General features: G+C 68.6%; 59 protein-coding genes (1 of these 59 only partly in view). 35 read left to right on the forward strand and 24 right to left on the reverse strand.

Annotation, left to right across the window (positions count from 1 at the left end):
• Positions 1-489, forward strand: partial view of an NAD-glutamate dehydrogenase gene (locus OU996_RS08785; protein ID WP_267585656.1) — the final stretch only. 4,368 nt of this gene lie to the left of the window's left edge; the window shows 489 of its 4,857 coding nt (coding positions 4,369-4,857); its start codon lies beyond the left edge, outside the window; it ends in the stop codon at positions 487-489.
• Positions 490-521: 32 nt separating this feature from the next.
• Here the strand turns inward: OU996_RS08785 and OU996_RS08790 are convergent, their stop codons facing one another.
• From OU996_RS08790 to tsaD, 7 genes are all read right to left on the reverse strand, one after another.
• The gene (locus OU996_RS08790) at positions 522-1,211 is read right to left on the reverse strand and encodes an EAL domain-containing protein (protein WP_267585657.1); all 690 of its coding nucleotides are present in this window, start codon (positions 1,209-1,211) and stop codon (positions 522-524) included.
• 233 nt (positions 1,212-1,444) lie between these two features.
• Entirely contained in the window at positions 1,445-2,305 is an 861-nt protein-coding gene (locus OU996_RS08795; protein WP_267585217.1) for a toll/interleukin-1 receptor domain-containing protein, read from the reverse strand.
• A 65-nt stretch (positions 2,306-2,370) separates the two neighbouring features.
• Positions 2,371-4,329 (reverse strand): acetate--CoA ligase, encoded by a 1,959-nt coding sequence (gene acs / locus OU996_RS08800; RefSeq protein ID WP_267585218.1) that lies wholly within the window; start codon positions 4,327-4,329, stop codon positions 2,371-2,373.
• A 152-nt stretch (positions 4,330-4,481) separates the two neighbouring features.
• Entirely contained in the window at positions 4,482-5,189 is a 708-nt protein-coding gene (locus OU996_RS08805; RefSeq protein WP_420712725.1) for a class I SAM-dependent methyltransferase, read from the reverse strand.
• Complete coding sequence (locus tag OU996_RS08810; RefSeq protein WP_267585220.1) at positions 5,150-5,569, reverse strand: EVE domain-containing protein; 420 nt, start codon at positions 5,567-5,569, stop codon at positions 5,150-5,152. Before OU996_RS08810 ends, OU996_RS08805 begins: the two co-directional genes overlap by 40 nt.
• A 12-nt stretch (positions 5,570-5,581) precedes the next feature.
• Positions 5,582-6,571: an NAD(P)H-dependent glycerol-3-phosphate dehydrogenase gene (locus tag OU996_RS08815; protein ID WP_267585221.1), complete on the reverse strand. Its 990-nt coding sequence runs from the start codon at positions 6,569-6,571 to the stop codon at positions 5,582-5,584.
• A complete protein-coding gene (tsaD, locus tag OU996_RS08820) occupies positions 6,571-7,632 on the reverse strand; it encodes a tRNA (adenosine(37)-N6)-threonylcarbamoyltransferase complex transferase subunit TsaD (protein ID WP_267585222.1) in 1,062 nt (353 codons plus the stop codon). Before tsaD ends, OU996_RS08815 begins: the two co-directional genes overlap by 1 nt.
• A 63-nt stretch (positions 7,633-7,695) precedes the next feature.
• On the opposite strand from tsaD, the gene hemC reads away from it, so the two are divergent.
• The 4 genes from hemC to OU996_RS08840 all read left to right on the forward strand — a co-directional run bounded on the left by hemC (position 7,696) and on the right by OU996_RS08840 (position 12,637).
• Complete coding sequence (hemC, locus tag OU996_RS08825; protein ID WP_267585223.1) at positions 7,696-8,634, forward strand: hydroxymethylbilane synthase; 939 nt, start codon at positions 7,696-7,698, stop codon at positions 8,632-8,634.
• A 10-nt stretch (positions 8,635-8,644) separates the two neighbouring features.
• The gene (locus OU996_RS08830; protein WP_267585224.1) at positions 8,645-9,385 is read left to right on the forward strand and encodes a uroporphyrinogen-III synthase; all 741 of its coding nucleotides are present in this window, start codon (positions 8,645-8,647) and stop codon (positions 9,383-9,385) included.
• Between the two features lie 97 nt (positions 9,386-9,482).
• Complete coding sequence (locus OU996_RS08835; RefSeq protein WP_267585225.1) at positions 9,483-10,949, forward strand: COG4223 family protein; 1,467 nt, start codon at positions 9,483-9,485, stop codon at positions 10,947-10,949.
• Positions 10,946-12,637: a heme biosynthesis protein HemY gene (locus tag OU996_RS08840; RefSeq protein WP_267585226.1), complete on the forward strand. Its 1,692-nt coding sequence runs from the start codon at positions 10,946-10,948 to the stop codon at positions 12,635-12,637. Before OU996_RS08835 ends, OU996_RS08840 begins: the two co-directional genes overlap by 4 nt.
• Positions 12,638-13,539: 902 nt before the next feature.
• Here the strand turns inward: OU996_RS08840 and cobT are convergent.
• The 3 genes from cobT to OU996_RS08855 all read right to left on the reverse strand — a co-directional run bounded on the left by cobT (position 13,540) and on the right by OU996_RS08855 (position 17,505).
• Positions 13,540-15,603 (reverse strand): cobaltochelatase subunit CobT, encoded by a 2,064-nt coding sequence (gene cobT, locus OU996_RS08845; RefSeq protein ID WP_267585227.1) that lies wholly within the window; start codon positions 15,601-15,603, stop codon positions 13,540-13,542.
• A 242-nt stretch (positions 15,604-15,845) separates the two neighbouring features.
• Positions 15,846-16,832 (reverse strand): cobaltochelatase subunit CobS, encoded by a 987-nt coding sequence (gene cobS, locus OU996_RS08850; protein WP_267585228.1) that lies wholly within the window; start codon positions 16,830-16,832, stop codon positions 15,846-15,848.
• Positions 16,833-16,887: 55 nt separating this feature from the next.
• The gene (locus OU996_RS08855; RefSeq protein WP_267585229.1) at positions 16,888-17,505 is read right to left on the reverse strand and encodes a J domain-containing protein; all 618 of its coding nucleotides are present in this window, start codon (positions 17,503-17,505) and stop codon (positions 16,888-16,890) included.
• A gap of 110 nt (positions 17,506-17,615) precedes the next feature.
• Between OU996_RS08855 and OU996_RS08860 the strand changes: the two genes are divergently transcribed.
• The gene (locus OU996_RS08860; protein WP_267585230.1) at positions 17,616-17,924 is read left to right on the forward strand and encodes a BolA family protein; all 309 of its coding nucleotides are present in this window, start codon (positions 17,616-17,618) and stop codon (positions 17,922-17,924) included.
• Positions 17,925-18,005: 81 nt separating this feature from the next.
• Here the strand turns inward: OU996_RS08860 and OU996_RS08865 are convergent, their stop codons facing one another.
• Genes OU996_RS08865 through OU996_RS08875 form a run of 3 tightly spaced genes read right to left on the reverse strand, consistent with a single transcriptional unit; the run spans position 18,006 to position 21,013 of the window.
• A complete protein-coding gene (locus tag OU996_RS08865; protein ID WP_267585231.1) occupies positions 18,006-19,280 on the reverse strand; it encodes an HlyC/CorC family transporter in 1,275 nt (424 codons plus the stop codon).
• A 9-nt stretch (positions 19,281-19,289) separates the two neighbouring features.
• Entirely contained in the window at positions 19,290-20,426 is a 1,137-nt protein-coding gene (gene aroB / locus OU996_RS08870; RefSeq protein ID WP_267585232.1) for a 3-dehydroquinate synthase, read from the reverse strand.
• On the reverse strand, positions 20,423-21,013 hold the full coding sequence (locus OU996_RS08875; protein WP_267585233.1) for a shikimate kinase: 591 nt from the start codon (positions 21,011-21,013) through the stop codon (positions 20,423-20,425). Before OU996_RS08875 ends, aroB begins: the two co-directional genes overlap by 4 nt.
• Positions 21,014-21,200: 187 nt before the next feature.
• Between OU996_RS08875 and OU996_RS08880 the strand changes: the two genes are divergently transcribed.
• On the forward strand, positions 21,201-21,344 hold the full coding sequence (locus tag OU996_RS08880) for a hypothetical protein (protein WP_267585234.1): 144 nt from the start codon (positions 21,201-21,203) through the stop codon (positions 21,342-21,344).
• Entirely contained in the window at positions 21,341-22,324 is a 984-nt protein-coding gene (locus tag OU996_RS08885; RefSeq protein WP_267585235.1) for a site-specific tyrosine recombinase XerD, read from the forward strand. Before OU996_RS08880 ends, OU996_RS08885 begins: the two co-directional genes overlap by 4 nt.
• 27 nt (positions 22,325-22,351) lie before the next feature.
• Here OU996_RS08885 and OU996_RS08890 read toward each other — a convergent pair whose 3' ends face one another.
• Positions 22,352-23,158, reverse strand: a complete 807-nt coding sequence (locus OU996_RS08890) for a hypothetical protein (RefSeq protein ID WP_267585236.1) — start codon at positions 23,156-23,158, stop codon at positions 22,352-22,354.
• Positions 23,159-23,577: 419 nt separating this feature from the next.
• Here OU996_RS08890 and OU996_RS08895 point away from each other — a divergent pair, with 419 nt between their 5' ends.
• Both OU996_RS08895 and OU996_RS08900 read left to right on the forward strand, forming a co-directional pair.
• Positions 23,578-24,531, forward strand: coding sequence for an acetyl-CoA carboxylase carboxyltransferase subunit alpha (locus OU996_RS08895; RefSeq protein WP_267585237.1), 954 nt, complete (start codon positions 23,578-23,580; stop codon positions 24,529-24,531).
• A 171-nt stretch (positions 24,532-24,702) separates the two neighbouring features.
• Complete coding sequence (locus tag OU996_RS08900) at positions 24,703-26,472, forward strand: L,D-transpeptidase family protein (protein ID WP_267585238.1); 1,770 nt, start codon at positions 24,703-24,705, stop codon at positions 26,470-26,472.
• A 269-nt stretch (positions 26,473-26,741) separates the two neighbouring features.
• Here OU996_RS08900 and OU996_RS08905 read toward each other — a convergent pair whose 3' ends face one another.
• Together OU996_RS08905 and secA are read right to left on the reverse strand one after the other, a co-directional pair.
• The gene (locus tag OU996_RS08905) at positions 26,742-27,140 is read right to left on the reverse strand and encodes a nuclear transport factor 2 family protein (protein ID WP_267585239.1); all 399 of its coding nucleotides are present in this window, start codon (positions 27,138-27,140) and stop codon (positions 26,742-26,744) included.
• Positions 27,140-29,935 carry a preprotein translocase subunit SecA gene (gene secA, locus OU996_RS08910; RefSeq protein WP_267585240.1) on the reverse strand — a complete coding sequence of 932 codons (2,796 nt, stop codon included), beginning with the start codon at positions 29,933-29,935 and terminating at the stop codon, positions 27,140-27,142. Before secA ends, OU996_RS08905 begins: the two co-directional genes overlap by 1 nt.
• A gap of 438 nt (positions 29,936-30,373) precedes the next feature.
• Between secA and OU996_RS08915 the strand changes: the two genes are divergently transcribed.
• From OU996_RS08915 to OU996_RS08935, 5 genes are all read left to right on the forward strand, one after another.
• Positions 30,374-31,387 carry a peptidylprolyl isomerase gene (locus OU996_RS08915; RefSeq protein WP_267585241.1) on the forward strand — a complete coding sequence of 338 codons (1,014 nt, stop codon included), beginning with the start codon at positions 30,374-30,376 and terminating at the stop codon, positions 31,385-31,387.
• A gap of 161 nt (positions 31,388-31,548) precedes the next feature.
• On the forward strand, positions 31,549-32,796 hold the full coding sequence (gene argJ / locus OU996_RS08920; RefSeq protein WP_267585242.1) for a bifunctional glutamate N-acetyltransferase/amino-acid acetyltransferase ArgJ: 1,248 nt from the start codon (positions 31,549-31,551) through the stop codon (positions 32,794-32,796).
• Between the two features lie 18 nt (positions 32,797-32,814).
• A complete protein-coding gene (gene mutT / locus OU996_RS08925) occupies positions 32,815-33,225 on the forward strand; it encodes an 8-oxo-dGTP diphosphatase MutT (protein WP_267585243.1) in 411 nt (136 codons plus the stop codon).
• 136 nt (positions 33,226-33,361) lie between these two features.
• The gene (locus OU996_RS08930; RefSeq protein WP_267585244.1) at positions 33,362-33,949 is read left to right on the forward strand and encodes a sugar O-acetyltransferase; all 588 of its coding nucleotides are present in this window, start codon (positions 33,362-33,364) and stop codon (positions 33,947-33,949) included.
• 73 nt (positions 33,950-34,022) lie between these two features.
• On the forward strand, positions 34,023-34,262 hold the full coding sequence (locus OU996_RS08935) for a hypothetical protein (RefSeq protein WP_267585245.1): 240 nt from the start codon (positions 34,023-34,025) through the stop codon (positions 34,260-34,262).
• 11 nt (positions 34,263-34,273) lie between these two features.
• Here OU996_RS08935 and OU996_RS08940 read toward each other — a convergent pair whose 3' ends face one another.
• Positions 34,274-35,155 carry a methyltransferase domain-containing protein gene (locus OU996_RS08940; RefSeq protein ID WP_267585246.1) on the reverse strand — a complete coding sequence of 294 codons (882 nt, stop codon included), beginning with the start codon at positions 35,153-35,155 and terminating at the stop codon, positions 34,274-34,276.
• Between the two features lie 115 nt (positions 35,156-35,270).
• Between OU996_RS08940 and OU996_RS08945 the strand changes: the two genes are divergently transcribed.
• Genes OU996_RS08945 through OU996_RS08960 form a run of 4 tightly spaced genes read left to right on the forward strand, consistent with a single transcriptional unit; the run spans position 35,271 to position 37,870 of the window.
• Positions 35,271-36,116, forward strand: a complete 846-nt coding sequence (locus tag OU996_RS08945; RefSeq protein ID WP_267585247.1) for a ComF family protein — start codon at positions 35,271-35,273, stop codon at positions 36,114-36,116.
• Positions 36,117-36,155: 39 nt separating this feature from the next.
• Entirely contained in the window at positions 36,156-36,416 is a 261-nt protein-coding gene (gene grxC / locus OU996_RS08950; RefSeq protein ID WP_267585248.1) for a glutaredoxin 3, read from the forward strand.
• A 21-nt stretch (positions 36,417-36,437) separates the two neighbouring features.
• A complete protein-coding gene (locus tag OU996_RS08955; RefSeq protein ID WP_267585249.1) occupies positions 36,438-37,379 on the forward strand; it encodes a carbon-nitrogen hydrolase family protein in 942 nt (313 codons plus the stop codon).
• Positions 37,376-37,870 carry a DUF1178 family protein gene (locus OU996_RS08960; RefSeq protein ID WP_267585250.1) on the forward strand — a complete coding sequence of 165 codons (495 nt, stop codon included), beginning with the start codon at positions 37,376-37,378 and terminating at the stop codon, positions 37,868-37,870. Before OU996_RS08955 ends, OU996_RS08960 begins: the two co-directional genes overlap by 4 nt.
• A gap of 131 nt (positions 37,871-38,001) precedes the next feature.
• Here OU996_RS08960 and OU996_RS08965 read toward each other — a convergent pair whose 3' ends face one another.
• The 3 genes from OU996_RS08965 to OU996_RS08975 are packed head-to-tail and all read right to left on the reverse strand — an operon-like array spanning position 38,002 to position 39,500.
• Entirely contained in the window at positions 38,002-38,592 is a 591-nt protein-coding gene (locus tag OU996_RS08965) for a DsbE family thiol:disulfide interchange protein (RefSeq protein ID WP_267585251.1), read from the reverse strand.
• Positions 38,589-38,756 (reverse strand): heme exporter protein CcmD, encoded by a 168-nt coding sequence (gene ccmD, locus OU996_RS08970; protein WP_267585252.1) that lies wholly within the window; start codon positions 38,754-38,756, stop codon positions 38,589-38,591. Before ccmD ends, OU996_RS08965 begins: the two co-directional genes overlap by 4 nt.
• 9 nt (positions 38,757-38,765) lie before the next feature.
• The gene (locus tag OU996_RS08975) at positions 38,766-39,500 is read right to left on the reverse strand and encodes a heme ABC transporter permease (protein ID WP_267585253.1); all 735 of its coding nucleotides are present in this window, start codon (positions 39,498-39,500) and stop codon (positions 38,766-38,768) included.
• A 219-nt stretch (positions 39,501-39,719) separates the two neighbouring features.
• Between OU996_RS08975 and OU996_RS08980 the strand changes: the two genes are divergently transcribed.
• Positions 39,720-40,049, forward strand: coding sequence for a DUF930 domain-containing protein (locus tag OU996_RS08980; protein ID WP_267585254.1), 330 nt, complete (start codon positions 39,720-39,722; stop codon positions 40,047-40,049).
• Between the two features lie 12 nt (positions 40,050-40,061).
• On the opposite strand, the gene OU996_RS08985 is transcribed toward OU996_RS08980, so the two are convergent.
• Positions 40,062-41,513 carry a pyruvate kinase gene (locus OU996_RS08985; RefSeq protein ID WP_420712754.1) on the reverse strand — a complete coding sequence of 484 codons (1,452 nt, stop codon included), beginning with the start codon at positions 41,511-41,513 and terminating at the stop codon, positions 40,062-40,064.
• 340 nt (positions 41,514-41,853) lie between these two features.
• Between OU996_RS08985 and ffh the strand changes: the two genes are divergently transcribed.
• The 4 genes from ffh (at position 41,854) to trmD (ending at position 45,521) form a co-directional block, all read left to right on the forward strand.
• Positions 41,854-43,413 (forward strand): signal recognition particle protein, encoded by a 1,560-nt coding sequence (gene ffh / locus OU996_RS08990; RefSeq protein WP_267585256.1) that lies wholly within the window; start codon positions 41,854-41,856, stop codon positions 43,411-43,413.
• Between the two features lie 177 nt (positions 43,414-43,590).
• The gene (gene rpsP, locus OU996_RS08995; RefSeq protein WP_267585257.1) at positions 43,591-43,974 is read left to right on the forward strand and encodes a 30S ribosomal protein S16; all 384 of its coding nucleotides are present in this window, start codon (positions 43,591-43,593) and stop codon (positions 43,972-43,974) included.
• Between the two features lie 160 nt (positions 43,975-44,134).
• Positions 44,135-44,677 (forward strand): ribosome maturation factor RimM, encoded by a 543-nt coding sequence (gene rimM, locus OU996_RS09000; protein ID WP_267585258.1) that lies wholly within the window; start codon positions 44,135-44,137, stop codon positions 44,675-44,677.
• A gap of 142 nt (positions 44,678-44,819) precedes the next feature.
• A complete protein-coding gene (trmD, locus tag OU996_RS09005) occupies positions 44,820-45,521 on the forward strand; it encodes a tRNA (guanosine(37)-N1)-methyltransferase TrmD (RefSeq protein WP_267585259.1) in 702 nt (233 codons plus the stop codon).
• A gap of 19 nt (positions 45,522-45,540) precedes the next feature.
• Here the strand turns inward: trmD and OU996_RS09010 are convergent, their stop codons facing one another.
• The gene (locus OU996_RS09010; protein ID WP_324290748.1) at positions 45,541-45,984 is read right to left on the reverse strand and encodes a DUF1036 domain-containing protein; all 444 of its coding nucleotides are present in this window, start codon (positions 45,982-45,984) and stop codon (positions 45,541-45,543) included.
• Positions 45,985-46,165: 181 nt separating this feature from the next.
• On the opposite strand from OU996_RS09010, the gene rplS reads away from it, so the two are divergent.
• Complete coding sequence (gene rplS / locus OU996_RS09015; protein ID WP_267585260.1) at positions 46,166-46,564, forward strand: 50S ribosomal protein L19; 399 nt, start codon at positions 46,166-46,168, stop codon at positions 46,562-46,564.
• Between the two features lie 85 nt (positions 46,565-46,649).
• On the opposite strand, the gene OU996_RS09020 is transcribed toward rplS, so the two are convergent.
• Positions 46,650-47,405: an SDR family oxidoreductase gene (locus OU996_RS09020; protein WP_267585261.1), complete on the reverse strand. Its 756-nt coding sequence runs from the start codon at positions 47,403-47,405 to the stop codon at positions 46,650-46,652.
• Between the two features lie 132 nt (positions 47,406-47,537).
• On the opposite strand from OU996_RS09020, the gene OU996_RS09025 reads away from it, so the two are divergent.
• Positions 47,538-48,440: an AraC family transcriptional regulator gene (locus OU996_RS09025; protein WP_267585262.1), complete on the forward strand. Its 903-nt coding sequence runs from the start codon at positions 47,538-47,540 to the stop codon at positions 48,438-48,440.
• Positions 48,441-48,452: 12 nt separating this feature from the next.
• Here OU996_RS09025 and OU996_RS09030 read toward each other — a convergent pair whose 3' ends face one another.
• Entirely contained in the window at positions 48,453-48,704 is a 252-nt protein-coding gene (locus OU996_RS09030; RefSeq protein WP_267585263.1) for a hypothetical protein, read from the reverse strand.
• Between the two features lie 250 nt (positions 48,705-48,954).
• On the opposite strand from OU996_RS09030, the gene OU996_RS09035 reads away from it, so the two are divergent.
• The 9 genes from OU996_RS09035 to OU996_RS09075 all read left to right on the forward strand — a co-directional run bounded on the left by OU996_RS09035 (position 48,955) and on the right by OU996_RS09075 (position 54,008).
• Positions 48,955-49,164, forward strand: coding sequence for a hypothetical protein (locus OU996_RS09035; protein WP_267585264.1), 210 nt, complete (start codon positions 48,955-48,957; stop codon positions 49,162-49,164).
• Positions 49,165-49,241: 77 nt separating this feature from the next.
• Positions 49,242-50,663 (forward strand): 3-isopropylmalate dehydratase large subunit, encoded by a 1,422-nt coding sequence (gene leuC / locus OU996_RS09040; protein WP_267585265.1) that lies wholly within the window; start codon positions 49,242-49,244, stop codon positions 50,661-50,663.
• A 12-nt stretch (positions 50,664-50,675) separates the two neighbouring features.
• Positions 50,676-50,810 (forward strand): hypothetical protein, encoded by a 135-nt coding sequence (locus OU996_RS09045; RefSeq protein ID WP_267585266.1) that lies wholly within the window; start codon positions 50,676-50,678, stop codon positions 50,808-50,810.
• Between the two features lie 4 nt (positions 50,811-50,814).
• A complete protein-coding gene (locus OU996_RS09050; protein ID WP_267585267.1) occupies positions 50,815-51,258 on the forward strand; it encodes a metallopeptidase family protein in 444 nt (147 codons plus the stop codon).
• Between the two features lie 62 nt (positions 51,259-51,320).
• Positions 51,321-51,881 carry a cytochrome b gene (locus tag OU996_RS09055; protein WP_267585268.1) on the forward strand — a complete coding sequence of 187 codons (561 nt, stop codon included), beginning with the start codon at positions 51,321-51,323 and terminating at the stop codon, positions 51,879-51,881.
• A 99-nt stretch (positions 51,882-51,980) separates the two neighbouring features.
• Positions 51,981-52,586: a 3-isopropylmalate dehydratase small subunit gene (gene leuD, locus OU996_RS09060; protein ID WP_267585269.1), complete on the forward strand. Its 606-nt coding sequence runs from the start codon at positions 51,981-51,983 to the stop codon at positions 52,584-52,586.
• Between the two features lie 79 nt (positions 52,587-52,665).
• Entirely contained in the window at positions 52,666-53,052 is a 387-nt protein-coding gene (locus OU996_RS09065; RefSeq protein WP_267585270.1) for a RidA family protein, read from the forward strand.
• Between the two features lie 92 nt (positions 53,053-53,144).
• Positions 53,145-53,486: a ribbon-helix-helix domain-containing protein gene (locus tag OU996_RS09070; protein ID WP_267585271.1), complete on the forward strand. Its 342-nt coding sequence runs from the start codon at positions 53,145-53,147 to the stop codon at positions 53,484-53,486.
• Positions 53,487-53,612: 126 nt separating this feature from the next.
• A complete protein-coding gene (locus OU996_RS09075) occupies positions 53,613-54,008 on the forward strand; it encodes a VOC family protein (protein ID WP_267585272.1) in 396 nt (131 codons plus the stop codon).
• Positions 54,009-54,013 lie beyond the last annotated feature (5 nt).

The following is a 54,013-nucleotide window of genomic DNA, read 5'->3' on the forward strand; positions in this document are numbered from 1 at the left end:
GTGCCGGAAGAGACGCGGGCGACCCATGACGCCCATGTCGCCGCGTGGACACAGGCCGGCGTGCCGGAGGCGCTGGCCCGGCGCATCGCGCGGCTCTCGGCCATCGAGAGCTCGACCGACATTGTCATGATCGCTGACCGCACCAATTCCGCGATCAGCGATGTGGCAACGACCTTCTTCGCCGTCGGCCTGCATTTCCGGCTCGACCGGATCCTGGGCCCGGCGCAGGCGCTCTCCGTGCCCGACTATTATGACCGGCTCGCGCTGGAGCGGGCGCTCGCCGCCTTCGAGATCGCGGTGCGGCGACTGACGGCTGAAGTCATCACCGAGCACGGGCCGGGCGCGGCGGGTGTCGCGGCCTGGGCGGCGGCGCGTGGCGCGGTGGTGGAGCGGGCACGCAACGGCGTCTATGAGATCGTCGGCTCGGGGCTTTCCGTGTCGAAGCTCTCGGTGGCCGCGAGCCTGATCGGCGATCTCGTGCGGGCCTGAGGCCGGCTCGTCGTCCGCACAACTGGTCGGCCTCAGGCCGGCCAGTTCACCGGCGGCAGCGCCTCCAGCGCCGGGCGGGCGAAGAGGTAGCCCTGCGCCAGCGGGATGCCGAGGGCGCGCAACGCCGCGAGCTCGGCAGGAGTTTCCACCCCTTCGGCGATGAGCGTGATGCCCAGTTCGGTGGCGAGACCCACCAGCGCTCGCAGGATCGCCTGCTGGCGCGGCGCCGCCTCGACCCCGCGCACCAGCTTCATGTCGATCTTCACCACGTCGGGGGTTAGGTCCGCCAGCAGGTTGAGCCCGGCAAAGCCGGCGCCGAAATCATCAATGGCGACGGTAAAGCCGAGGCCGCGATAGGCGGTGACGATGTCTTCGAGGTGCGCGGCGTCGATGACCCGCTCATTCTCGGTGAACTCGAACATCAGCCGGCTCGGGTCGAAACGGTGCTGCCGGCACGCCTGCAGCGTGGCGCGGATGCAGGTCTCCGCGCGGTAGACCGCGTTGGGCTGGAAATTGACCGAGAGAAGTGAGCCGTCCTCAGGAAACAGCCGGCTGGCCAGTTCGATCGCCTTGGCGCGGCAGTCCTGATCGAAGCGGTAGCGATTGGCGTCGGTCACCTTTGCCAGAATATCCCCGGCGGGTTCACCGGCGGGTCCGCGCACCAGCGCCTCGTGGGCCCATACGCGGCGGGCGGCGATGTCCACGATGGGCTGGAACGCCATGGTGAAGCCGAAGTCCAGCGGCTCTCCCTGACAGCCTTCACAAAGACGATTGGGCACGGCTATCCACGCTCCGACCAATCTGCGGACACCTATTTCATTGTGGGTTACTCAAGCCTTTCGATATCGGCGTCAAAGCGAAAGACGGATCTAATATGATAATCCTGCAGTCGACAAGGCTTACTTAGAAAATATTGCACGTCTACGCTTTCGTCGGTAATATTTCTCTATGTCTATCAAAAAGGCACTTCATCATCAAGACTTAAGTCATTTGCTCTGGCGCGATCAATTTTGAGTCTATCTTCAATAGATTTGATATCGGATATTATACCCCTTCTGTTCTTGTCGTTTATCGAACGGGTTTCGGCAATTTCTGTTCTTAATGACCCAAGTATATCAAATAAATGACCATAGTCGCTATCCACTAACATTATCCTATCAATTATGCTTTCGATTGACTTTATAACAGTTTTATATGCTGTATATTCATATGGTAATGGATTGGCTGTATGATTTGTAGGTTTGTTAGAATTAATATTTCTTGTTAATAGTAATATCTCTTCAATTAGATCCCTATCTGATCTTACGTCTTCTTTCTTGCCGTTTTTGCTTTTGTGCTGATTGACCGTGTCTGTTATGGTTGCGTTGAGATCAGGCCACCATTTTTCGAAAACCGAATTTGCAACTTCTTCATTAAGGCGGTGTTCGCCAATTGCTGAATTCATCATAAGGAACAGTTTTTTAGTCTCTTCCTTATCAAATTTTGTCGCTTGGAACTGAGCTAAGGGGCCCGACACGTCTGTTGGCTCCAGGTCAAATAGAATCGGACATACATGTGATATGCCAATGCTTCTGGAGACGGCGCCAGCTTCGAACATAATCCAGTTACTATCGAGATTGTCTTTAGTAAGAAAAATCAAACAGATACTAGAAGAGTGAAGCTCTTTTTCGATTTCAGAGCTCCAGCGCTTGCCCTTTTCTATATCCTTTGGAGAAAAATAGGGCTTTGCAGCCTGAAGGACGCTGGGAATCCAATTGTGGTATATTTGTGCAATCTTTTCACTTAATTCGCCGGACCAACTTAGAAAAACTCGCATGGACATTAACTCCCCGACATATCAGTAGTTGATATGTCGGGAAGCCTAATTGTCAACGCTGTCAATCACGCCGCGGCGTGCTTCTTGTTCTGGCGGTGGGAGATGAGGTCATCCACCACGGTCGGATCGGCCAGCGTCGAGGTGTCGCCGAGATTACCGAACTCGTCCTCGGCGATCTTGCGGAGGATGCGGCGCATGATCTTGCCGGAACGGGTCTTGGGCAGGCCCGGCGCGAACTGGATGAGGTCGGGCGAGGCGATCGGCCCGATCTCCTGCCGCACCCAGCCGACCAGTTCCTTGCGCAGCTCTTCGGTCGGCTCGATACCGGCCATCAGCGTCACATAGGCGTAGATGCCCTGGCCCTTGATGTCGTGCGGGTAGCCGACCACGGCGGCCTCGGACACCTTCGGATGGGCGACGAGGGCGCTTTCCACCTCGGCCGTGCCCATGCGGTGGCCGGAGACGTTGATGACGTCGTCGACGCGGCCGGTGATCCAGTAATAGCCGTCGGCATCGCGCCGGCAGCCATCGCCGGTGAAATACTTGTTCGGGTAGGTGGAGAAATAGGTCTGCTCGAAGCGCTCGTGGTCGCCATAGACCGTGCGCATCTGGCCCGGCCAGCTATCGGCGATCACCAGATTGCCCTCGCAGGCGCCCTCCAGCACCTTGCCCTCGGCGTCGACGATCTGCGGCACCACGCCGAAGAAGGGGCGGGTGGCCGAGCCGGGCTTGAGGCGCGTGGCGCCGGGCAACGGGGTGATGAGGATGCCGCCGGTCTCGGTCTGCCACCAGGTGTCGACCACCGGGCAACGTTCCTCGCCAACCACGCGGTGATACCACTCCCAGGCTTCCGGGTTGATCGGCTCGCCGACCGAGCCGAGCAGGCGCAGGCTCGCGCGCGAGGTCTTCGTCACCGGCGCGTCGCCCGCCTGCATCAGCGCGCGGATGGCGGTCGGGGCGGTGTAGAAGATGTTCACCTTGTGCTTGTCGATCACTTCCCAGAAGCGGGAATTGGTCGGGTAGTTCGGCACGCCCTCGAACATCAGCGTGGTCGCGCCATTGGCCAGCGGACCATAGACGATGTAGCTGTGGCCGGTGACCCAGCCGATATCGGCGGTGCACCAGTAGATGTCGCCCTCGTGATAGTCGAAGACATACTGGTGGGTCATCGAGGCGTAGACGAGATAACCGCCGGTGGTGTGCAGCACGCCCTTCGGGCTGCCGGTCGAGCCGGAGGTGTAGAGGATGAACAGCGGGTCTTCGGCGTTCACATGCGCCGCCGGGCATTCGCTGGTCACCAGATCCGCCGCCTCGTGATACCAGACGTCGCGGCCGGCCTCCATGTGGACGGTGCCGCCGGTGCGGCGTACAACCACAACGTGATCGACCGCGTCGGGGCCGAGCTTGGCGATGGCGGCGTCGACATTGGCCTTCAGCGGCACCTTGCGCCCGCCGCGCAGGCCCTCATCGGCGGTGATGACCATCTTGGAGTCGCAGTCGCGGATGCGGCTCGCCAGGCTATCCGGCGAGAAGCCGCCAAACACCACCGAATGGATCGCGCCGAGCCGCGCGCAGGCGAGCATGGCGAAGGCGGCTTCGGGGATCATCGGCATGTAGATGGTGACGCGGTCGCCTTTCTGCACGCTGCGGTTGCGCAGGACGTTGGCGAAGCGGCACACCTCGTCGTGCAATTCGCGGTAGGTGATATGGCGCGACTGCGAGGGGTCGTCGCCCTCCCAGATGATCGCCACCTGATCGCCGCGCGTGGCGAGGTGCCGGTCGATGCAGTTATAGGCGATGTTGGTGACGCCATCCTCGAACCATTTGATCGAGACCGCGCCCGGCGCATAGGAGGTGTTCTTGACCTTGGTGTAGGGCGTGAACCAGTCGATGCGCTTGCCTTCCTCGGCCCAGAAGCTTTCCGGGTCGCGCACCGAGGCCTCGTATTTGGTCTTGTAGCCGTGCTCGTCCACAAAGGCGCGGGAGGCCCATTGCGCGGGGACGTCGTAGATCTTCTCGGACATGGCGTTTACTCCCCCTTGGGCGGGCACTGGGCGCCGCTCTTGCTCCGGCGCTGAGCGCCGTTTTGCTTTCGCTCGGATTATGGTGACGCGCCCCCGGTGGGACAAGCCAGCGGCCGCGCGACTTTGGTCGGTATGTAGTTGTCCTGAAAGGCTCAGCCAGCCCCCGCGCGCGGACGCCAGATGCTGGTGTGCTTGATCTCGGAATCTTCCAGGTCGCGCGTCACCGGTACGCCATATTCCGCAATCTTTTCAAGCCGTTCGCGCGGCAGGTAGGAGCGGCCGGGATCGCCGATCCACACCTGCGTGCCGCCCGCCGCAAGCGCCTCCAGCCAGGCGAAGACGCGGGCGGCGAGGTCGCGCTCATAGGCGATGTCGCCGGCCAGCGCCACGTCCCAGCCGCCGCTCTGGCCGATCAGGTCATCGCCGCGCACGGTGAGCGGGGCGGCGCCATTGGCCTGCGCGTTCAGGGCGATGGCGGCCTGCGCGAAGCCGTCAATATCGGCCGCCTCCACATGGGCGGCGCCGGCCTTCAGCGCGGCGATGGCGACGAGGCCGGAGCCGGCGGCGAAGTCCAGCACCCGGCGGCCCTGAACAATCCCCGGATTATCAAGGACATGGCGCGCCAGCGCCTGCCCGCCGGCCCAGGCGAAGGCCCAGAAGGGCGGGGGCAGGCCGATGGCGCCAAGCTCCTCCTCCGTGCGCTGCCAGATCGGCAGCGACTCGGCGGCGAGGTGCAGCGAGATTTCCGGCACCAGCGGCACCGGCAGCAGGCGCGTCTCGGCGTGGATGAAGGCGCTCGCGTCGGCGATGCCCCCGCCGCTCACCGGCCGTGGTCGGCCATCTCCAGCACGATCTCCCATTCGCGGTCGGTGACGGGCTGCACGGAGAGGCGGGAGAAGCGCATCAGCGCCATCTCGGCGAGGCGCGGCTCGGACTTGATGGCGGCGAGGGGGACGGGGTTCTTCAACGGTTCGATGGCCTTGATGTCGACCATGACGAACTTGCCGGTGGGGTCGGAGGGGTCGGGATAGGCCTCCTTGATGACCTCGACGATGCCGACGATCTCCTTGCCCTCGTTGGAGTGGTAGAAGAAGCCGCGATCGCCCAGCTTCATCGCCAGAAGCTGCTGCTTGGCCAGATGGTTACGCACGCCGTCCCAATGCGTGCCAGTCGCCCCGGCGGCAATCTGCTGGTCCCAGGACCATTTGAAGGGTTCGGATTTGTAGAGCCAGTGCGCCATGGTCAGGTTCCGTTACGCTTCCGCTTTCTGGGGCCGCGCCAGCAGCGACCCGATGGCATCGTCGACGCTGACACGCCCCGCCAGCACCGCCTCGACCGCCCGCGCGATGGGCATGTCGATGCCCCGCTCATCGGCCATGGCGACCAGCACGCTGGCGGTCAGCGCGCCCTCGGCGAGCTTGCCCGTGGGGTGGAAACCCCCGCTTTTCCCGAGGCTTAGCCCCAGCGCGTAATTGCGCGACTGGGCGGTGGAGCAGGTGAGGATGAGATCGCCGAGGCCGGAAAGGCCCGTCAGCGTCTCGCCGCGCGCGCCATAGGCACGGCCGAAGCGGGTGAGTTCGGCAAAGCCCCGGGCGATGAGGGCGGCGGCGGCGCTGGCGCCGAGGCCGCGACCGCCGACGATGCCGGCGGCGATGGCGAGCACGTTCTTCGCCGCCCCGCCGATCTCCACGCCCCGCACATCCTCGCTGTGATAGAGCCGGAAGGAGGGCGAGCCGAGCGCGGTGGCGAGCGCCTCGGCAATGCTAACCTCTTGAGCCGCCAGTGTTACCGCCGTCGGCAGGCCGGCCGCGACATCGCTCGCGAAGCTCGGGCCGGAGAGGATGGCGGGGAGGCAATGGGGGCAGGCATCGGCCAGAACCTGCGTCATGAACAGTCCGGTGCCGCGCTCGATGCCCTTGGCGCAGGTGACCAGCGGCGTCCCCTCCTTGAGATGCGGGGCGAGGGCGTGGGCGACCTCCCGGCTCGCCTGCGCCGGTACAACCAGAAGTACGCAGTCGCAAATGGCCAGTGAGTGCAGTGAGGTGGACAGTGAGACCGATGTGTCCAGCTCGACGCCCGGCAGATGGGCGCTGTTGCGGCGGCTCGCCTCCATCGCGGCGATGGCCGCCGCGTCGCGCCCCCAGAGCACCACCGAACGCCCGGCGCGGGCGGCAGCATTGGCGAGCGCGGTGCCCCAGGCGCCGGCCCCGACCACGCCGATGCGGGCGAAACGCTCGGGCATCAGTCGGCCATCTCCACGCCCGTCACCTCCTCCAGCGGCCAGCGGGCGCGGGGGGCGACGCCGAGGTCGTCGGTGAGGCCCAGAGCGAGCCGCTCGGCCCCCGCCCAGGCGATCATCGCGCCATTGTCGGTGCAGAGCTCGGGCGGAGGAACGGCGAGGCGGGTGCCACCATCGGCGGCGACCTTGTGCAGCACGCGGCGCACCGCCTGGTTGGCGCCGACGCCGCCCGCCAGCACCAGCGCGCTCGGCTTCAGCCCGCGCTCGCGCATGACCCTGAGCGCGCAACGTACCCGGTCGGCGAGAATATCGACGATGGCGGCCTGGAAGGAGGCGCACAGGTCGTTCACGTCCTGGTCGCCGAGCGGGGCGACCTTGAGCGCTTCCAGCCGCACAGCGGTCTTGAGGCCCGACAGCGAGAAGTCCGGCACCGGCTTGCCATGCAGCGGGCGCGGCAGGGGGAAGCGCGAGGCATCCCCGTGCAGCGCCGCGCGCTCCACCGCCGGGCCGCCGGGATAGGGCAGGCCGAGCATCTTCGCCGTCTTGTCGAAGGCCTCGCCGATGGCATCGTCCATCGTGCCGCCGAGCTTGTGATACTCGCCCACCCCGGTAACGGCGACGAGCTGGGTGTGCCCGCCCGACACCAGCAGCAGCAGGAAGGGGAAGGGCACGGCATCGGTCAGCCGCGCGGTCAGCGCATGGGCTTCCAGATGATTGACCGCGATCAGCGGCTTCTTCGCCGCGAGGGCGATGGCCTTGGCGGTGGTGAGCCCGACAATGACGCCGCCGATCAGCCCCGGCCCGGCGGCGGCGGCGATGCCGTCCAGCTCCACCAGCTTGACGCCCGAGGAGCGCAGCGCCCGCTCGATGATGCGGTCGAGCACTTCCACGTGAGCGCGGGCGGCGATCTCCGGCACCACGCCGCCATAGGCCGCGTGCTCGGCGGTCTGCGACAGCACGATGTTGGACAGGATGGTGCCGGAACCGTCCGCGCGACGGCGCACCACGGCCGCGGCGGTCTCGTCGCAGGTGGTTTCGATGCCGAGGAGGAGAAGATCGCGCATTGACTTTCCGGGGTTTGACGGTGTTCTGAACCCGTTCCCGAACCGCTAGCACCGCAGGACGCCATGACGCAATCGCTTCCCCGCCTCCGGCTCGGCACCCGTGGCAGCCCGCTGGCGCTCTGGCAGGCCCATGCCGTGCGCGATGCGCTGGTGCGCCATCACAAATGGGCGCCTGAAGCGGTCGAGGTGGTGGTGATCCGCACCACCGGGGACGCCATCACCGACCGGGCGCTGTCGCAGGCCGGTGGCAAGGGGCTTTTCACCAAGGAAATCGAGGAGGCGCTGCTGGAGCGGCGCATCGACCTCGCCGTGCATTCGGCCAAGGACATGCCGACGCGCCTGCCGGACGGGCTTCACCTCGTCGGCTACCTGCCGCGCGCGGATGTGCGCGACGCGCTGATCCTGCGCGAGGGCGTGGCGCTGCGCGACCTGCCGGAAGGCGCGAAGGTCGGCACCGCCTCGCTGCGGCGCGAGGCGCAGTTGCGCCGTCTGCGGCCGGACCTTCAGGTCTCGCTGCTGCGCGGCAATGTGCAGACCCGGCTGAACAAGGTGGAGAGCGGCGAGTTCGACGCGACGCTTCTGGCGCTCGCCGGCCTCACACGTCTCGGCATGGCGGACCGGGTGAGCAGCGTGCTGGAGACCGGCGATTTCCTGCCCGCCGTCGGGCAAGGGGCGGTGGCGATCGAGACGCGCCAGCGCGACCTCGCGGTCGATTCGCTCATCGTGCCGGTCATCTGCCCGGCCACCGGCCTCGCGCTGCGGGTGGAGCGGGCCTATCTCGGCGAGCTCGACGGTTCCTGCCGCACGCCCATTGCCGGCCATGCCCAGGTGGTGGGCAACGAGATCCGCTTCCGCGGCGCGGTGCTCTCGCCCGACGGCACGCAATATTACGAGATCGTCCGCCACGGGCCGCTCAACCGCGCGCTGGAACTCGGCATCGCCGCCGGACACGAGATGCGCGCCATGGTGCCGCCCGACCTGCTCCCGCACGTGGCGCATTAAGGCCGGGCCGGTGGGCGCGCTCACGCGGATTCTGGTCACGCGGCCGCAGCCGGATGCTGAGGCCACCGCCGCGCGGCTGGCGGCGGCGGGGCTCTCCGCGCTGGTCGATCCGCTGCTGATCGTCGAGCCGGTCCTTGAGGCGGCACTTCCCGCCGGGCCGCTCGACGCGGTGGCGCTGACCAGCGTGAACGGGGCACGGGCGCTGGCGGCACGGCCGGAGCTTTCGGCCCTGACGCGGCTGCCGCTCTATGTGGTGGGCCGGCGCACGGCTGCCGTGGCGCCCGAGGGTTTCGCCGACCTCCATGTCGCCGGCGGGGATGGCGCGGCGCTGGTGGAACTGATCCGCAGGAGCCTGCCGCGCGGGGCCCGCGTGCTGCATGTGGCGGGCGAGGACCGGGCGGTCGATCTCGGCGCGGCGCTGGCGGGCGACGGGATCGGCGTTGAACTTTTCGTCATCTACCGCGCCGTGCCGGCTCCCGCTCTGGCGCTGGAAACCTGCGCGGCGCTGGTGGCGGGGCAGATCGACGCGGCCTTTCATTTCTCCCCGCGCACGGCGGCGACGCTGGTGGCCTGCGCCCAAGCGGCGGACAGGGCCGGCGGGCCGGCGGCAGGCCTCTGCGCGGCGCTGGCGCGGGTCCAGCATCTGTGCTTTTCCGCCAATGTCGCGGCGCCTCTGGCGGGCGCCGGCTGGCCGACGCGCCTCGCCGATTCCCCGACGGAAGAGGGCTTGTTCGCGCTGCTCGACCGGTAAACCATGGGGCTCTCCCGAGGTTGCGGCGGGGGCGGGTGCGGTCTATCCCGGGAACCGAGGGCGGGTCGGCGCTTTATGATCTCGGGGAGGTACGCACGTGGCGAACAAAGACTCCAAACACGAACCCACCGGATCGGCGACCGAGACCGATCACGAGGCGCTTGAGGCGGGTGCGCGCGGCAAGTCCCGCCGCCGTCCGCCACCGACGCTCGATCTCGCGGCGACCGAAGTGCCGCCGCCCGGCGCCGCCAAGGACACGCCGCCGAGCGAGGATACGGCGCCGGCCGAGGTGCCGGTGCTCGATGCCGATGGCGGATCGCTGAAGGATACGGACACCGTGAACACCAAGGACCAGGCGGACGCCGACGCTGCCGAGAACGCGCCTTCCGAGACCCCGCCGCCCGAACCGGTCCACGCCGCTGAACTGCCGGGCACGCCGGCCGAGGCGCCCGCGCCCAAGCGGCAGATGGGCCTGGTGACCGGCCTCATTGCCGCGCTGGCCTCCGGCGTCATCGGCGCCGCCGTGGCGCTCGCCGTGGTCAACACCTTCTACAGCGCCGAGCAGAATGCCGACGCCATCACCCAGCTGGAAGCGCGCGCGCTCGATCTGCGCCAGCGCGTGGAGTCGATGGAAAGCGCCGCGGGCGGTGCCGCGCCGGCCGCGAACATCAACCTGCCGCAGGATCTGGCGACCCGGCTCGACGCCCTGGAATCCGGCCTCGCCGATGTCGGCGAACGGGTGAACGGGATTGCCGACAGCGCCGCTCCCGCTCCCGCCACCTCGCCCGAAGAGGTCGCCGCGCTCGGCAGCCGTCTCGACGCGCTCCAGCAGAAGGTGGATGGCCTGCCCGCGCCCGCCCCCTCGGTCGCGCCCGAGCAGGTGACGGCGCTGTCCGGCAAGGTCGAGGCGCTGCAGCAGCAGGTCGCGGCCATTCCGGCGCCGCCGCCGGCCGCCTCGCCGCAGGATCTCGCCACCGCCACCGCCCGCATCAGCGCGCTGGAGCAGCGCCTCGCCACCGTCGCCCAGCAGCAGCAGGCGAGCGGGCAGGGCGCGGCACAGCTCGTCGCGCTGAGCGCGCTGCAAGCGGCGGTGAGCGGCGGCCAGCCCTTCACCACCGAACTCAAGGCGACTCGCGCACTGCTCGGCGCCGGCGGCGAGGGCCTTGCCGCGCTCGAGCCGAAGGCCGCGAGCGGCTACGGCACCGGCCCGGCGCTGGCCGACCAGCTCAAGGCCGCGACCACCCCCGCGCCGTCCGCCGTGGCGGCGCCGGCCGATGCCGGCGTGCTCGACCGGCTGGTGGAGAGCGCCAAGGGCCTCGTCACCGTCCGCCGCAGCGACGACGCCCCGATGGGCGCCGATGCCGAAGCGGTCGCCACGGCCCGCGCCCAGCTCCAGCGGAATGACTATGCCGGCGCGCTGGCGACGCTGAACGGCCTGCCGGCCGAGGGCAAATCCGCCGTCGCGCCGGTGATCGAGAGCCTTGAGCAGCGGCAGGCGGCGCTCGCCACCATTGGCGGGCTGAGCCATCATGTGCTCGCCAGCCTTGCGGGAGGAACCCAGTGATCCGCATCGTCGTCTATCTGCTGATCCTCGCCGCCATCGCCTTCGGCGTCGCCTGGCTCGCCGACCGCCCCGGCCAGATCGCCCTCGACTGGCAGGGCTGGCACATCGAGACCAGCGTGCTGGTCGCCGCCAGCGCGCTGCTGGCGGTGATCGCCGCCGCGATCCTGATCTGGACGCTGCTGCGCTTCATCCTGCGCTCGCCGGACCTGATCGCCGGCTCTTGGCGCACCCGTCGGCGCAACAAGGGCTGGGCGGCGATCTCGCGTGGCCTGGTCGCGGTCGGCTCGGGCGACGTGATGGGCGCGCGCCGCGCCGCCAATGACGCCGAGCGGCTGATGGGCCATGAACCGCTCACCCGCCTGCTCGCCGCTCAGGCGGCGCAGCTTTCCGGCGACGCGGCGGGCGCCGAGGCGGCGTTCCGCACCATGGCGGACGCGCCGGGCACCCGCCTGCTCGGCCTGCGCGGCCTCCATGTGGAAGCGCGCCGGCGTGGCGACGCCAATGCCGCGCTGATGGCGGCGGAAGAAGCCGCGCGGCACGAGCCGGGCCTTGCCTGGGCGGCGGATGCGGTCATCGAGGCGCGCTGCCTCAAGGGCGACTTCACCGGCGCGCTGGCCATGCTGGAGCGCGAGGCGGCCCATGGCGGGCTCGACCGCGCCGCCCATCGCCGCCGCCGCGCCGTGCTGCTCGCCGCGCAGGCGCAGGCGATCGAGCTTTCCGACCCCGCCATCGCCCGCGACAAGGCGGTCGAGGCCGCCCGTCTCGCCCCGACCCTGGTGCCCGCCGCTGACATTGCCGGCCGCCTGCTCGGCGCTGCCGGCGACACGCGCAAGGCCTCCAAGATCGTCGAGAACGCCTATGCGGCGACCCCGCATCCCGATCTCGCCGAGACCTATCTGCATCTGCGCCCCGGCGATGCCTCGCGCGAGCGGCTGAAGCGCATCCGCACGCTGACCGCCCGCGCGCCGGCGCACCCGGAGAGCGCCATGGTGCTCGCCCGCGCGGCCATCGACGCGCTGGAATTCGACGTCGCCCGCACCGCGCTGGCGCCGCTGCTCGGCAACCCGACGCAGCGTGTCTGCCTCTTGATGGCGGAGCTGGAAGCGGCCGAGCATGGCGATGTCGGCAAGGCCCGCGAATGGACCGCCCGCGCCGTGCGCGCGCAGCAGGATCCGGCCTGGGTGGCCGATGGCGTGGTGGCGGAAGCCTGGGGGCCGGTCTCGCCGGTCACCGGCAAGCTCGACGCTTTCGAGTGGAAGCTGCCGCCCGGTCTTGCCACGACGCCGATGCTGGAGAACGAGGCCGAGCGGGTGAAGGCGGCCATCGCCGCCGCCATTGCCGCCCGCCCGGTGGCGGCGCCCGAGGCGCCGGTGGTCGATCTGGCCGGCGAGGATCCGGCGCCGCTTGCCCCCGAGGTCGAGCCGCGCCCGGAGGTGATCGACCTCACGCCCGCGCCCGCCAAGGCGGAGAGTGTCAAGGTGGAGGGCAGCAAGGCCGAGGGTGTGAAGGCGGAAGCCGCCAAAGCCACGCCTAAGCCCGACATCAAGCTGGAATCGGCCCCGGCGGAGGCGGTAAAGCGCCCGGCCGGCGCGCCGGTGGTCGCCATGCCGCATCTGCCGGATGATCCCGGCCCCGGCCCGTTCCCCGACGAGCCCGCCGGCACCACGCGCCCGCCTTACGGCGTGTGATTTCCCAACAAAGGCGCGCCCCGGTGGCGCGCCTTTTTCGTTCAGGGGGTCAGCGCTGCGCGCTTCTCTCCGCGCAGCCTTTAACTCAAAGAGAAAGCGTGGCTCGCGGCGCGGAACCTTTGGCGCAAAGAAAAAGCGCGCCTCTCGGCGCGCTTGCCACTCCTTGCGGAGCGTCTCCCATCCAAGACCCGGTCGCTGGTCAAGGCGACCGGAGGGACGAAAGGCGGTCGGAGTACATCCGTCCTAACCGCTTTCCTGCCGACGAGACGCTGACGAGGCGCCACCATGCCGACAGCCCTTTCCTGGCTGGGTGAACAGGAGATGGGGTGCCGTTGGGGGAATTCAAGGGGTGCGTGCGACGGAAGACGTGGATGCCTGGGTTGATCCCCGGATCAAGTCCGGGGACGGGCATGACGGTGTGCGGGCGGCCGGGGCGGCGGCTCTCTCGTCCGTCTCGCCCCTGTCGTCATCCCGGACGGCCGAAGGCCGATCCGGGATCGCGGGCCGATGCTGCGCGCCCCATACCCGGCCAATCGCCGCGTCACGTGGCGCGTCCCCCAACCCGTCATCCCCGGGCTGGACCCGGCGATCCATGACGTTTGCCGGGGCGCGTCGCGTTGAAGGCGTGGATGCCCGGGCCAAGCCCGGGCATGACGGTGTATTGGCTGGGCTGTCGCGTTTGTCGCGTCTGTCTCGCCCCTGTCGTCATCCCGGACGGCCGCAGGCCGATCCGGGATCGCGGGCCGATGCTGCGCAACGTACGCGGCGGACGATCCCGGCTCTGCGCTGCGCGGAGCCTGCCCTTGGGCTTGCCGTAGGCAAGACCCGAGGGGCCGGGATGACGCCATGAAGCGGTAACGTCGGCGGGATCGAGAGCGCGCCGGAGCGGCCCGCCCCGCCCGCTACTGCACGCGGCGGGTGGGGATGTGGGTGGGGGAGGGGCTGGCCTTGCCGGAGACCGGGCGGCCGGGGGCGGTGCCGATGCCCTTGCCGCCGCCACCACCGCCCAAACCCCCGGCGGGGCCGCGACCGGGGCCGCCCGCCGGCGTGCCGCCGGGCTTGGCGAGGTTGATCGGGGCGGTGGAGCGCGGCTTGCGGGCCTCGCCGCGCGGCTTCTCGTCGAACAGCTCGGCGAGCTTTTCCGTCATCGCGCCGCCCAGCTCCTCGGCGTCGACAATGGTGACGGCACGCTTGTAGTAGCGCGTCACGTCATGGCCGATGCCGATGGCGATCAGTTCGACCGGGGACTTGTCCTCGATCTGCTGGATCACCCAGCGCAGATGGCGTTCCAGATAATTGCCGGGGTTCACCGACAGAGTGGAATCGTCGACCGGCGCGCCGTCGGAGATCATCATCAGGATGCGGCGCTGCTCGTTGCGGGCGAGCAGGCGGTTATGCGCCCAGTCGAGCGCCTCGCCGTCGATGTTTTCCTTGAGCAGCCCCTCGCGCATCATCAGGCCGAGATTGCGCCGGGCGCGGCGCCACGGGGCGTCCGCCGCCTTGTAGATGATGTGGCGCAGGTCGTTGAGCCGGCCGGGCGCGCCCGGCTTGCCGGCCGACAACCACGCCTCGCGCGCCTGCCCGCCCTTCCACGCCTTGGTGGTGAAGCCGAGGATCTCCACCTTCACGCCACAGCGCTCCAGCGTGCGGGCGAGAATGTCGGCGCAGGCGGCGGCGACCGTGATCGGGCGGCCGCGCATCGAGCCGGAATTGTCGAGCAGCAACGTGACGACGGTGTCGCGGAAATCGGTGTCGCGCTCGCGCTTGAAGGAGAGCGGCTGCATCGGGTCGGTGATGATGCGGTGCAGGCGCGCGGGGTCGAGCATGCCCTCTTCGAGGTCGAACTCCCAGCCGCGATTCTGCTGCGCCATCAGCCGGCGCTGGAGGCGGTTGGCGAGGCGGGCGACGACGCCCTGAAGATGGGTGAGCTGCTTGTCGAGATAGGCGCGCAGCCGCGCCAGCTCCTCCGGATCGCACAGCTCGTCGGCGTTCACCGTCTCGTCGAAGCGCGGGGTGAAGGGGTGATATTCCGGCGCGCGGGGCTCGCTCGGCACGGCCTGCTGCGGCTGCCAGGGCTCGGAGGCATCGTCCGCCTCGCCGAGCTCGGCATCGTCGGAGAGTTCCGAGGTCGGCTGCTCCTGCTGCTCCTCGGATTCCTCCGGGTTCTGGTCGGAGGACAGGTCGCTGTCGACCTCGGTCGTGCCCTCGGAATTCTCGTCCGGTTCGGCCTCGCTGCCCTTGCCATTATCCTCGTCGCGCCGGTCGTCGGCGTCGGTGGAGGGGTCGTTGTTCTCGTCGAACGGGGCGATGTCCTCGCCCATGCCGAGCGAGGAGAGCAGGTCGCGCATCGCCTCGGCGAAGCGGCCCTGATTGTCGGCGGAGGTGGCGAGCTCGTCGAGCGCGCGCGCGCCATGCTCCTCGATGAAGCCGCGCCAGAGATTGACCATCTCGCGCGCCGCCGCCGGCGGTGCCATGCCGGTCATGCGCTCGCGCAGGATGAGCGAGAGCGCGTGTTCCAGCGGCGCGTCGGAGCGGTCGGAGAGGTTGGCGAAATTGGCCTTCTGGTAGCGGTCTTCCAGCATGGCCGACAGGTTGAGCGCCACGCCGTCCATGCGGATGGCGCCGAGCGATTCGCAGCGGGTCTGCTCGGCGGCCTCGAAGGCGGCGCGCGCCTGCTGGCCCATCGGCACGAGGCGCTTGTGGACCTTCGGGTCGTGGCAGGCCATGCGCAGCGCCATGGAATCGGCGTGGCCGCGCATGATGGCGGCCTCCTGCTTGGAGAGCCGGCGCGAGGGCTCGGGCAGGCGGGCGCGGCCATCGGCGAAGCCCGGCTTGTCGGCGCCGAAGCTCACCTCGATCTCGCGGTCGCCGGCAATGGCGCGCAGGCAGCCCGTCACCGCGCGCTTCAGCGGCTCGGTCGGGGCTTCCTTGGGGGCCGGGCGGTTGGGGCGGTTCGAGGTGCTCATGGCGCGGGCCTTGTTGCTGGCATGATCTCCCGAGAGCACGCGCCCACCGGCTTGCCACGCAAGCTGGCGGGAGAACGCGTTCTCTCTCGTCGACTTAGAGGGCGATTTACCGATCCGATTGATTCAATTGGATCGGATCGCGCTCCAAGGGAGAGGCGGCCCGGTAACGGGACCGCAGGGTGCGGCCCTTTGGCGGGTCGCACCTTGGGTGCTGGATGTCCTCCCCGCGCAGGGAGGCGGCGTCAGGACATGACGACGTTGACGGCGGATTCGGCCAGTTCCTTGCCGAAGCAGCGCTGGTAGAACTCGGCCACCAGCGTGCGCTCGAGCTCGTCGCACTTGTTGAGGAAGGTCACGCGGAACGAGAAGGCGAGATCCTGGAAGATCTCGGCATTCTCGGCCCAGGTGATGACGGTGCGCGGGCTCATCACGGTCGACAGGTCGCCATTGATGAAGGCCTGCCGGGTGAGGTCGGCGAGGCGGACCATGCGCGCCACCGTGTCGCGGCCGCCCTCGGTCTGGAAGTACTTCGCCTTGGACAGGACGATGTCGACTTCCTTGTCATGCGCCAGATAGTTCAGCGTGGTGACGATGGACCAGCGGTCCATCTGCGCCTGGTTGATCTGCTGCGTGCCGTGATAGAGGCCGGTCGTGTCGCCGAGGCCGATCGTGTTGGCGGTCGAGAACAGGCGGAAGGCGCCGTGCGGGCGGATGACGCGGTTCTGGTCGAGCAGCGTCAGGCGGCCGGCGCTCTCCAGCACGCGCTGGATCACGAACATCACGTCCGGGCGGCCGGCGTCATACTCGTCGAACACCAGCGCGACATTGTTCTGGTAGGCCCAGGGCAGGATGCCGTCGCGGAACTCGGTGACCTGCAGCCCGTCGCGGACCACGATGGCGTCCTTGCCGATCAGGTCGATGCGCGAGATGTGGCTGTCGAGGTTGACGCGCACGCAGGGCCAGTTCAGCCGCGCCGCCACCTGCTCGATGTGGCTCGACTTGCCGGTGCCGTGATAGCCGGTGACCATGACGCGGCGGTTATGCGCGAAGCCCGCGAGGATGGCGAGCGTGGTCGGGCGGTCGAACAGATAGTCGGGATCGACTTCCGGCACATAGGCGTCGGGTTCGGCATAGGCCGGCACGTCGAGATCGACATCGAGCCCGAACACCTGTCGGACCGAAACCTTCATGTCCGGCAGCGGGGCGGTTTGCGTGGGCGAGGCGGTCATTCTTCCTCCGTTGCCGCGCCGAAATGCACGCGGGCTTGTCTGGCAGGTGCGGCGCTTATGCGAAGCCCGCGTTCTTCAGATGATTATAGGCCTGGATCACGTCGCGCAGGCGGTCTTCGGTCGAAATATCGCCGCCATTGGCGTCCGGGTGGTATTTTTTCACCAGAACCTTGAAGCGCGCCTTGATCTCCTCCGGCGTGGCGGAAATCTCCATCCCCAGCGACTCGAAGGCGCGGCGCTCGACATTGCGCACCATGCGGCTCTCGCGCGCCGGGGCGGGGTCCGGGCGCTCGGTGCCGCCCATCTCGCCGAACACGCCGAATGGGTCGGCGAAGCCCTCGGGCGCGTGGCGGCGCGCGGTCTCGGCGGTCTTGCCGGCGCCGCGCATGCCCATCTTCCAGGTCGGGCGATGGCCGGTCAGCGCGTCCTTCTGGTAGGCGGTGACGGCATCGTCCGGCATGCCGGCGAAATAATTGTAGGACTGGTTGTACGCGCGCACATGGTCGAAGCAGTAGTTCCAGAACTGCCCCTCGCTGTGCCGCCCCTTCGGCGCGCGGTGCGTCGCCGGCTTGTCGCAGCCCGCCCACTCGCATTGCGGGCACTCCGCCTTGAGACGGCGGTCCCGGTCGGGCTTCACGCGGATGCGGTCGAAGAAGGGAGAGTCGAGCTTCATGATCCGTCGATTATGCGGCTGGCTGGCGAGGTATACAAGAAACCACCTGTTCGTCACCGTCCCCGGTGGCGATATTGACGCCCCGTGTGTCCGGAGCTAGCGCAACGTCCATGACAATCCCTGCCTCCCCAAGCCTTCCCACTGGCGATGCCGTCGCCGCGGCGCTGGCCCGCGTGCGCGCCGCCCTCGCCGAGCTGTCCCCGAGCGTGCTGGAACTCGAGGATGAGAGCCACCGCCATGAGGGCCATGGCGGCCACCGTCCCGGCCAGCTCACGCATTTACGTGTGCGGATCGTCGCGGAGGCGTTTTCCGGACAGAACAGACTGGCCCGTCACCGGATCGTGAACGGCCTGCTGGCGGATGAACTGTCGCGCGGCCTGCACGCCCTCGCCATCGAGGCCAAGGCGCCGGGCGAGTAGCGGACGCAATCTTGGTTCCCCGCCCGGAAGTTCCCCGCCTATATGGGCGCGCGGGCGTCAAATTGAAGAGCCCGCGGGCGCTCAGGCCGCCCGCGCCAGCGGGGTGACGCGCAACAAGGTGATGCGGTTGCGCTGCTTGCGCATCACCTGGAAGCGGAAGCCGTGGAACAGGAAGGTCTGTCCCGGCTCGGGGATGATGCGCGCCTCGTGGATGACGAGGCCGGCGATGGTGGTGGCTTCCTCGTCCGGCAGATCCCATCCCATGGCGCGGTTCACGTCGCGGATCGGCACCGAGCCCTCGACGCTGACCGAGCCGTCCGGGTTGCGGCGGGCGCCGGTGAAGGCGCGGTCATGCTCGTCGGTGATATCGCCGACGATCTCCTCGAGAATGTCCTCCAGCGTCACCAGCCCCATCACCTCGCCATACTCGTCGACGACGAGGGCGAAATGCTGCTTGCGCCGGCGGAAGGCCTTGAGCTGGTCGGCCAGCGAGGTGACATCCGGCACGAACCAGGGCTCGCGGGCGATCTTCTCCACCGACAGGCGGGTGACGTCGTTGCCAAGCGCCTGAAGCTCGCGCAGCAGATCCTTGGCGTGCAGCACGCCGACGATATTGTCCGGCCGCTCGCGCCACAGCGGCAGGCGGGTGAAGGGCGAGGCGAGGGCCTCGCGCACGATCTTCTCCGGCGGCTCGTCGGCATTGAGGCTCGCCATCTTGGTGCGGTGGACCATGATGTCGGAGACTTCCAGCTCGGAAAGGTCGAGCAGGCCGCCGAGCATGTCGCGCTCGTCTTTCACCACGCTGCCCTCGCGGTGCAGCAGATCGACCGCGCCGCGCAGTTCCTCGGAGGCGGAGAGCACGCTGGTGGTGGCCCCGAGCGAGACGCCGACGGCGCGCAGCAGCGCCCGCACCAAGGCCTCGATGGCGAGGGTGAGCGGGCCGAACAGGCCGACAATGATCTGGATCGGTCGCGCCACCCGCAGCGACACCTGGTCGGGGTGATTGATGGCGATGGTCTTGGGCAGCACCTCGGAGAAGATCACCACCACCACCGTCATGCCGATCGTCGCATAGGCGATGCCGGCGGTGCCGAACCACGCCAGCAAAATGCCGGTGGCGAGCGAGGAGGCGCCGATATTGACGAGGTTGTTGCCGAGCAGGATGCCGCCGATCAGCCGCTCGCGCTGGCTCATCATGCGGTTGACCAGCGCGGCGCGCGTGTCGCCGTTCTTCTCCAGCGCGTGCATGCGCGCCTTGGAGGAGGCGGTCAGCGCCGTTTCGCTGCCGGAAAAGAAGAAGGACAAGAGCAGGCAGGCGACGACGGCGCCGAGGGCGATCCAGTCATAAGCGGTCATGGCCGATGTTTACCCGGCCCGGCGCTCTTCCTCAAGGAAGGCCCGCACATCCGCCCCGTCCACGTCGCGGGCGATGAAGCTCTGGCCGATGCCACGGGCGAGGATGAAGGTGAGCGCACCGCGCGAGACCTTCTTGTCCTGACCGATGAGCGTCATCAGCCCGTCCGTGTCCGGCAGTTCGCCGGGAATGTCCTTGATGCGCGTCGGCAGGCCGACGGTTTTGAGATGGGCTTCCACGCGCTGGGCATCGGCCGGCGCGCACAGCCCCTGCCGGGCCGAGAAGCGGAAGGCCTGCGCCATGCCGATGGCGACCGCCTCGCCATGCAGCAGGCGCTGCGAGAAGCCGGCGCCGGCTTCCAGCGCATGGCCGAAGGTGTGGCCGAGATTGAGCAAGGCGCGGTCGCCGGTCTCCTTCTCGTCGCGGGCGACGACGGCGGCCTTGGAGGCGCAGCTCGTAGCGATGGCCTCGATGCGCGCGGCCCCGCCCCGGAACACGTCCTGCCATTTGCGCTCCAGCCAGGCGAAGAAGGGCGCGTTGTCGATGAGGCCGTATTTCGCCACTTCCGCATAGCCCGAGCGGAATTCGCGCAGGGGCAGCGTGTCCAGCACATCCGCATCGGCCAGCACGAGGATCGGCTGGTGGAAGGCGCCGACGAGGTTCTTGCCGTGACGCGAATTGATGCCGGTCTTGCCGCCGACGGAGGAATCGACCTGCGCCAGCAGGCTGGTCGGCACCTGCACGAAATCGACCCCGCGCCGCAGCGCCGCCGCCGCGAAGCCGGCGAGATCGCCGACCACGCCGCCGCCCAGCGCGAGAACAAGATCACGCCGCTCGATGCGGGCGGCGAGCAGGGCGTCCACCACCTCCTCGAAAACGGCAAAGCACTTGGACTTCTCGCCCGGTTCGATGAGGATGGCGCTCGGCGTCAGCCCGGCGGCGATGAGCGACGCCTCGACCGCCGGGAGATGCCGTTCGGCGACGTTGCGGTCGGTCACGATGCCGATTCGGGCGCCCGGACGCAGCGCGGCGATGCGCGCGCCCGCCTGCGCCAGCAGGCCGGGGCCGATGACGATGTCATAGCTGCGCTCGCCAAGCCCGACGCCGAGCCGGGTGATGTCGGAGGTCAGCGTCGCGGCCTCGGTCAAGTCGGCTCTCCTGTGGATGGCGCGGGCAGATGGCCCAGCAGCGCGTCGATGACTTCCTCGACCATGACGTCCTGCGGCACGTCCTGCGACACCACCGTGACCGCCGCCTCGGCATAGACCGGGTAGCGCAGGTCGATGAGCCGGGCGAGCGTGCCGGCGGGATCCTCGGTCTTGAGCAGCGGGCGGTCGTCGCGCCGGCGCACGCGGCGCAGCAGCAGGTCAAGTTCCGCCTTGAGCCAGACCGAGACGCCCAGCCGGGCGATGGCCTCGCGGGTTTCCGCGTTCATGAAGGCGCCGCCGCCGGTGGCGAGCACCATGGGCCCGGTCTCCAGCAGGCGCGCGATCACCTTCTTCTCGCCGTCGCGAAAGGCGGGCTCGCCGTGATGGGCGAAGATTTCCGGGATCGTCTTGCCGGCCGCCTGCTCGATCTCGGTATCGGCATCGGCGAAAGGCAGCGACAGCCGGCGCGCCAGGCGCTTGCCGACGGAGGATTTGCCGGCCCCCATCATGCCGACCAGAACGATGGAGCGCGTCCCCAGCCGGTCCCGCAGCTCTATTGCCTTGCTCTCGTCCGTTTCGACCGTCATCGCCGTGCCATTTCCCAAGCGCGACCTATCATCGGGCGGCACGCGACGCAATGAGATGCACCGCCTTGATGCACCGCCTCTGCTGCCCGCCTTCCCGCCGTTCCTTAAAGGCCCGGAAACACCTTAGGATCGAGATTACGGAAAATCCCGACCGAATCACCGGCCCGCCCGCCGCACGGAAGCTGACATGCCGAGCCTTATCCGCCTTCTCGTCATCCTCGGTGTCATCGCGGGCATCGGCTATGGCGCGATGTGGGCGCTGGCCAATCTCGTCGAGCCGATGCCGCGCGAGATGAGCGTCAACGTGCCGCTCGACCGGAAGACGCCGTGAGCGCGGGCGCTCGCCGTCCGGCGGCGCTGTTTCTCGACATGATCGCCGCCGAGCGCGGCGCCAGCGCCAACACGCTCGCCGCCTATGGCCGCGACATCGAGGATTACGAGGCCTTTCTCGCCACCGAGGGCGTGGGGCCGCTGGAGGCCGACACGGCCGCCATCCGCGCCTATCTCGCCGAGCTCTCCGCCCGCAGCCTCGCGGCGGCGAGCATCGCCCGGCGGCTCTCGGCGCTGCGGCAGTATCACCGCTTCCTCTATGTGGAGAATCACCGCGGCGACGATCCCTCCGCCGTGCTGGAAGGCCCGCGCCGCACCAGGCCGCTGCCCAAGGTGCTGAGCCAGGAGGACGTGACCGCGCTGATCGACACCGCCCATGCCCGCGCTGGCGAGGCGGGGCTGAGCGTGGGCGAGGCGGCGCGGCGGGCGCGGGTCGCGTGTTTCGTCGAGCTGCTCTACGCCACGGGCCTGCGCGTCTCCGAACTCGCCGCGCTCCCGGCCTCCGCCGCCAGCGCCAAGGGCGACGCCATCATCGTGCGCGGCAAGGGCAACAAGGAGCGGCTGGTCCCGCTCGGCGAGGCCGCGAAGGTGGCGATGCGCGCCTATCGCGAGGCGCAGGCGCGGGCCATGAGCGCCAAGCCGGCCGAGAAGGCCCCCCGCGCCGGCAAGGCCGGGGAGGGCGGGCGCTGGCTGTTTCCGTCCGCTGCGGCAAGCGGCCACATCACCCGCCAGCAGGTGGCGCTCGACCTGAAGGATCTCGCCGTGGCGGCGGGGCTGGACCCGGCCACACTGTCCCCCCATGTGCTGCGCCACGCCTTCGCCAGCCATCTTCTGGCCCATGGCGCGGAGCTGCGCATCGTGCAGACGCTGCTCGGCCATACCGACATCTCGACCACGCAGATCTACACCCATGTGCTCGACGAGCGGCTCAAAAGCCTCGTGCGCGACCTCCACCCGTTCGGGGACATCGGCGGCGAGTAGGTGTGGCGGGAGCAGATTTCGGCGGCGTCAGCGGATGGTCGCGGCCACCTGTTCGGCCAAAGCGAGATTTTCCGCATGGCTGCGCACGGGATAGAGCAGGCCGGAGGCGGCAGCGGCGGTCGTTCTCTTCATCGGCGCGGAGATCGTCGGGCCGTCCTTCTGGGTGAAGCTGGCGGTCTGGCCGGCCTTGAACGTCCGTTTCATCTTCTCGGACGGAGGCGCCTGGGGCATGCGGATGAACACCTGGCGCAAAATGCCGTCCCGCTGGGAGATATAGGTGATGCGGGAATAGGCACGGCCGTCGTCGCCGGGCTGGCGATAGGCGATGCGGAGCCAATCACCCGCGGCGCCGATCCGCGCCTGCGAGACGTCGGGCTTGCCAATGGTCCCGCGCTTGACGGCATTCTTGACCGCCCTCTCCGCGCTGGACCGCGTGTTGGTCTCTTCCGCGCTCGCCGGCCGGCAGATGACGTGGATATAGCTGTGCGGCGTGAGGGAGACCTTGGCGAAGGGGTGCGTGTCGAGCTTCTGGGCGGCCTCGAGATCGTAGGAGCTGATGACGTCCAGCTTCGCCCCCTCGCTCTTCGTCTTCAACGTCCAACGGGGATCGAGCCCGATGCTGAAGCCGCAGGTCGCGAAGGCGACGCTGCTTGGCGCGTAGGGGATATTGGCGGCGTCGTAGGGTTCGAGAACCTCGATGTCGACATCGTCGGTGTCGGAGGCCTGGGCGTTCGCGGGAGACGGCGCCAGCAGCGCCACCAGGGCGAGTGGCGCGGCGAGTGGCGCGGCATGGCGGCGCAGGCTTGAAAGCGTGGTCCAAATCACGGTTCTCACCACTTCTCGTGTGCGGTGACGCGGGAACAGGCACCTAAGCCTGCCCGGAATTTCGAGGTTCTGACGACAGTGCGACACTGTTGCCGCTGACGGGGATGGCCGCTGACGTTCACGCGGGGATTTAGAAGGTGTCAGAATGTGTCGGGGCGCGATGCGGCGCAAGTCCGGGCGTCGATCGGGCTTCCTCGGTCCGGATGGCGAATGGGCGCAAGGGGGAAATGCGAGGGGGTGAATCCAAGGGGACAACGACCTGCCGGCAGCACGCCGCCAGCGCCCGACGCCGCCGGATGCGCACGCGGCGGGGGCGAAAACCGTTCCTTGCCTTGACGTCGCCACCCTCTCGGGGCAGCTTCCGCGCGACCTTAAAGGGCCCCACGTCCGCGGGGCTGTTCTCCTGAAGCCGGATTCACCGACAAGCAATGCGCAGCTACCTCGATTTTGAGAAGCCCGTGGCCGAGCTCGAGGCCAAGCTCGAAGAACTGCGGGCGGTCGCCGCGCAGGGTGACGCGGTCGCCATTGGCGACGACATCAGCCGGTTGCAGGGCAAGGCGCAGGACGCGCTGGTGCAGCTCTATGCCAACCTGACGCCCTGGCAGAAGGCGCAGGTGGCGCGCCACCCGATGCGCCCGCACTTCCGCGACTACGCCACCACGCTGTTCGAGGAATTCGACCCGCTGGCCGGCGACCGCAAATTCGGCGACGACCAGGCGATCATCGGCGGCTTCGCGCGCTTTCGCGGCCGGCCGGTCTGCCTGATCGGGCAGGAGAAGGGCTCGACCACCGAGACCCGCATCAAGCACAATTTCGGCATGGCGCGGCCTGAGGGCTACCGCAAGGCGGCGCGGCTGATGGAGCTGGCCGACCGCTTCTCGCTGCCCGTGATCTCGCTGGTCGACACCGCCGGCGCCTTCCCCGGCCTCGACGCCGAGGAGCGCGGCCAGGCCGAGGCGATCGCCCGCTCGACCGATGCGTGCCTGTCGCTCGGCGTGCCGAATGTCGCCGTCATCATCGGCGAGGGCGGCTCGGGCGGGGCCATCGCCATCGCCACCGCCAACCGGGTGCTCATGCTGGAGCATTCGATCTACTCGGTCATCTCGCCGGAAGGCGCGGCCTCGATCCTGTGGCGCGACACCGCCAAGGCACAGGAAGCGGCGATGAACATGAAGATCACCGCGCAGGATCTCGCGCGCTTCCACATCATCGACGGCATCATCCCCGAGCCGCCGGGCGGCGCGCATCGCGACCCGCTGGCGGCGATGAACGCCACCGGCGACGCCATCGAATCGGCGCTGACCGGGCTCGACGGGCTCGACGGCCCGGCGCTGCGCAAGGCGCGGCGCGAAAAATTCCTCGCCATCGGCCGCACGCTGTGAGCGCCGCCCCGCGCCGCTTGGTGGCCGGGGCGGGCTTGCGGTAAACTCGCGTCGGGGCTAACGCTTTGTATCGGTTCCGCGTGGGACCGGGGAGTATCGGGATTGAGCCTTTCGGCGTTTTCTCGGCAGACGATGGCGGGCGCGCGTCGCACGTCGTCGCAGACAGGGCCATTGCGTGCGTGGCCGGCGCGTCTGCGCCTCACGCTGATGGCCGGCTGCGCGGCGCTCGCGCTTGCCGCCTGCACGGGCGATGACGGTCCCGGCCCGCTCTCCAAGTCGATGGTGCTGTCGCCGAAGACGGTGGCGCTGATCCAGGAAAAGCAGATGGCGCCGACGAGCCCGATCGTCGTGCGCATCTACAAGGAAGAATCCGAGCTGGAGGTCTGGAAGGAGACCACCAGCGGCGAGTACGCGCTGCTCAAGACCTACCCGATCTGCCGCTGGTCCGGCGAATTGGGGCCGAAGGTCAAGGAGGGCGACCGCCAGGCGCCGGAGGGGTTCTATACGATCACCCCGGGCCAGATGAACCCGAACTCGCAATATTACCTCGCCTTCGACCTCGGCTTTCCCAATGCCTATGACAAGGCGCTCGGTCGCTACGGCTCGAACCTGATGGTGCATGGCGACTGCTCGTCACGCGGCTGCTACGCCATGACCGACGAGCAGATCCAGGAACTGTTCGTCCTCGGGCGTGAGAGCTTCAAGGGCGGGCAGCGCTCCTTCCAGGTGCAGGCCTATCCGTTCCGCATGACGGCCGACAACATGGTCCGTCACCGCAACAACCCGAACCTCGCCTTCTGGAAGATGCTGAAGGAAGGCAGCGATACGTTCGAGCTGACCAAGGCGCCGCCCAAGGTCGGCTACTGCGGCAAGAAATACGTCTTCAACGCCACGCCGACCGACCCGACGCAGAAGTTCCAGGCGGCGTTGCCCTGCCCGGACTACACGCTGCCGGAAGGGCTGGGCGAGGAGATCGCCGCCCGCCAGCAGGAGGTCGCCACCAAGATCGCCAGCGCCGGCTCGGGCGAGCCCGTCGCGCCGGTGAAGACCGGCAAGGATGGCGGGATGCACAAGGTGTTCCTCGCCAAGCTGCAGAACCCGGAGCTGAAGGCGCCCGGCTCGCTGCCGCCGGTGGTGAAGCCGCCGGGCAGCACCGAAGGCGTGGCGACCAATGAGCCCGCGCCGGAGGAGACGGTCGCGCTCGCCCAGGCCGATGTGGTGCCGACGCTCGCCAATGTGCCGCTGCCCGCGCCGCGCCCGAGTGATGCGCCCGCCGCCACCGCCGTGGCCGCCAGCGAGGCGCCGAGCCTGTTCGGTGCCCGCACCCCGGCCGCGACCGCACCGGGCACGCAGGTCGCCGCGCTCGAAGGCGGCGGCGGCTTCCTCGACAGCGTGAAAAGCCTGTTCGGCGGTTCCTCCGCCGCGCCGGCGGCGCCGACCTCCAACGCCGAGCCGGCGCCGAGCGCGGCGGCTCCCGCTGCCGCCACCCCGGCTCCGGCCGCTGCCGCTGCAACGGTGCCCGCCCCCTCGACGGCAGGCACTCCCGCGACGCCTGCTGCGGCGACGCCAGCGCCGGCCGCGTCGGGCTTCTCGCTCACCAGCCTGTTCAGCGGCCTCTCGCTGTCGAAGCCCGAGGCGGCGCCGGCGGCGACGGAGGCCCCGGCCGATGTGCCGATGCCTCCCGTCCGGCCGCCCGTGCCACAGGCGAGCGCGCGTCCCGCCGCGACCCCGGCGGCGCATAACGCCGCCCGCCCGGCCGCGACGCCGGTGGCCGCGCCCGCTGCCCCCGCTTCCCCGAGCTACGCCACGGTCCCGACACCGGCTGTCGCTTCGGAAACCCCGGTGCTGCGCCCCTCCGTCGCCGGCTCGGACAGCACGGGCGCGGCGCTCCCCGGCGCGACCATCCTCACCCCCGGCAGTTTCTCCTCGAGCGCCCAGTAGCGGTTGTAATCGCCGCATGGCGTCAAACGATCCCGGCGCTTCGGCCGGGATGACGGCTAGTGCCTCGTCATCCCGGACGGCCGCAGGCCGATCCGGGATCGCGTGCCGGTACGGTGCGTGCAGATGAGGGAATGCCGGTGAGCGACGTGCGGGTGAGGGCCTGCGGGGCACGATCCCGGCTCTGCGCTGCGCTTCGGCCGGGATGACGGATCGCCGGGGACGCGTGGCCGACCGGGGCGCGTGGCCACCGTAATGACCGCCCCGGCCGTTCAGGCGATCGCGGACGCGTGGATGCTGGCGATGCGCCAGCGGGCTCCCTCGCGCCGCCAGACGCGGGTGAAGCGCAGGGCGGCGGCGAAGGGCGCGCCGGCGGCGGTGCCCTCGGCCTCGACCCGTAGCCAGACGAGCATCGCGTCCGCGCCGAGGGGCGACAAGCGGTAGTCGGAGAATTCCAGCCGCGTGAGCGTCAGCATGCCGGTGCGGTGCAGGTCGAGATCCTGCTGCTTGGTCAAGAGCCGGCCGGCGCTGTCGATGAAGACGAGATCATCGGCCAGCAGCGCGTCGAGCGCGGATACGTCGCCGGCCAGCGCGGCGTCGCGCAGGCGGGCTTCAGTGGCCGCGACCTCGCTTCTGTCCCTGTCGGGGAGCGAGGCCGCGTCCACCGGCATCAGATGAACTTGCCGTGGCAGTGCTTGTACTTCAGACCCGAGCCGCAGGGGCAGGGCTCGTTGCGCCCGACGCGGCCCCAGGTGGCGGGGTCGTTCGGGTCACGCGGCTGGCCATTCTCGTCGACCGAGGGGGCGAGCGTTGCCCGCGCGGCGAACTCGGCATCGGCCAGCGCGAACTCGTCCTCGCCCGTATCGGCGTCGATATGGTGCGCGGCCATCGGCGGCAGGTCGTCCGCCGGCGGCTGGGTCATGATCTCCACCCGCATCATCTGGGCGGTGACCGCCTCGCGCAAATTGGCGAGCATGGCCTCGAAGAGCTGGAACGCCTCGGACTTGTACTCGTTCAGCGGGTCGCGCTGGGCATAGCCGCGCAGGCCGACCACCTGACGCAGATGGTCGAGCGTGACGAGGTGCTCGCGCCAGAGGTGATCGAGCGTCTGGAGAAGGATCGACTTCTCCACATAGCGCATGATCTCCGGGCCATATTTGGCGGCCTTGGCGGCCATGGCCTCGTCGGCCCGGCGCTGGATGCGCTCGCGCATCTCCTCGTCGGCGATGCCTTCCTCGGCGGCCCATTCCTTGACCGGCAGGTCGAGGCCGAGCACACCGCGCAGCGCCTCGGCGAGGCCATCGGTGTTCCACTGCTCGGGATAGGCGTTCGGCGGCACGAACTTCGTGACGAGATCGTCGATGACGCCATGGCGCATCTCCGCGACCGTCTCGGCCACGTCCTCGTCATGCATCAGCTCGATGCGCTGCTCGAAGACGACCTTGCGCTGGTCGTTCATCACGTCATCGTATTTCAGCAGGTTCTTGCGGATGTCGTAGTTGCGCGCCTCGACCTTCTGCTGCGCCTTTTCCAGCGCGCGGTTGATCCAGGGATGGACGATCGCCTCGCCCTCCTTGAGGCCGAGCTTCTGCAGCATGCCGTCGAGCCGGTCCGACCCGAAAATGCGCATCAGGTCGTCTTCCAGCGACAGGAAGAAATGCGAGTGGCCGGGGTCGCCCTGGCGGCCGGAGCGGCCGCGCAGCTGGTTGTCGATGCGCCGGCTCTCATGGCGCTCGGTGCCGATGACGTAGAGGCCGCCGGCTTCCAGCGCCTTCTTCTTCAGCCGGGCGATCTCGTCGCGGATGCGCTGCTCGGCCGCCACGCGCTCCTCGCCCTCGGCAAGGTGCGGCAGCTCGTGCTGGATGCGCATCTCGGCATTGCCGCCGAGCTGGATGTCGGTGCCGCGGCCGGCCATGTTGGTGGCGATGGTGATGGCGCCCGGCACGCCGGCCTGCGCGACGATGTAGGATTCCTGCTCGTGGTGGCGGGCGTTCAGCACCGCGAACACCTTGTCGTCCGCCGTGCCCTGATCGCCGTCATAGAGCGGGCGGAAGGCGTCGGGGTCGGAGAAGTCCTTCTGCTTGAAGCCGCGCTTCTTCAGCAGCTCCGCCAGCAGTTCCGACTTCTCGATCGAGGTGGTGCCGACCAGCACCGGCTGGCCGCGTCCCTTGCACTCGGTGATGAGGTCGATGATGGCGTTGTATTTCTCGGTGGCGGTCCGATAGACTTCGTCGTCATCGTCGACGCGCTGCACCGGCAGGTTGGTCGGGATTTCGACCACTTCGAGATTGTAGATGTCCTGGAACTCGGCCGCTTCGGTGTTCGCCGTGCCGGTCATGCCGGCCAGCTTCTCATACATGCGGAAATAGTTCTGGAAGGTGATGGAGGCGAGCGTCTGGTTCTCGGGCTGAACCTGCACGCGCTCCTTGGCTTCCAGCGCCTGGTGCAGGCCTTCCGAATAGCGGCGGCCCGGCATCATGCGGCCGGTGAACTCGTCGATGATGACGACTTCATTGTTGCGGACGATGTAGTCCTTGTCGCGCTGGAACAGCGTGTGGGCCCGCAGCGCCTGGTTGACGTGATGGACGACCGAGACGTTCTCGATGTCGTAGAGGCTCTCGCCCTTGAGCAGGCCGGCTTCGCGCAGCAGGGTCTCCATCTTCTCCATGCCGGCTTCGGTCATGGCGACGGAGCGCTGCTTCTCGTCGACCTCGTAATCCTCCTTCGACAGCTTGGGAATGTAGGTGTCGATGGTGTTGTAGAAATCCGAGCGGTCGTCGAGCGGGCCGGAGATGATGAGCGGGGTGCGCGCCTCGTCAATCAGGATCGAGTCGACCTCGTCGACCACGGCGAAGAAGTGCGGGCGCTGGACCATCTGGTTCAGCTCGTACTTCATGTTGTCGCGCAGATAGTCGAAGCCGAGCTCGTTATTGGTCGCGTAGGTCACGTCGCAGGCATAGGCCGCGCGGCGCTCATTGTCGTCCATGCCGTGATGGATGATGCCGACGGTGAGGCCAAGGAAGCGGTAGACGCGCCCCATCCATTCCGCGTCGCGCTTGGCGAGGTAGTCGTTCACGGTGACGACGTGGACGCCCTTGCCGGTCAGCGCGTTGAGATAGACCGGGCCGGTCGCCACCAGCGTCTTGCCTTCGCCGGTGCGCATCTCGGCGATGCCGCGCTCATGCAGCACCATGCCGCCGATGAGCTGTACGTCGAAATGCCGCTGCCCGAGGGCGCGCTTGGCCGCCTCGCGCACCGTGGCGAAGGCGGGGATGAGCAGGTCGTCGAGGCTGGCGCCATTGGCGAGCTGTTCGCGGAAGGTGACGGTGCGCGCGCGCAGCTCGTCATCCGTGAGCGCGATCAGCTCCGGTTCGAGCGCATTGATGGCGGCGACCTTCGGCCGGTAGCCGCGCACGCGGCGTTCATTGGCCGATCCGAAGAGCTTTCGCGCGAGAGCGCCGAACATGAGGTATCCAATCCGTGTCCCGCCAGGGGCCGAAACCGGATCGCGGCGGTGACGGGCCACCGGATCCTGTGCGCACGTCCCGCGCGAGCGCAAGGGCCGGATCTCATCGAGACCCCATTTGCGGCTGAAATGGGTCCGGAAGTTCTGGCCGCTGCGACACCCATGCGGGGCGTCCCGTCACATAAATGCGAGCGCCGGGGAGCCCCCGCGACGCCTGCCACACTTATGAACGGGTTTGGGGGTTGTCAATCGCGTGCCGGACGACAGCTCTTGTCCTGCGACGCCATTCACCTTGCGTGAGGCACGTCGCGGGCTGTGCCGCCGCCCGGCTGCGTGCCGGGTTCGTCCGGCCGTGACCATCCTACCGGCTTGCAACCTGGCGCCGACTGGGCCAGCTTTCGCCGCCCATGCGGACAACCGCCATTTGAGGAACGCTCCATGACTCGCCATCGCCCGCACGCCGTGCTCCAGGCGACCTTCCGTCCCGCCGCCGGTCTCGTGCGCGCCGGACTTCTCGCCGCGCTCGTCGGCGTTGCCGCGCTTCCGGCGCTCCCGGCCCTGGCGCAGACGGCCCCCGCCGCTCCGGCCACGGCGGCTGCCACCACGGGCGACAACCCGGTGCTCGCCATCGTCAACGGCACGGAAATCCGCCGCAGCGACCTGACCGCCGCCGCCGAGGAACTGGGCCCGAATCTGCCGCAGCAGATCCAGGGCGCGGCGCGCGATGAATATGTGCTCGGCTTCCTCATCGACCTGACCGCCATGGCGCAGGCCGCCGAGGCCGACAAGCTGGCCGACACCCCGGCCTTCAAGCAGCAGTACGAGTTCATCCGCAAGCGCCTGCTCATGCAGGCCCTGCTGGAGAAGGCCACCAAGGCCGCGCTGACCGACGCCGCTTTCCAGCAGACCTATGAGGATGCGGTGAAGCAGCAGAAGCCGGAAGAGGAAGTGCACGCCCGCCACATCCTGTTCCGCGCCGACCCGAACGATCCCAAGGCGCAGGCCGAGGCCGAGAAGAAGGCCAAGGACGTCGAGGCCCAGCTCAAAAAGGGCGCCGACTTCGCCAAGCTCGCCAGCCAGCTGACCGAAGACCCGTCCGGCAAGGAGGATGGCGGCGATCTCGGCTTCTTCACCAAGGAGCAGATGGTGCCGGAATTCGCCGAGGTGGCCTTCACCCTGAAGCCGGGCGAAGTGTCCCAGCCGGTGAAGACCCAGTTCGGCTGGCATGTCATCAAGGTTGACGAGAAGCGCACCAAGCCGGTGCCGACCCTCGCCGAGGTGAAGCCGCAGATCGAGCAGTTCCTCGCCCAGAAGGCGCAGGCCGAGACCGTGCAGAAGATCCGCGAGGCCGCCAAGGTGGAAAAGACCGCCGCCGCGCCGAAGCCCGCCGATCTCGTCACCCCGCCCGCCGGCGCCGCCGCCCCGGCCGCCCCCGCCGCCCCGGCGCAGTGACCCTTCGGTCCTGACAACGACCAAGGCCCCGGCCCGCAAGGACCGGGGCCTTAGCTTTGTGGCCCGCCCCGATGCGCTCCCGTCTTGCGGATGTCGCGCTTCTCGGGCACAGGGTCTTGCCTGTTTTCCGCCCCGTTAGCGCTACTTGCCGAGTCCCCGCCATGGCCCACGACGCCCCCGTCTCGCCGCTTGCCCCGAAGACCACGCCGAAAGTCGGCCCGGTCGCCGGCGTGCGCTTTGCCACCGCCGCCGCGGGCATCCGCTACAAGGGGCGCACCGATGTGCTGCTGCTGGCGCTGGACGAGGGAACGACGGTGGCCGGCGTGTTCACCAAGTCGAAGTGCCCCTCGGCCCCGGTGGAATGGTGCCGGGCGAACCTGCCCAAGGGCACGGCGCGCGCGCTGGTGGTGAATTCCGGCAACGCCAATGCCTTCACCGGCCAGAAGGGTCGCGAGGCGACGGCGCTGACGGCGAAGATCGCCGCCAAGGCGCTGGGCTGCGCCGAGGACGAGATCTATCTCGCTTCCACCGGCGTGATCGGCGAGCCGCTGGACGCCACCAAATATGAGGGCGTGCTGGACGAGACCGCCACGCGCCTCGCGCCGCTGCCCTGGATCGACCCGGCCAAGGCGATCATGACCACCGACACCTTCCCCAAGCTCGCCACCGCGACGGTGAAGATCGACGGCGTGCCGGTGACCATTGCCGGCATCGCCAAGGGCGCCGGCATGATCGCGCCGGACATGGCGACCATGCTGTCCTTCGTCTTCACCGACGCGCCGATTGCCGCGCCCGCTCTGCAGGCGCTGCTCTCCAAGGGCGTGACCGACAGCTTCAACGCCGTCACCATCGACGGCGACACCTCGACCTCGGACACGCTTCTGCTCTTCGCCACCGGCGCGGCGGCCAAGAACGGCGCGCCCACCATCACCGACGCGAAGGATCCGCGCCTCTCCCGCTTCCGCCGCGCGCTGCAGGGCGTGCTGGCCGATCTTGCCGAGCAGGTGGCGCGCGATGGCGAGGGCGCGCGCAAGCTGGTGCGCATCACCGTCTCCGGCGCGACCTCGAAGAAGTCGGCGCGGCGCATCGCCATGTCGATCGCCAATTCGCCGCTGGTGAAGACGGCGGTGGCCGGCGAGGACGCCAATTGGGGCCGCATCGTCATGGCGGTGGGCAAGGCGGGCGAGCCGGCCGAGCGCGACCGCCTCTCCATCTCCTTCGGCGGCATCCGTGTCGCCCATGAGGGCGCGCGCGACCCGGCCTATGACGAGGCCGAGGTCTCCGCCTATATGAAGAACGACGTGATCGACATCGGCGTCGATATCGGCCTCGGGCGTGGCACGGACCGGGTGATGACCTGCGATCTCACCAAGGAATATGTCGCCATCAACGGCGATTACCGCTCCTGAGGGGGAAGGAACCCGGTCATGAAGCTCGTTCTGGTCGCCGCTGTCGCGCTGGTCGATGAAGATGACCGGGTGCTCCTGAGCGAGCGCCCCGAGGGCAAGCAGCTCGCCGGCCTGTGGGAGTTTCCCGGCGGCAAGGTGGAGCCCGGCGAGCGGCCGGAGGAATGCCTGATCCGCGAACTCGCCGAGGAACTGGGCATCACGGTGACGGAGCCGTGCCTCGCCCCGCTGACCTTCGCCAGCCATACCTATGAGACCTTCCAGCTCCTCATGCCGCTCTGGGTCTGCCGGCGCTGGGAGGGCACGCCGCAGGGCCGCGAGGGCCAGCGCCTCGCTTGGGTGAAGCCGGGCAAGCTGCGCGACTACCCCATGCCACCCGCCGACGAGCCGCTGATCCCGGTGCTGCTCGACCTGCTCGGGCCGGGCCGCTAGGCCGAGCGGGGAGCGCCGTAAGGCTTCGCCGCCGCCCGCGACCCGCGCCACCTTTCACCGGCGAAACCCAAGTTGTTTTGCCGGCCCGCGCGATCTCGCCGATGGAGGGTGCCCCTGCGATAGCCGGAGAGCGCCCATGACCACGCCGATCACGACGCCCGTTCCCGACGCCACCGATGCCCGCACCCACATGCAGAGAATGCTGGCGGGTGATCTCTACCACGCGGCGGACCCGGAGATTCAGGCGGCGCAGGAGGCCAGCTTCCGCTGGATGGCGCGCTATAATGGCGCGCTCGGCGCCCCGCAGGCCGCGCGCGACGCGTTGCTGGCCGAGCGGCTCGGCGCGGTCGGCGCCGGCGCGGTCATCCGCCCGCCTTTCCATTGCGATTACGGCTTCAACATCTTCCTCGGCGAGGGGGTGTTCCTCAATTTCAACTGCGTGATCCTCGACGTGGTGCGCGTCACCATCGGCGCGAAGACGCAGATCGGGCCGGCCGTGCAGATCCTCACCGGCGACCACCCGCGCGACCCGGCGACCCGCGCGACGGGGCTGGAATTCGGCCGCCCGATCAGCATCGGCGCCAATGTGTGGATCGGCGCGGGCGCCATGATCCTGCCGGGCGTCACGGTGGGCGACGACGCGCTGATCGGTGCCGGCGCGGTGGTGACGCGCGACGTGCCGTCCGGCGCTACCGTGGTCGGCAATCCCGCGCGGGCGCGCTGAGGGGCGGCCTTCGGGCGGAACCCGCGCCGATCCTATCCGTTGCTCCCATACACTCATCAGGGAGGACGCGAGAATGATCGACCCGAACGGCATCGACCCGCCCGTCACGCCCGACCCCAACGGGCCGGACATTCCCCCGCCGCCCGGCAGCCCCGAGCGTCCGCCGACGCCGGTGGAAGCGCCCGACATGCCCGACACCGGGCCGGATATTCCCCCGCCCGGTCCCGATGTGCCGGAGATCGCCCCCGGCGATACCCCGCCGGAAATCGCCCCGGACCTGCCGCCCATCGGCGACCCGCCGACGCGGATGTGAGGGGCGGGCGCCTATTGCGCGCCCGGCAGCTTGCCTTCCGGCACCTGCAGCGCCTCGGCGAGCCGCATCTTGGCGGAGCCGGGGCGCAGCGGTTTCTGCTGGCTCTCATGCGGGGCCCAGCCGGACACCCAGGCGATCTCGAACGTCGCGCGCAGCCGTCCGTCCGGGTCGGCGAATCGTTCGGCATAGACCTCGAACAGCCGCGTCAGCGTCTTGCGGGTGAGCGGCGTGCGGCGGCGGTCGGTGAGCGGGTTGGCGGCGCCCATGCGGCGCAGATCGTAGAGCAGTGCCAGCGGGTTGCCATAGCGCACCACCACGCGGTCGACATCGGTGACCGGCAGGGCGAGGCCGGCGCGCTGGATGAGCCCGCCAATGTCGCGCAAATCGGCGAAGGGGGCGACCCGCGGCGAGATGCCGCCCAGCGTGTCGCTCTCGGCGATGGCAAAGGCCTCGCGCAGCTCCATCAGCGTGCCCGCGCCGAACAGGCAGGCGAGCAGCAGCCCGTCCGGGCGCAGCGCGCGGCGGATCTGCGCGAGCACGCCGGGCAGATCGTTCACTGTCTGCAGGGCGAGGGCGGAGACCACGAGATCGAGCGAGGCGGGGGCGAAGGGCAGCATCTCCGGGTCGATCACCGCGTCGACATCCACGCGCTCGGCCGGGCCGAAACTGTGCAGCCGGCCGACCATGCCGGAGCCGGCGAGTTGGCGCGCCAGAGCCGTGCCGGGCGTGCCGAGATCGGCGGCCACCGCGAAGTGCCGCTTCACCGCGCCGAGCCGGTCCACCAGATCCTCCGTCACGCGGTCGAGCAGGAAGGTTTCCGGCCCGAGGGCGAGCGCCCGGCGGCGGCGGGCGGCAAGCGTTGACGGATCGAAGACGGCGATGGGACCGGACATGGACGTGCTCCTCGCGGCCAGCCATAGAGCCCGACCGGCGCCGGGTCAAAGCGGGACAGGCCGACGGCGCCAAGGGCCTGCTCCCCTGGCGCTCCACATGGTAGGCTGCCCGCCCATGGACAACCCGCCCGCGCCCGATCTGGTGCCGGAAGGCACGCCGGCTGCGTTCGCCCGCCTCGCGCGGCGCGGCGGCGGGCTTGCGCGCGCGCTCGGGCGGGGGCTGATCGACGCGGCGCTGCCGCCGGTCTGCATGGCCTGCCGGGGCGCGGTGGATGCGCCCGGCTGCCTGTGCGCGGCCTGCTGGAGCCGGATGGACTTCATCACCGCCCCGCTCTGCGACCGGCTGGGCATTCCGCTGGCCTATGCCGCTGACGTCGGCTTCGACGGCGCGCGGCGGGCGCCGCTCTCGGCGCTGGCGCTGTCCGATCCGCCGGCCTATGGCCGCGCCCGCGCCGTCGCCGCCTATGGCGACGTGGCGCGCGACCTGATCCATGGCCTGAAATATGCCGACCGGCTGGACCTCGCCGCTCCGCTGGGCGCGATGATGGGCCGGGCGGGGGCGGAGGTGCTGGAGGGCGCGCAGGCGCTCGTGCCCGTCCCGCTCCATGGGCTGCGGCTGTTCCGCCGGCGCTTCAACCAGTCGGCGGCGCTGGCGCAGGGGGTGGCAAAGGTTTCGGGCGTGCCGGTGCGCCATGGACTGCTGGAGAGGGCCCGGCGCACCACGCCTCAAGTCGGCCTCGACCGGGCGGCGCGCCTGCGCAATGTCGCCGGCGCCTTCCGCGTGCCGGAAGCGGCGCGCGGCGAAGTGGCGGGCCGGGCGCTCATTCTGGTGGATGACGTGCTCACCACCGGCGCGACGCTTGATGCCTGCGCCAAGGCCCTGCTGCGCGCCGGCGCCGCCCGTGTCGACGTGCTGGTGTTTGCCCGGGTTGTTGACGGCGTGCCCGCGCCCATATCATAGGAAAATCACCCGCTTCGGGCCGGTCGCCGGGAGGCTCCCATGTCGCAGATCGAAGTCTACACCACCTATAGCTGCCCCTATTGCCACGCCGCGAAGGATCTCCTGACGCGCAAGGGCGCCGCCTATTCCGAGATCAACGTGACCGGCGATGCGCAGGCGCGCTCGGCCATGTCGGCCCGGGCGAACGGGCGCACCAGCGTGCCGCAGATCTTCATTGACGGTCGGCATGTCGGGGGCTGCGACGACCTTTACGCGCTGGAAGAAGCCGGCGAACTCGACGCGCTGCTCGCGGCGCGCTGATCCTCCTGTTCAGGTGCTGACATGACCGACCTATCCCCGGCCTCCGCCCCCCGCCCGCTGCATCTCGGCGCCTCGTTCAAGGCCGCGCTGGTGCAGATGCGCACGGGCAAGAGCATCGCCGCCAATGTGGAGGCGGCCTCCGCGCTGATCCGCGCGGCGGCGGGGGAGGGCGCGACCTATATCCAGACGCCGGAAATGACCGGCACGATGGAGGAAAATCGCGAGACGCTGTTCGCCGGCCTGCACCCGGAGGAGACCGATACCGCGCTTGCCGCCTTCCGCGCGCTGGCGGCGGAGTTGAAGGTTCACCTGCATATCGGCTCGCTGGCGATCCGCGCGAGCGAGCACCGCGCCGCCAACCGCTCCTTCCTCATCGGGCCGGATGGCGCCATCGCCGCGCGCTACGACAAGATCCATATGTTCGACGTCGATCTGCCCAATGGCGACGTCTACCGCGAATCGGCCGCCTACCGGCCGGGCGAGCTCGCCGTGGTGGCGGATCTGCCGGAGATCCGGCTCGGCTTCACCATCTGCTACGATCTGCGCTTCCCGGCACTGTTCCGCGCGCTGGCCGAGGCTGGGGCGGGCATGATCGCGGCGCCTGCCGCTTTCACCCAGATCACCGGCGAGGCGCATTGGCATGTGCTCTTGCGCGCCCGCGCCATCGAGACCGGCTGCTTCGTGCTCGCCTCGGCGCAGGGCGGCACGCATGAGAATGGCCGCAAGACCTTCGGCCACAGCCTCATCATCGACCCGTGGGGCACGGTGCTGGCCGAGGCCGGCGCGGAGCCGGGCTACATCACCGCCGAGATCGACCCGGCCAAGGTCGCGGCGGTGCGCGCGCGTATCCCCTCGCTGCAGCATGGCCGCCGCTTCGAGCTGGTGATGCCGGCGGAGACGGGCCGGCTGCATGTCGTCGCGGCCGAGGACGCCGTGGGGGACGTGTCTGGGGATGCGGCATGATCCTCTACCGCCTGCGCTGCGAGCGGGACCATGATTTCGAGAGCTGGTTCCGCGATTCCTCCGCCTATGACGACCAGAAGGCGCGCGGGCTCGTGACGTGCCCGGCTTGCGGCTCGGTAAAGGTGGAGAAGGCGATCATGGCGCCGGCACTCGGGCGCGGCACGCGGAAATTCGCTGCGGAACCGGCTGAGCCAGTGGCCGAGGCGCCGCCGGCTTCTGTGCCGGCCGTGGCGGCCCCGGCCGCGCCGGTGGCGCTGATGGGCGAGGCGGAGCAGAAGCTGCGCGCCATGCTGCGCGCGGTGCGCGAGCATGTGGTCGCCCATTCCGACTATGTCGGCCCCGACTTCGCCAGCCATGCGCGGCGGATGCATGAGGGCGAGGAGGAGCCGCGCCCGATCTATGGCGAGGCAAGCCCCGCCGAGGTGCGCGCGCTGATCGAGGACGAGATCGAGGTGCTGCCGCTCCCGGTACTGCCGGACGAGCGGAACTGAGGGGCGGCAATCGTCATCCCGGACGGTCCGCAGGACCGAGCCGGGATCGCGGGCCGAATGGGGAGCGATCCCGGCTCTGCGTGTCGCTTCGGCCGGGATGACGGCGTTCTTGTCAGGAGCCGCCGGGCGGTTCAGTTCGCCGCCATCGCCTTGTCGATTTCCGGGATCAGCCGGGCCTTGAGGCCCTCGGCATCAATCGGGCCGATATATTTGTAGACGATCCGCCCGTCGCGGCTGACGACGAAAGTCTCCGGCACGCCATAGACGCCCCAGTCGATCGCCGTGCGCCCGTTCGGGTCGACGCCCACCGCCGCATAGGGGTTGCCGAAGCGGCCGAGGAAGCGGCGGGCGTTCTCCGCGTCGTCCTTGTAGTTGAGGCCGACGAGACGGAAGCCCTTCATCTGCGAGAGCTGGACGAGGAAGGTATGCTCGTCGCGGCAGGGCACGCACCAGGAGGCGAAGACGTTCAGTACCGTCACCTCGCCCTTCAGGTCCGCGGAGGTGAGGCCGGGCACCGGTGCGCCGTCACGCGACAGGCCGTCCAGCGGGGCGAGGTCGAGCGCGGGCGCGGTGCGGCCGATCAGGGCGGAGGGCACGCGCGAGGGATCGCCGGAGAACAACCGGCCATAGAACAGCGCGGCGAGTGCGAGAAAGAGCACGAGGGGCAGCAGCACCAGCAGCCGACGGCGCGGTGCGGCGGGCGCGGGTTCGGGCGCGCTCATCGGTCGCGTCCCGCCGAGCGGCGGCGCACGCCGCGCGCATCCATCTCGTCCAGCCGCCGGCGCACCGAGCGCCCTTGCAGCACCGTGGACAGCGCGAGCGCGCCCAGCGCCAGCGCGCTCACCCCATAGGAGGCGAGGATGAAGAACCCGTGCTCACCGAGCATTACGCGACCTCAGGCATAGGCGGCCTCGGCCGCGGCGCGGGCTTCGAGCGCGCGCAGGCGCCGGCGCAGGATCTCGGTGCGCATCGCCGCCATGTGCAGCGCGAGCATGAGCAGGGTGAAGCCGGTGGCGCAGAGGAGCAGCGGCCAGAGCAGGCTGGGATGGATCGTCGGCCCGTCCATGCGGAAGACGGAGGCCGGCTGGTGCAGCGTGTTCCACCAGTCCACCGAGAACTTCACGATGGGCACATTGACGAAACCGACCAGCGACAGCACCGCGGCGGCGCGGCCGGCCTGATTGGGATCCTCGATCGCCGAGCGCAGCGCCAGCAGGCCGAGATAGAGCAGCAGCAGGACGAGCATCGAGGTGAGGCGCGCGTCCCATACCCAATAGGTGCCCCACATGGGCCGGCCCCAGAGCGAGCCGGTGACGAGGCAGAGGAAGGCGAACACCGCTCCGATGGGCGCCATCGCCTTGTGCGCGACATCCGCCAGCGGGTGGCGCCAGACGAGGATGCCGAGCGCGGACAGCGCCAGCAGCGAGTAGCCGAACATGGCGAGCCAGGCGAAGGGCACATGGATGTACATGATCTTCACCGTCTCGCCCTGCTGGTAATCAGCGGGCGCGAGCCAGGCGAGATAAAAGCCGATGGCGAGGGTGACGAGGGCGGCGCCGCTCAGCCATGGCAGCACCCGCCCGGAGAGGGCGAGGAAACGGGTGGGATTGGCAAGGTCCATCAGCGCCATGGGGCGGTTCTAATCCGGCGCGGGCGCAGCGGCAACTCGCCCGCCATGCGTCACATTGCGGATGGGGCCACAGGATGGTCACAACTCGACGATTAAAGCGGTGGATCGCGCGAGCAGGGAATCGTTTCCATGGCATCTTCGAGGGCAGGCGGATCACTCATTATCCGCATGGGGTGTCTGTGCTGTGTTGCGGCCGTCACCGTTGCCGCCACGCCGGGTATGGCCCGGTCGACCCGCGACGAAATGATGCTGCTGGAGCCGTCCGAGCGCATTGAGCAGGTGTGCAACACCAAGGCGATGGGCGAGGTCCAGCGCAGCAAGGGCCTGCACCCGGACGAGATGGTGGCCTATGCCTATCGCGATCCGCAGGTGAAGGGCTGGCGCATCAAGGCGCCGGGTGCCGCCGTGCGCAGCGGCAGCACCTGGTATCACCTCGCCTATGATTGCGAGACCGAGCATGACGGGCTCGACGTGAAGAGCTTCACCTTCACCCTCGGCGCGGCGATCCCGACCAGCGAATGGGGCGCGCATTATCTCGTTGCGCCCTGACCGGCGTGCCGCTCACCAGGAGGTGAGGGCGCGCAGCTGCGGGGTCTTCTTGTCGAGATGATCCGACATGCGGGCGAGCAGCCGGTCGAGCAGTTCGACCGCCTCGCCCACCGCCGGCCCCTTGTTGAGCATCACGCATTCGGCGCGGGCGGCCATGGCGGCGTCCGTCATCTCGCCGCGCGAGGGCACGCCGTCGCGCACCAGATCCTCCAGCACCTGCGTCGCCCAGATGGTCGGCACCGCCGCCGCCTCGCAGATCCACAGCAGCTCTTCCTGCATTTCGGCGAGGCGCTCGAAGCCGATCTCGGCGGCGAGGTCGCCGCGCGCGATCATCACGCTGAACCCACCACGCCGGGCGGCGCGGGCGATGAGCGCGGGCAGGTTGGTCACCGCCTCCGGCCGCTCGATCTTCGCCATGAGACCGAGCGTATGTGTCCGTCCACCGCCATGGCGGGCGATGGCTTCATCGAGCAGGTCGATGTCTTCCGGCCGGCTGACGAAGGAATAGCCGACCATGTCGGCGCAGTCGATGACGGTGGCCAGGTCGGCGTCGTCCTTGTCGGTGAGCGGGGCGAGGCCGAGGGCGGTGTCCGGCAGGTTGAGGCCCTTTTCCGGCTTCAGCTTGGTGCCGGCGGCGCGGGCGTGGCGCACGCGGATCACCGCCTCACCGTCGCTGACGCTTTCCACCACGCCCTCGATCTTGCCGTCGTCATAGCGCACGCGGTCGCCGACGCTGAGGCGGGTGACGATCTCCGGCAGCGAGACGGCCGCGCTGTAGGGCACGGCCTCGTCGATTCGCGGCTCGCCGCCGGCCACCAGCCGGAAGGCGTCGCCGGTCATCAGGCGGCCGTTGGGCTTGCCCTTCTTCATCGGCAGCACGGCGCCGGTGCGGATCTTCGGCCCGGCAATGTCCATCAGCACGGTGATGCGCCGGCCAAGCGTCTCGCCGGCGGCGCGTGCATGGGCCGCCATGGCGCGCCAGGCGGCGGCATCGTCATGGGCGCAGTTTATGCGGGCGATGTCCATGCCGCGCCGGGCGAGGGCGAGGAGGAAGTCCGGGTCGCCCGCCGCCTCGCTGGGCAGCGTGACCATGATGCGGGTGGCGCGGCCCTGCGGCTCCGGGCCGAGCGCGGCCTGCGCCGCTGCATCGAGACGGGCGGCGCCGGCGAAGAAGTCGGGCGCGTCCGGCCGGGGCAGGGGCGATTCGCGGCCGGCCAACGCGGCCAGCGCGACGATCACCGCGTCGAGCGTCGGGATGACGCGGCTCTCCAGCCGGCCGAGCGAGGACAGGCCCCGGCGCATGAGCTGGCGCTGGAGCGGGCGCAGATCATGCCGGCGTACCGCGAGGTAATGGGCGAGATTGGTGAGGGCCGCATCCGGCCGCCCGGCCGCGTCGGCGAAGGCGTGGAGGCGCGGCTCCGATTCCGCCAGCACGGCCGCGCGCAAAGCGAGGACGGCGTCCATCAGCCCGCTGTCGTCGAGCGTGTCGAGCTGGTCGGCGGTCAAGGCGAGGTGCATGGTCATCGGTGCTTTTCCTGCGAGGTTGCGCCTAGGCTAGGCCGCTGCTGTTACGCCGCCGTGACCTTGATCATGAGCCGGCAATGCGCGACCTGGAGGGGCGAAACGGGCGCGAAACTTGACTTTGCGGCCGTCCGCGCCTAACAGACCGGCATCCTCGCATAACCCGCGAGCCGATCCGCCGCCTGGGCCTTGAGCCCGGAGGTCAACGCCCGACAGCGCGATGCGCCCTCGGGCGCCATTTGGCTTTGGGTACATCGATGCGAGAACGGAGCTGAGCGAACGCATGTTCGATTCATTGAGCGACCGCCTTGGCGGCATACTCGACCGGCTGAAACGACGCGGCGCCCTCACCGAGGCCGACGTGAACGAGGCCATGCGCGAGGTGCGCCGGGCGCTGATCGAGGCGGACGTCGCGCTCGATATCGTCCGCTCCTTCACCGACCGGGTGCGCACGCGCGCGGTGGGTGCCGAAGTCATCAAGTCGGTCACCCCCGGCCAGATGGTGGTGAAGATCGTCCATGACGAACTCATCGCCATGCTCGGCTCCGACGCCAAGCCGATCGACCTCGAAGCCGCCCCGCCGGTGCCGGTGCTGATGGTCGGCCTTCAGGGCTCGGGCAAGACCACCTCGACCGCCAAGATCGCCAAGCGCCTGTCCGAACGGGGCAACCGCAAGGTGCTGATGGCCTCGCTCGACACGCGCCGCCCGGCGGCGATGGAGCAGCTGGCCACGCTCGGCACGCAGGTGAACGTCGCCGCCCTGCCGATCGTCGCCGGCCAGTCGGCCGTGCAGATCGCCCGCCGTGCCATGGAGGCCGCCCGCCTCGGTGGCTATGACGTGGTGATGCTCGACACCGCCGGCCGCGTCACGCTCGACGAGGCGCTGATGGCCGAGGTCGCCGAGGTCAAGGCGGCGACCAACCCGCATGAAGTGCTGCTGGTCGCCGACAGCCTCACCGGCCAGGACGCGGTGAACACCGCCAAGGCGTTCGACGAGCGCGTCGGCCTGACCGGCATCGTGCTGACCCGTGCCGATGGAGACGGGCGCGGTGGTGCCGCCCTTTCCATGCGCGCCGTCACCGGCAAGCCGATCAAGCTGCTCGGCACCGGCGAAAAGATGGACGCGCTGGAGGATTTCGATCCCCGCCGCGTCGCCGGGCGCATTCTCGGCATGGGCGACGTGGTGTCGCTCGTCGAGAAGGCAGTCGAGAACATTGACGCCGAAAAGGCGATGGCCGCCGCCGAGCGGATGCGCAAGGGGCAGTTCGACCTCGACGATCTGCGCATGCAGCTCGACCAGATGGAGAAGCTCGGCGGCCTTGGCGGGCTGATGGGCATGCTCCCCGGCGTCGGCAAGATGAAGAACCAGCTCGCCGCCTCCGGCATGAATGACGGCGTGCTGAAGCGGCAGAAGGCGATTATCGATTCGATGACCAAGAAGGAGCGGCGCAACCCGAAGCTGCTCGACGCCTCCCGCCGCAAGCGCATCGCCAGCGGCTCCGGCACCAAGGTCGAGGACGTCAACCGCCTGATGAAGATGCACCGCCAGATGGCGGACATGATGAAGGCGATGGGCGCCAACGCCGCCGGCAAGCGCGGCGGGCCGATGGCGGGTCTCGCCTCGATGTTCGGCCTCGGCGGCGGTGGCGGCATGGGCGGGGGTATGCCGAGCCCTGAACAGCTCAAGCAGCTCGCCGAGAAGATGCCCGGCGGCGGCAAGGGATTGGGCGGACCGGGGGGCGGCCTGCCCAACCTGCCGCCGAATTTCCCCGGCGGCTTCCCCGGTCTCGGCAAGCCGGGCGGGCTTCCGGGCCTGCCCGGCTTTCCGCCGAAGAAGAAGTGACGGCCCGATGAATTGACCCCTTTGCCGTCATCCCGGACGGCGCCTCAAGCGCCGATCCGGGATCGTTCCCCCGCCCTGGCGGAAAGCGATCCCGGATCTGCGTTCGCTGCGCTCTCTGCATCCGGGATGATGGCTGAAACCGACAACACGAACCCGACTTACTGAAAGGAAGACCCCATGTCCCTCAAGATCCGTCTCGCCCGTGGCGGCGCCAAGAAGCGTCCTTACTACCGCATCGTCGTTGCCGACTCGCGCTCCCCGCGCGATGGCCGCTTCATCGAGAAGATCGGCACCTTCGATCCGCTGAAGCCCAAGGACGCCGCTGACCGCTTCACCCTCGACGTCGAGAAGGCCAAGGCCTGGCTCGCCAAGGGCGCCCAGCCGACCGACCGCGTCGCCCGCTTCCTCGACAGCCTCGAGCTGGTGAAGCGCGAAGCCCGCAACAACCCGGAGAAGGCCGTCCCCGGCAAGAAGGCGCAGGAGCGCGCTGCCGAAGCCGCCAAGATCGCCGCTGCCGCCGAAGCCGCTGCCGCCGCTGCTGCCGCCCCTTCGGCGGAGTGAGGCGACCGGCCTGAGCCGGCGTCCGCGCCGGCTTTATCTCTCCCCCGCGGGGGAGGTCGACCTGAAGGGCCGGGTGAGGGGGCGTCGCCACGCGGCCGCCCCTCACCCAAACCCTCTCCCCGGCGGGGAGAGGGTTGTTACCCCACGTTGGATGGTGCCCATGCCGACCGACCGCATCATGCTTGCCCGCATCGGCGCCCCGCATGGGGTGAAGGGCGAGGTGCGGCTGTTCATCTTCGCGGATGATCCCGACGCCTTGACCGATTACGCGCCGCTGACCGACGAGGCCGGCACGCGCGTCTTCCGCATCGCGTCGATGCGGCCGGGCAAGGAACACTTCGTCGCCCGTCTGGAAGGCGTTTCGACCCGCGAGGCGGCCGAGGCGCTGACCAATACCGGGCTCTATGTCGCCCGCGACCTCCTGCCCCCGCCGGAGGACGAGGATGATTTCTACCAGGCCGACCTGATCGGGCTCAAAGCCGTCACCACCGCGGGCGAGGCCTTCGGCAAGGTGGTCGCGGTGCATGATTTCGGCGCCGGCGACATTCTGGAAATTTCGCCCGAGGGTGGCGGCAAGACGATCATGCTGCCCTTCACCCGCGCCGTGGTGCCGAGCGTCGACATCAAGGCCGGTCGGCTCACCGTCGAGCCGGGCGACTGGGCGGTCGAGGAAGCCCCGCCGCCGGAGGCGGACCGGGGATAGTCTGTCGTCATCCCGGCCAAGCGAAGCGCAGAGCCGGGATCGCGCGCCGTAAGGATCATCTCTCACGCGATCCCGGATATGGCCTGAGGCCATTCCGGGATGACGCCCGGACGACGTTGGCCACCGGATCGGAACCCCTGCCATGTGGCGCGCCTCCCTCGTCACCATCTTCCCCGACATGTTTCCCGGCCCGCTCGGCCTGTCGCTGGCCGGGCGTGCGCTGGGGCAGGGGGCGTGGGGGCTGGAGACGGTCGACCCGCGCGATCATGCCACCGACCGGCACCGCTCCGTGGACGACACCCCGGCCGGTGGCGGGCCGGGCATGGTGATGCGGGTGGATGTGCTCGCCCGTGCCATTGACGCCGCCGCGCCCGAGGGCGACACCCGCCCGCGCCTGCTCATGACCCCGCGCGGTGCGCCGCTGACGCAGAAGCGCGTGCGCGAACTCAGCGCCGGGGAGGGCGTCGTCATCGTCTGCGGCCGGTTCGAGGGGGTGGATGATCGCCTCGTCGCCGCGCGCGGGCTGGAAGAAGTCTCTGTCGGCGATGTGGTGCTGTCGGGTGGGGAGATCGGCGCGCTGGTGCTGCTCGACGCCTGTGTGCGGCTGCTGCCGGGGGTGATGGGCCACCCGGAATCAGGCACCGAGGAGAGTTTCTCCGGCGGGCTGCTGGAGTACCCGCAATATACCCGCCCGCCGAACTTCGAGGGGCTGGAGATTCCCGCCATCCTGACCAGCGGGGACCACGCCAAGGTGGCGCGCTGGCGGCGCGAGCAGGCGGAAGCCGTCACCCGCGCGCGCCGGCCGGACCTGTGGGCGGCCTATCGCGAGACCGGCGGGAAGTGAGCGCGCTGTTTCCGCGCGCTCATTCGGTCAGTTCATAGGTGAAGCTCTTATTGTTTTTTGTGTCGACCTCGTCGAATTTCACGCCCGTAAAGCCGCCGGATTCACAATCGAGCGTGTTGTTGGTCTCATACTCGCGATTATGCAGGGTGTACTTCTGAGGTGCGACGCAGAAATTGCCGCCTTTCTGCTTATCGGAGCCCGACCAGGTGCCACCCTCTTCTCCCGCCGCATAGATGTAGTAATAGCGGTTGGCGAGATTGCCACGGATCATCACGGTGCATTCATCCTCTTCCAGCTTCCACCACCCCTCCGACGTCCAGCCATAGTCGGAGTTGTCATAGCCGATCGACAAATTCACCGTTTCCTTTGCCCTGTTGCAGATTTTGAAATCGGCTTTGCCCTCGGACACAAGGCACAGGAGTCCCGTGACGGCCATGGCCGACAGGACGCAAGACTGACGCATTAGAAGCCCCCGCTCTCTTAGGCGGTCAGTCGACCTTATCCGGGTAGCGAGTGCAATGAAAATTGCATGACAAACCCATCCGTCTCGCGTATACGGCGCGCCGTCACTACCAAACTGACAACAGCAAGATGCGAGCGGCAGGGTTTGACGTCCCGCAGCCGACCTCGCCTGAGGTGATAACATGGTCGATATCATTAAAGAGCTCGATGACGAGCAGGCCGCCAAGCTGGCCGCCGTCCGCGCCATTCCCGACTTCCAGCCCGGCGACACGGTGATCGTGAACGTCAAGGTGAAGGAAGGCGAGCGCACCCGCGTGCAGGCCTATGAAGGTGTCGTGATCGCCCGCAATGGCGGCGGCATCAATGAGAGCTTCACCGTCCGCAAGATTTCCTATGGCGAGGGCGTCGAGCGCGTCTTCCCGGTCTACTCGCCGAACATCGACAGCCTCAAGGTTGTCCGTCGCGGCAAGGTGCGTCGCGCCAAGCTGTATTACCTGCGCGACCGTCGCGGCAAGTCGGCCCGTATCGCCGAGCGTCAGGACAAGAACAAGGGCAAGAAGGCCCCCGTCGCCGCCGAGTGATCGGCACGACCGGGCGGGCGCTTCGCCTGCGAAAAGAAAAGCCGGGGCTCGCCCCGGCTTTTTTGTTGCTTGGACGGGCGTGGGTTCAGATCGCCTGGCCGCCGGAGACCTCGATGCGCTGGGCGTTGACCCAGCGGTTGGCCGGGGTGAGCAGGCTCGCCACCATCGGCCCGATATCATCGGCGACGCCGACGCGCCCGAGCGCGGTGATGCCGGCGATGAATCGGTTGATCTCGGCATTGTCGCGCACCGCGCCGCCGCCGAAATCGGTCTCGATCGCGCCGGGCGCCACCGTGTTCACCGCGATGCCGCGCGCGCCCAGCTCCTTGGCGAGATAGCGCGTCAGCACCTCCACCGCGCCCTTCATGGCCGCATAGGCGGCATAGCCGGGATAGGCGAAGCGGGTGAGGCCCGAGGAGAAATTCACGATGCGCCCGCCATCGGCGATGAGCGGCAGCAGCGTCTGGGTGAGGAAGAACACGCCCTTGAGGTGGACGTCGACCAGCCGGTCGAACTGCGCTTCGGTCGTCTCGGCAATGGCGGCATAATCACCATGGCCGGCATTGTTGACGAGGTGGTCGAAGGTCTCGCGGCCGAACGTCTCTTTGAGCGCCGCGCGCAGGCGGGCGGTGAAGTCGGGGAACCCGGCGACCTTGCCGGTGTCGAGCTGCAGCGCCACCGCCTTGCGGCCGAGCGCCTCGATCTCGCTGACGGCGGCGCGAGCGTCCTCGGCGCGGCTCTGATAGGTCAGCACGACATCGCCGCCCTGCCGGGCGATGGCGAGAGCGGTGTTGCGGCCGAGGCCACGGCTGCCGCCGGTGATGAGGGTGATCGTGGTCATATCCGTCTCCTGTCGGTGGGATGGTCCAGATATGGAACGCGCGACGCGGCAGGTTTTGCCGGATGGCCGAGACTTCTTGCCTGATTCTCCAAAGTGAGTAGCCACACGGCTCGACTGCGCTAGGATGGGGACATGACGCAGCCCATCGACACCTCGCTTCTCGACGCCGTGGCGCGCCATGGCCGGCTTTACGCGGATGCGGAGGGGCTCGCCCCGACGCCCATCCCCGCCTTGAAGATTTTCCGCGTGTCGGCGCCGGAAGGCATGACCCACGCCATTGCTCGCCCGCTGGTCTGTCTGGTGGTGCAGGGCGGCAAGCAGGTGACGCAGGGCGCGCGGAGCCATGAGTTCGGCGCAGGCGACACGCTGCTCATCTCGGCGGATGTGCCCATCGTCAGCCAGATCACCAAAGCCAGCCAGGCCGCGCCCTACCTGTCGTTGGTGCTGGAACTCGATCCGGTGCTGATCGCGGAACTGGCCGGCGAGATGAAGCCGGCTGAGATGTCCGACGGGATGCCCGTGCGGGTTGACACCACCGACGCGGAAGTCGCCGACGCGGCGCTGCGGTTGATGCGCTTGCTCGATCGTCCGGCGGCCCTTCCGGTGCTGCAGGCCCAGCTTGTCCGCGAGATGCATTACTGGCTGCTGATGGGACGCCACGGGTCGGCGATCCGCCGTCTTGGATGGCCGGACAGCCATGCGCGGCGGATCGGGCGGGCGGTGGCGCTGTTGCGGGCGGAGTTTAATCGCCCCATCGGCGTGGAGCGGCTGGCGGCGGAGGCGGGAATGAGCGTCTCGTCCTTCCACCATCATTTCCGGGCCGTGACCTCGCTGACGCCGCTGCAGTTCCACAAGCAGCTCCGGCTCATCGAGGCGCGGCGGCTGATGGCGGCGGAGGGGCTGGCGGCGGGTCGCGCGGCCTTCGCCGTCGGCTATGAAAGCGTGCCGCACTTCACCCGTGACTATGCGCGCCTGTTTGGCCTGCCGCCGGGGCGCGACATGAAGGCGGCGCGTGAGGGGGCGCGGGCGGCCTGAGGTCGTCCGCCGTCAGCAATCCTTGATATGGTGGACGCGGGTGTTGGTCTGCTGCTCGACGATGAGCGTGCCGTCACCCAACACGGCGGCGTGCATGATGGTGGTGAAATCCGGCTTGCGCATGGGGCAGGTGATGAGTTCGGCCTTCTTGGTCGGTTCGATCACCGGCGGCGGAGACGTGACCTCGATGCGGTTACGCGCCTCGACAGCCGCGACCAGCGCGCCCACCGCCGCAACAATGAGGGCAATGTCCGTGATGCGCATGGGGGTTCTCCCGCTTCTTCCGTATCAAGGTAACGTAACGTCTCTGCTTTTTCCAAGATCATTTACGTAGGGTAACAGCGGAATATATCCGCTTCGGCAGCGAATATTCTGGAATAATTTATCCCAGAGCTATGCGGGCACTTGAAAGGTTCGGCTGGCCGGCCGTGCCTCACGCGTTCGTGCGGCGCGGCGGCGGAGGGCGCCGCGCGCGGCGATTGTTCCGGCCGACGAGACTTGCTAGAAGAGTTCCATGAACAGCAGGACCGGCATCATTGAGGGTGTGCACCGGGGCGCGGATATCTCCGACGCCAGCGATGCCGCGCGCCCGGATGCCGCGCGTCCCGAGGCCCGCCGCCGCCTGCCGACCACGATCGGTTTCGCCGCCGTGCCCGACCATGTCCGCCTGCCGGCGCGCTTCTTCGGCCGCTTCACCGCCTGCGCGGTCGCCGGGCTTAGCTGAGCGCCGCCCGGAGCCTGTCGCGCTCCCGGCCGCGCTGCGAGCCATCCTGCCCCATTCTTCTCAGTTGAGACGCCGAAATGAGCACGTCCGCGCCGCGTACCCTGTACGACAAGATCTTCGACGACCATGTGGTGGACCGTCAGGAGGACGGCACTTGCCTCCTCTATATCGACCGCCATCTGGTGCATGAGGTGACCAGCCCGCAGGCCTTCGAGGGCCTGCGCCTCGCCGGCCGCAAGGTCCATGCGCCTTCCAAGACGCTGGCGGTGGTCGACCACAACGTGCCGACCAGCGACCGCCGCTTCGGCATCGACGATCCCGAGAGCCGCACCCAGGTCGAGACGCTGGCCGAGAACGCCCGCGACTTCGGCGTCGAATATTTCAACGAACTCGACAAGCGTCAGGGCATCGTCCACGTCATCGGCCCGGAGCAGGGCTTCACCCTGCCGGGAACGACCATTGTGTGCGGCGACAGCCACACCTCGACCCATGGCGCCTTCGGCGCGCTCGCCCATGGCATCGGCACCTCGGAGGTCGAGCATGTGCTCGCCACCCAGACGCTGATCCAGAAGAAGAGCAAGAACATGCGCGTCAGCGTCGACGGCAAGCTGCCGGAGGGCGTGACCGCCAAGGACGTGACGCTGGCCATCATCGGCGTGACCGGCACGGCCGGCGGCACCGGCTATGTCATCGAGTATTCCGGCGAGGTGTTCCGCAACCTCTCCATGGAAGGCCGCATGACGGTCTGCAACATGTCCATCGAGGGCGGGGCCCGCGCCGGCATGGTGGCGCCCGACGAGACCACCTATGCCTATGTGAAGGACCGCCCGCGCGCGCCCAAGGGCGCCGCCTGGGACGCCGCGCGTCGTTATTGGGACACGCTGCGCACCGATGAGGGCGCGTTCTTCGACAAAGAAATCCGCCTCGACGGCGCCTCACTGCCGCCCATCGTCTCCTGGGGCACGAGCCCCGAGGATGTGATCTCGGTCGAGGGCCTCGTGCCCGACCCGGAGCTGATCGACGACGAGGGCAAGCGCGAGGCGAAGAAGCGCGCGCTCGCCTATATGGGCCTCGCGGCCGGGACGAAGATCACCGACATCGCCATCGACAAGGTGTTCATCGGCTCCTGCACCAATGCCCGCATCGAGGATCTGCGCGCCGCCGCGCGCATTCTCGATGGCCACAAGATCCGTGAGGGCGTGTCCGGCATGGTGGTGCCGGGTTCGGGGCTGGTGAAGCTGCAGGCCGAGGCCGAGGGGCTGGACGCCATCTTCAAGGCTGCCGGCTTCGACTGGCGCGAGCCGGGCTGCTCCATGTGCCTCGGAATGAACGCCGACAAGCTGAAGCCCGAGGAGCGCTGCGCCTCGACCTCGAACCGCAATTTCGAGGGCCGTCAGGGCTACAAGGCGCGCACGCACCTCGTCTCCCCGGCGATGGCGGCGGCGGCGGCGATTGCCGGCCATTTCGTCGACATCCGCCAATGGCCCGTGAAGGGCTGAGGCGGCAGCGACGTGGCGCATTCGCCCTTCACCGATCCGCCGGACAACGACCCCATGGAAGTGTGGGGCCGGCGGATCGGGCGCGGGCTGGCGGTGGTCGCCGCGCTCGGCCTCGGCCTGTGGCTCATCGCCACCTATCTGAGATGACCGCATGAGCACGTTTGTGAGCACCCTTGCCCCCGACGACGCCACCGCCTGGGCCGCCGCCAGTGCCCCCTCTCTGGCGCTGATGGAGGTGATGGCCGAGGAAGCCTATGGGCGCCTGCCCGAGAGCTTCCGCGCTCTGTGCGGCAATCTCGTCATCCGGGTCGAGGATTTCCCGACGGACGAGGTGCAGGAGGAGATGGAGGCGGAAAGCCCGTTCGATCTCCTCGGCCTGTTCCAGGGCATTGGCCTTGCGCAGGGTTATGAGACCGTGACGGGCGTGCTGCCCAACATGATCTTCCTCTATCGCCGGCCCATTCTCGATTACTGGGCCGAGCATGAGGAGACGCTGGGCGCCGTTGTCACTCATGTGCTGGTGCACGAGATCGGCCACCATTTCGGCCTGTTGGACGAGGACATGGAGGCGATCGAGGCGGCCGCGGATACGTAGGTAAACTCATTCGAACGGCTCCCTCGCAAGATTAGAGTAAATCTAATTTTGGAGGGGGTTCCATGAGCCAGCCGCTCGCATCCATGTCCGCCGTGCATCATTACAGCGTGCCGCTGCGGTCTCTCCATTGGCTGACGGTGATCGCCATCATCGTGGTCTACGGAGTGACCTATCTCGAAGACCTGTTCGAGCGGGGTTCTGCCGGGCGGGCCTATGTGTGGTGGACCCATATCTCGATGGGTCTGACGATTCTCGGCCTCGTTGCGTTGCGCGTCGCGTTCCGCATCGCCGGGCCGGTGCCGCCGCCCTCGGCGGCCCTGTCGCGGCCGGTTCATCTGGCCTCGAGCGTGGTTCACGTGCTGCTCTATGCGCTTCTGGTCGTCACTCCGCTTGTCGGCATCTATCTCGCCTTCCTGCGCGGCAACGAGGTGACGTTCTTCGGTCTGTTCACAATCCCCGCCCCCATCGCGGTGGATCGCGAGGCGGCCCGGCCGGTGCAGGAGGTGCATGAGGTGCTGGCCAATGGGCTGGTCATCCTCGCGACGCTGCATGCGGTTGCGGCGCTGGCGCATCATTTCGTCCTGAAGGACGACGTGCTGCGCCGGATGCTGCCGGTCCGCTGAGCGCGAGGGGCCGGGCGCGCGGCCGGCGCGGTGTGTTATGGAGGGCGGGAATTGACGGCTGGCGGCCATTGGCTGCCAGTCGGACGAAGGAGGAACCGCGTGGACAAGTTCACCACCCTGAGCGGCATCGCTGCGCCGCTGCATCTGGTCAATGTCGACACCGACATGATCATCCCCAAGCAGTATCTGAAGACAATCAAGCGCACGGGCCTCGGCACCGGCCTGTTCTCGGAGCTGCGCTACAAGGATGACGGTTCGGACAACCCGGATTTCGTGCTGAACAAGCCGTCCTATAAGGGCGCGAGCATCCTCATCGCCGGCGATAATTTCGGCTGCGGCTCCTCGCGCGAGCACGCGCCCTGGGCGCTGCTCGACTTCGGCATTCGCTGCGTCATCTCCACGTCCTTCGCCGACATTTTCTACAATAACTGCTTCAAGAACGGCATCTTGCCGATCGTGGTGACGCCGGAGCAGCTCGAGGCGCTGTTCGACGACGCCTCGCGCGGCGCCAATGCGCGCGTGACGGTCGACCTTGAGAGCCAGACCATCACCGGCCCGGATGGCGGCACGATCTCCTTCGAGGTCGATCCGTTCCGCAAACACTGCCTGCTGAACGGCCTCGACGATATCGGCCTCACCCAGGTGAAGGCCGACAAGATCGCCACCTACGAATCGAAGCTCGCCGACGAGCGCCCCTGGGCGTGAGCGGCATGTTCGTCGTGCCTCCCTTATGCCCGGCCGCGCGCCGGGCATTCATGTCCTCAAGGGCCGCAAGAGCTGACTCATGACCCAGCGCCGCCTGATCTCTTCCCACTCGGCCTTCGAGAAGGTGGCGGGCTATTCGCGGGCCGTCGTCGACGGGGACGACATCTTCGTCTCCGGCACCACCGGCTATGACTATGCCGCCATGGCGCTGCCGGAGGATCTGGTCGAGCAGACCCATGGCTGCTTCCGCAACATTGCGAGCGCGCTCGCCGAGGCGGAAGCCAGCCTCGATGACGTGGTGCGCGTGCGCTACATCATCACCCGCGCCGAATATGCCGAGACGGTGTTCCCGATCTTCGGGCAGTACTTCATCACCGCGCGCCCGGCGGCGACGCTGATCGTGGCCGGTCTGCTCCAGCCCGAAATGAAGATCGAGATCGAGGTCACCGCGCGACGGCGTCGCTAGCGCTATTCCGCAGCGAGCCGAATAGGCCTTTACAGCGCGGCGTTCCGGGGGTGGAATCGTTCAAAACAAATGAACGTTCCCGGGAGAACGCCATGTGCCATATCTTTGCGGGCCAAGCGCCCGAGACCTATGAGGGCCAGACGCGCTCCGTGCGCATTGGCGGTCATTCCACCTCCATCCGGCTGGAAGCCGCCTTCTGGACCGTGCTGGAAGAGGTTGCCGCCCATCAGGGCATGAGTCTGGGCAAATTCGTCACCAGGCTGCATGACGAGGTGCTGGACCTGCATGGCGAGGTGCGCAACTTCGCCTCGCTGCTGCGCTGTTCCTGCCTGATCTACCTCGCTGAGGTCCGCCCCGCCGGCCGGCCGGCGGAGGTGGCGCGCGAGCGTTATCTCTGCGAGAGCCGCCGCGTGCATCTGGAAGCGGCGGAGTAGGCGCACGCGCCCGTGATGGGCGCGGTCGCCATGTGCTAGCAGCCTACCACCACCGCGCCTTTCTCCGGCCTAGCATCTCTCCCAGAGGCGGCAGTCGCGCCGCCGGAAGACAGGCCGGAGGAACAGGTGGCCAAGGCCATTCATTCGATGATCCGCGTGCTCGACGAGGCACGCTCGGTCGATTTCTATTCGCGCGCCTTCGGGCTCGCCATTGCCGATCGCTTCGCGTTCGACGGCTTCACCCTCATCTATCTGCGCAACGCCGACGCCGACTTCGAGGTCGAGCTGACGGTCAATCACGGCCGCACCGAGCCCTATGCGCTGGGCGACGGCTACGGGCACATCGCCTTTGCGGTGGATGATCTCGATGCCGAGCACGCGCGCTTCGTGGAAATCGGCCTCAATCCCAATCCGATCAAGGAGTTCTTCCGCGAGGGCGCGCTGCTGGCCAAGTTCTTCTTCGTCACCGATCCCGATGGTTACAAGATCGAGGTTTTGCAGAAGCACGGGCGCTACCGCTGACATCG

The organism is Ancylobacter sp. SL191, from assembly GCF_026625645.1.
In the GTDB taxonomy this organism is placed as follows: domain Bacteria; phylum Pseudomonadota; class Alphaproteobacteria; order Rhizobiales; family Xanthobacteraceae; genus Ancylobacter.

What these genes read in the sequence shown, in the direction of transcription:
- OU996_RS08790 (WP_267585657.1), bottom strand. Translation starts at nt 1,211, where the DNA reads ATGGCGTTCCAGCCCATCGTGGACATCGCCGCCCGCCGCGTATGGGCC.
- OU996_RS08795 (WP_267585217.1), bottom strand. Translation starts at nt 2,305, where the DNA reads ATGCGAGTTTTTCTAAGTTGGTCCGGCGAATTAAGTGAAAAGATTGCA.
- acs (WP_267585218.1), bottom strand. Translation starts at nt 4,329, where the DNA reads ATGTCCGAGAAGATCTACGACGTCCCCGCGCAATGGGCCTCCCGCGCC.
- OU996_RS08805 (WP_420712725.1), bottom strand. Translation starts at nt 5,189, where the DNA reads ATGGGAGATCGTGCTGGAGATGGCCGACCACGGCCGGTGAGCGGCGGG.
- OU996_RS08810 (WP_267585220.1), bottom strand. Translation starts at nt 5,569, where the DNA reads ATGGCGCACTGGCTCTACAAATCCGAACCCTTCAAATGGTCCTGGGAC.
- OU996_RS08815 (WP_267585221.1), bottom strand. Translation starts at nt 6,571, where the DNA reads ATGCCCGAGCGTTTCGCCCGCATCGGCGTGGTCGGGGCCGGCGCCTGG.
- tsaD (WP_267585222.1), bottom strand. Translation starts at nt 7,632, where the DNA reads ATGCGCGATCTTCTCCTCCTCGGCATCGAAACCACCTGCGACGAGACC.
- hemC (WP_267585223.1), top strand. Translation starts at nt 7,696, where the DNA reads ATGACGCAATCGCTTCCCCGCCTCCGGCTCGGCACCCGTGGCAGCCCG.
- cobT (WP_267585227.1), bottom strand. Translation starts at nt 15,603, where the DNA reads ATGAGCACCTCGAACCGCCCCAACCGCCCGGCCCCCAAGGAAGCCCCG.
- cobS (WP_267585228.1), bottom strand. Translation starts at nt 16,832, where the DNA reads ATGACCGCCTCGCCCACGCAAACCGCCCCGCTGCCGGACATGAAGGTT.
- OU996_RS08855 (WP_267585229.1), bottom strand. Translation starts at nt 17,505, where the DNA reads ATGAAGCTCGACTCTCCCTTCTTCGACCGCATCCGCGTGAAGCCCGAC.
- OU996_RS08860 (WP_267585230.1), top strand. Translation starts at nt 17,616, where the DNA reads ATGACAATCCCTGCCTCCCCAAGCCTTCCCACTGGCGATGCCGTCGCC.
- OU996_RS08865 (WP_267585231.1), bottom strand. Translation starts at nt 19,280, where the DNA reads ATGACCGCTTATGACTGGATCGCCCTCGGCGCCGTCGTCGCCTGCCTG.
- OU996_RS08875 (WP_267585233.1), bottom strand. Translation starts at nt 21,013, where the DNA reads ATGACGGTCGAAACGGACGAGAGCAAGGCAATAGAGCTGCGGGACCGG.
- OU996_RS08880 (WP_267585234.1), top strand. Translation starts at nt 21,201, where the DNA reads ATGCCGAGCCTTATCCGCCTTCTCGTCATCCTCGGTGTCATCGCGGGC.
- OU996_RS08895 (WP_267585237.1), top strand. Translation starts at nt 23,578, where the DNA reads ATGCGCAGCTACCTCGATTTTGAGAAGCCCGTGGCCGAGCTCGAGGCC.
- OU996_RS08905 (WP_267585239.1), bottom strand. Translation starts at nt 27,140, where the DNA reads ATGCCGGTGGACGCGGCCTCGCTCCCCGACAGGGACAGAAGCGAGGTC.
- secA (WP_267585240.1), bottom strand. Translation starts at nt 29,935, where the DNA reads ATGTTCGGCGCTCTCGCGCGAAAGCTCTTCGGATCGGCCAATGAACGC.
- OU996_RS08915 (WP_267585241.1), top strand. Translation starts at nt 30,374, where the DNA reads ATGACTCGCCATCGCCCGCACGCCGTGCTCCAGGCGACCTTCCGTCCC.
- argJ (WP_267585242.1), top strand. Translation starts at nt 31,549, where the DNA reads ATGGCCCACGACGCCCCCGTCTCGCCGCTTGCCCCGAAGACCACGCCG.
- mutT (WP_267585243.1), top strand. Translation starts at nt 32,815, where the DNA reads ATGAAGCTCGTTCTGGTCGCCGCTGTCGCGCTGGTCGATGAAGATGAC.
- OU996_RS08930 (WP_267585244.1), top strand. Translation starts at nt 33,362, where the DNA reads ATGACCACGCCGATCACGACGCCCGTTCCCGACGCCACCGATGCCCGC.
- OU996_RS08935 (WP_267585245.1), top strand. Translation starts at nt 34,023, where the DNA reads ATGATCGACCCGAACGGCATCGACCCGCCCGTCACGCCCGACCCCAAC.
- OU996_RS08940 (WP_267585246.1), bottom strand. Translation starts at nt 35,155, where the DNA reads ATGTCCGGTCCCATCGCCGTCTTCGATCCGTCAACGCTTGCCGCCCGC.
- OU996_RS08945 (WP_267585247.1), top strand. Translation starts at nt 35,271, where the DNA reads ATGGACAACCCGCCCGCGCCCGATCTGGTGCCGGAAGGCACGCCGGCT.
- grxC (WP_267585248.1), top strand. Translation starts at nt 36,156, where the DNA reads ATGTCGCAGATCGAAGTCTACACCACCTATAGCTGCCCCTATTGCCAC.
- OU996_RS08955 (WP_267585249.1), top strand. Translation starts at nt 36,438, where the DNA reads ATGACCGACCTATCCCCGGCCTCCGCCCCCCGCCCGCTGCATCTCGGC.
- OU996_RS08960 (WP_267585250.1), top strand. Translation starts at nt 37,376, where the DNA reads ATGATCCTCTACCGCCTGCGCTGCGAGCGGGACCATGATTTCGAGAGC.
- OU996_RS08965 (WP_267585251.1), bottom strand. Translation starts at nt 38,592, where the DNA reads ATGAGCGCGCCCGAACCCGCGCCCGCCGCACCGCGCCGTCGGCTGCTG.
- ccmD (WP_267585252.1), bottom strand. Translation starts at nt 38,756, where the DNA reads ATGCTCGGTGAGCACGGGTTCTTCATCCTCGCCTCCTATGGGGTGAGC.
- OU996_RS08975 (WP_267585253.1), bottom strand. Translation starts at nt 39,500, where the DNA reads ATGGCGCTGATGGACCTTGCCAATCCCACCCGTTTCCTCGCCCTCTCC.
- OU996_RS08980 (WP_267585254.1), top strand. Translation starts at nt 39,720, where the DNA reads ATGGCCCGGTCGACCCGCGACGAAATGATGCTGCTGGAGCCGTCCGAG.
- OU996_RS08985 (WP_420712754.1), bottom strand. Translation starts at nt 41,513, where the DNA reads ATGGACGCCGTCCTCGCTTTGCGCGCGGCCGTGCTGGCGGAATCGGAG.
- ffh (WP_267585256.1), top strand. Translation starts at nt 41,854, where the DNA reads ATGTTCGATTCATTGAGCGACCGCCTTGGCGGCATACTCGACCGGCTG.
- rpsP (WP_267585257.1), top strand. Translation starts at nt 43,591, where the DNA reads ATGTCCCTCAAGATCCGTCTCGCCCGTGGCGGCGCCAAGAAGCGTCCT.
- rimM (WP_267585258.1), top strand. Translation starts at nt 44,135, where the DNA reads ATGCCGACCGACCGCATCATGCTTGCCCGCATCGGCGCCCCGCATGGG.
- trmD (WP_267585259.1), top strand. Translation starts at nt 44,820, where the DNA reads ATGTGGCGCGCCTCCCTCGTCACCATCTTCCCCGACATGTTTCCCGGC.
- OU996_RS09010 (WP_324290748.1), bottom strand. Translation starts at nt 45,984, where the DNA reads ATGCGTCAGTCTTGCGTCCTGTCGGCCATGGCCGTCACGGGACTCCTG.
- rplS (WP_267585260.1), top strand. Translation starts at nt 46,166, where the DNA reads ATGGTCGATATCATTAAAGAGCTCGATGACGAGCAGGCCGCCAAGCTG.
- OU996_RS09020 (WP_267585261.1), bottom strand. Translation starts at nt 47,405, where the DNA reads ATGACCACGATCACCCTCATCACCGGCGGCAGCCGTGGCCTCGGCCGC.
- OU996_RS09025 (WP_267585262.1), top strand. Translation starts at nt 47,538, where the DNA reads ATGACGCAGCCCATCGACACCTCGCTTCTCGACGCCGTGGCGCGCCAT.
- OU996_RS09030 (WP_267585263.1), bottom strand. Translation starts at nt 48,704, where the DNA reads ATGCGCATCACGGACATTGCCCTCATTGTTGCGGCGGTGGGCGCGCTG.
- OU996_RS09035 (WP_267585264.1), top strand. Translation starts at nt 48,955, where the DNA reads ATGAACAGCAGGACCGGCATCATTGAGGGTGTGCACCGGGGCGCGGAT.
- leuC (WP_267585265.1), top strand. Translation starts at nt 49,242, where the DNA reads ATGAGCACGTCCGCGCCGCGTACCCTGTACGACAAGATCTTCGACGAC.
- OU996_RS09050 (WP_267585267.1), top strand. Translation starts at nt 50,815, where the DNA reads ATGAGCACGTTTGTGAGCACCCTTGCCCCCGACGACGCCACCGCCTGG.
- OU996_RS09055 (WP_267585268.1), top strand. Translation starts at nt 51,321, where the DNA reads ATGAGCCAGCCGCTCGCATCCATGTCCGCCGTGCATCATTACAGCGTG.
- OU996_RS09065 (WP_267585270.1), top strand. Translation starts at nt 52,666, where the DNA reads ATGACCCAGCGCCGCCTGATCTCTTCCCACTCGGCCTTCGAGAAGGTG.
- OU996_RS09070 (WP_267585271.1), top strand. Translation starts at nt 53,145, where the DNA reads ATGTGCCATATCTTTGCGGGCCAAGCGCCCGAGACCTATGAGGGCCAG.